Origin of the sequence: Enterococcus sp. NBRC 3427, assembly GCF_007996925.1 — a bacterium.
Classification (GTDB): Bacteria; Bacillota; Bacilli; order Lactobacillales; family Enterococcaceae; genus Enterococcus_B; species Enterococcus_B lactis.
This window is the reverse complement of record NZ_BJLL01000019.1, coordinates 1-42385: the sequence shown is the minus strand read 5'-3', so window position 1 is coordinate 42385 and position 42385 is coordinate 1. Positions and strand designations below refer to the sequence as shown.

Here is a 42385-nt window from a genome sequence, read left to right as displayed (position 1 = left end):
CCCACGCTCTTTTGGCTATGCTACCTGAAATTGACTATTATAAAGGCTAGCATAAAGCGTTGGTGCTTGGAGTAATTCAGAATGCGTTCCTTTTTCGACGATATCGCCGTTTTTCATTACAAGGATCATATCTGCATTTTCAATCGTTGACAAACGGTGGGCAATGACAAAACTTGTCCTGTCTTTTGTCACAGCCTCCATTGCTTGTTGGATCAATGCTTCTGTTCGTGTATCTACACTAGAAGTTGCTTCATCTAAAATAACGACAGGGGGATTTGCCAGAATGACCCGTGCAATTGTTAATAATTGTTGCTGTCCTTGAGATAACGTACCATTTTCGCTAGAGATGATTGTATCATATCCCTCTGGCAGTGTTCGAATAAAGTGATCACATTGCGCGATTTCAGCCGCTTCGATAATTTGTTCTCTCGTGGCATCCATTTTCCCATAGGCAATATTATCGGCCACTGTTCCTTCAAACAGCCAGGTATTTTGTAAGACCATCCCAAAAGAACGGCGTAGTTCTCCACGCGAAAGCTTAGTAATATCGCGGCCGTCAAATTCGATCTTTCCTTTATTCAGTTCATAAAAACGCATCAGCAGATTAACTAAAGTCGTTTTTCCTGCACCAGTTGGTCCAACGATCGCCACAGTTTGTTTTGGTTTTACTGAAAAATCAACTTGATTCATCAATATTTTATCCGATGTGTAACCAAATTGTACATTTTTGAAAGCTATTTTTCCTTTCGGTTCTTCCAAAAGTTTTGCTTCTGGTAAGTCCGGAATTTCATCTGTTTCATCTAATATCTCAAAGATCCTTTCGATTGCAGCCATTGCGGATTGGATCGAGTTGATCACATAAGAAGCAGTGGAAATTGGTTCAGAGATCTGATTGATGTACTGAAGGTAAGCTTGTAAGAAGCCAATCGTCACACCGCCAGAAAGAACGAGTATAGCACCGAATACCGCACTTATGATGAAGGCGAGTTGATTGATGAAACGGATTGCCGGATAGATGGCAAAGTTCATAAATTGAGCACGTTTAAAAGCATTGTATTGTTTTTTGTTTACTTCATGTATGGAAGCTTCTGCATGAGCTTGCTGATTGAATGTTTTGACCACTAGATTACCAGCTAAGATTTCTTCCATCCGATTATTCAAGACACCTAGTTCATATTGGTTTTGTTCAGAAATCTGTTTGTTTTTATTCGCAATTTTAGTTGTAACAATTGAACTTCCAACGATCAGCAATAAGACGAGCAAAGTGAGCTTGCTTTCGATATAAAACAGCATTAGACCAGCAGCAGCTATTGTTACGACAGAAGTGAAAAATTGATTGATACCTGTCAATAACACTTGAGAAAGCTGATTGAGTCCGGTAGTCGTCCGACTGATGATGTCGCCGACTTGATGATTATCAAAAAACGACATCGGTAACGTTTTGAATTTTTTTGTGATTTCTTTTCGCACCCTCAATGTGATCTTTTCGCTTAATGCTGCCATTGTACGTTCTTGGATAAATGAAGCAACACTGCTTAGGACTGAACAGCCGATCAGCAATAAGACAGGGAACAACAATGCTTGTTTGATATCACTGAAAGAAAGCTGTCCAATACCTGTTTTTCTTATTTGCGACAATAAATCATCAATCCCAATTCCCATGATCAAGGGCATGGCTACAACTAATAGGTTGCCCAATAAACTGCATAGAAACAATCCGTAAAAATATTTATGTTCAGGTTTGATCATTTTCCAAAAACGTATCAAAGCGCCTGTGTTTAACGTTTTTTTCTTTTCCATCGAATCCCTTCTTTCTATATTCCTTGTGATTTGGCAAATTCCTGATATGTTTGACAATTAGACAATAGTTCTTCATGAGTACCTTGTCCTACGATTTTTCCTTCATCTAAAACAATGATGTTATCTGCTTGTTGGATCGTACTGAGCCGTTGAGCAACAATCACGAGAGTTTTCTCCGACATGTGTTTATGGAGTGCTGCCCTTAATGCTGCGTCTGTTTTATAGTCTAAAGCGGAAAAACTATCATCGAATACATAGATTTCTGCTGGTTTGATCAATGCTCGAGCAATGCATATCCGCTGTTTCTGTCCGCCAGAATAATTAGAACCACCTTGAGCAACAAAGCTATCTAATCCATCAGGAAGAGTGTCCACTAGTTCTTCTAATTGGGCGATCTTGATCGCTTTAGCCAATTCTTCTGGTAAGGCATGTTCATTTCCCATCTGCAAGTTGCTTAAGATCGTACCGCTGAATAAGAAGGCTTTTTGAGGGACATAACTGATGTGTGAGCGGATCTGTTCCTGCGTCATTTGAGTAAGAGGAATACCACCAAGGGTCACTTTTCCTACCGTAGGATCACTTAGTCTCAAGAGAAGTTTTGCTAAACTGCTTTTTCCAGATCCGGTCCCGCCAACGATCGCCGTTGTTTTTCCTTTAGGTATTGTAAAATCAATATCTTCTAGAACTGGATCAGAAGTTTCAGTATATTTGAATGTGACATGTTCAAAAGCAGCTGCATTTGTCTGATCAAAGGATGGTTTAGCAGCTGTTTGGATCGTCTCTTCTTTAATTTCGATCTCTGCTTCGAGTATTTCTTCTATCCGTCGTAAAGAGGCGAATGATTTAGGGATAATGACCAGTACCATGGCTGCAATCATCAAATAAGCAAGTGTCAGCATAGAGTATTCCACTACCGCGGTCACGACGCCGATCTGTAACGTCCCGTCTGCCACAAGATTTCCGCCAAACCACAAAATAGAAGCATAAACGATTCCCATGAGTAAAAAAGCAATTGGAGTGACCCAAGCAAAGATTCGGTTCACTTTGATCATTTGACTAGCATAATCTGCAAAGGTCTGATTCGTTCGCTTTTCTTCATATGACTGATTATCAAAGGCACGGATCATATTGATTCCCGTAAAGAATTCTCTCAATGTGATGGTGATCCGATCCATTTTTGGTTGGATACTCAAAGATAAAGGCGTTCCTCGTTTCATCAGTCGGTAAACGATCCATACGTAAAAAACAACAGAGAGTAATGTAACCCATGTAAGCAATAGAGAATAACGAAACATCATGAGGATGGTGAAAAAGCAAATAACTGGTGCTGGTAAAATCATTTGGCAAAATAAAACAATCATTTGCTGGACATTATCAACATCATTCGTCATTCTTGTCAAAAGAGATCCAGAACTGAAACGGCTGATATCCTTCATTGACAGTTGTTGGAATTTACGGAAATATTTCTCCCGTGTCTGGAATCCAAACCGAGCGGATGCCAATGCTGAAAAGTAACTAGAGGCAACTGCAGCGATCGTTCCTAGAAATGCTACAAGTAGCATTTCAACGCCGATTTTCTTGATAACAGAGGCTTCGCCACTTGCTATACCTGTGTCGATCAGTTTGGCTACTAATTTTGGTACACCTAATGTACCGGCGATTTGTAAACAGATCATCACAAAGGTAAGGAAAGCGAGTCCTTTGTTTTGCTGTAAGAATTTTTTTAAGATAGTCATATTATTCCTCCTTTTTCCTGATACTTTTCGATTCTATACCTTCAAGTAGCTTGAAGGTCAATAGAAAAAAGAATAAACTGGAAAAGAGGTGAGAAAAAATGAAAAAAATGTACACGATCGGCCAAGTATCGGAACTGTTCGATTTGCCAAAATCAACGATTCGCTATTGGGATGAACAGGGTCTGATTCGGTCAAGCAGACAGAAAGAGAATGATTACCGCTTGTTTGATATCGATGATATTTTTATGCTTTATGATATCGTTTTTTATAGAAAATTAGATATACCGATCAAGCAGATGAAGAATTTATATGGTAAAACATTGACGGAGTTATATGAGACACTTGATGAAACAGAAAAAAGAATCCATAAAGAGCTATTGATAATGAAACAAAAACAGAAAGAGATAAGGGCGCGGAAAAAACAGTTGAAATTGATGATCGATACAAACGAGGAAGAATTTCCTATAGAAGAGATCCCTTTTGACTGTATGATCTCAACGGAATTTGAGGATATTGTGGAAATAAAACAATTTCTACCGAACTATTCGAGTTTTGGAATGATGAGTATGCCAGCTTCCAGTTCGCAAACGATGTACGGCTTTTTTATCGATCCCAGTGAGATACATTTATTTTCCCAAGATGTGATTTGGAAGAAAAAAGATACGACTACTTATCGCCGGTTTTTGTTGAAATCTGAGATGAACCATGCGGAACGTAATAATATCTTAGAAGTCAGAGAAACAATGCATGAAAAAGGGTGGAAAACAGGAGAAGTGATCGGACAATATCTATTGACGAATACGGACGAAAACAATATCAGAATTGAATATTATCATGCATGGATGGAAATGAAAAAATAGGAAAGAAGTGTTTAGGATAAGTGTGATTGAATGGATGGAAATGAAATAAGAGAGAGAAACTGCTCGATTTTTTATTAAAAAAAGATTGACAAAATGAAACGAAAGTGGGATATTAATTAGCAAATAATGAAGCGTTGAAGAGAAGAGTAGCTGATAGGAAATAAGTACAGAGACCTTGGTAGGTGAGAGCAAGGATTGTTTGGTCAGTGAAGATGAGCTCTGAGTTTTTTTGATTGTTCACGCAATCTAAACGGTAAAGCGACCGATAACTCGCCGGGTATACAATCTGTACCGATGAGGCATTATTTGTGAGAATAATGCAAATAAGGGTGGTAACACGAAGTATTCGTCCCTTTTGTCGTTCAACGGCAAAAGAGGCGGGTACTTTTTTCTTTTTTCGAAAAGCTTCTTACGCTTTGTTAAAACATGATTATTGGAGGAGATTTTTTATGACAATTCGAACAACATCACCATTTCGCTATGACATCGTCGGGAGCTTTTTACGTCCTGAAAAGCTGAAAGAGGCAAGGACTCGTTTTACTGATGGGGAAATCACACAAGAAGAACTTCGAAAAGTTGAAGATGAAACGATCATCGAATTGATAAAAAAACAAGAAGGAGCTGGTTTGAAAGCTGTTACTGATGGAGAGTTCCGTCGCAGCTGGTGGCACTTGGACTTCTTTTATGGGTTGAATGGCGTGGAATTTTATGTGCCTGAACATGGTTATTTCTTTCATGGAGAAGAGACACGTCCTGGTACAGTGATTGTGACGGGGAAAATTTCTGGTACGAACCATCCTTTCGTCGAACATTTTAAATTCACTCAGGCTCATACAAGTCAAGGCATCGAAGTGAAACAGACAATTCCTGCTCCAGCTCAAATTTTAGTGGAACTACTTCGTCCGGATATATTACCCCATGTTCGAAAAGTCTATGAAGACAATCAAACATTAATTAAAGATATCATTGCAGCTTATCGTCAAGTGATCGACGACTTATATGAAGCAGGTGCGCGGACGATCCAGCTAGATGATTGTACATGGGGAGTATTAGTTGCACCACTTCCTAAAGGGTTTGCGGTGGATGAGGGAGAAGATGAAAAAGAAGTTCGTCGGGAGCTAGCAAATCTTTATTTAACGATCAATAATGCAGTCTTAGCTGACCAGCCAGATGATTTAATGCTCAATACACATGTCTGTCGCGGGAATTATCATTCTACTTGGGCAGCATCGGGGGGCTATGACGACGTAGCAGATCCATTATTTAGTCAAGAGAATGTCCGTGCCTATTATTTAGAATACGATAGTGAACGTGCTGGGAGTTTTGCACCTTTAGCGAAAGTTTCCGAAGATAAATTAGTTGTATTAGGCTTGATCACAACGAAAAGTGGTGAACTGGAAGAGCGCCAGCAAGTGATTGACCGGATCTACGAAGCGACACGATATCTGCCTTTGGATCGTTTGTGCTTAAGTCCTCAATGCGGATTTGCTTCAACAGAAGAAGGAAATATTTTGTCTGAAGAAGAACAATGGGAAAAGATTGCTTTTGTCAAAAGCATTGCAGAAGAAGTTTGGGGGAACAATTAAATCATGCAGGAGAGCTTGCTAGGAAAGAACACTATGGTATAATCAGAATGCTTAATATTAATTACTGAGGGAGACTTATGAAAAAGAAAATTCTTAAATTTATCGGATGGTTCTTCGGGATCATTCTCGGGATCGTGTTTGCAATCTTTCTTGCCTTCCAGCTTTCCCCCAGACCTGGAGCATTCTTGATCAACCATATGTTTTCAAATACTGTTCAAATCACCGATCAGAAAACGTTCAATCAAGCAGAAAAAAACGTGGCGAAAAAAACAGATTTGACGTATGAGTCCAACTATAAAGAGAATACGTATGATATCTACTATCCAAAAAACAGCAAGGGACCTGTGCCTGTTCTGTTTTGGGTACATGGTGGAGGGTTCGTCGGCGGAGATAAATCAGGTGTCAAGGAATTTGCGACAAAATTAGTATCAGACGCCAACATCGCAGTGGTTGCGATGAATTATGAATTAGCGCCTGATTCAGAATACCCTAATCAAGTTCTTCAAGTGAATGAGCTGGTCAAAGATTTATTAGCTGAAGAAAAAGACGACAAACTGCTAGACATGGAACAACTATTTTTTGGCGGAGATAGTGCAGGTGCACAAATCGCTTTGCAATATGCAGCTCTACAAACAAACGAAGCATATGCCAAACAAATGAAAATCAAACAGGTACTTCCAAAAGATAGTTTGAAAGGAACCATTTCTTATTGCGGACCCGTTGATTTGAAGCTAACAGCACAGCAACATTCGGATGATCGATTTATGAAGTTCTTCGTCAAAACTGTTGCATGGTCGTTGATTGGAACAAAAGATTGGAAAACGAGCGAGCAACTGAAAGAAGCTAGTGTGGCTGACCATGTTTCTAAGGAATTTCCGCCAACGTATATAACTGACGGAAATGCATACTCATTCCAGGAGCAAGGTCAAGCATTAGAAAATCGGTTGACAGAATTAAAGGTACCCGTGCAATCCTTGTTTTATACAGATACAAAAAAAGAGATTACCCATGAATACCAATTTGATTACACGCTAAAAGAATCGCAAAATTGTTACCAGCAGACATTGGATTTTGTGAATAAGTATAAGTAAGAGGTTGTGAAAAAGCCGTTTAGTTTTGAGTATGAAGAAACGAAGCGGCTTTTCACAACCTCTCTTTCAATACCTTTTTGTTCTTGGGATAAAACTTTCCCGAACAATCAATCGCGCAGGATAAGTCAAAATGATTGGTTCGTCCCGTATACCGTCAATTCGCTCTAATGCCATTCGAACAGCTGCTTGCCCAATTGATTTCGCATTGATTTGAACACTGGTCAAGCCAGGGGAGAGGTTTGCGATTGTCTCGATATTATCAAAGCTTGCTACAACAATCTCTTCTCCAATTTGGATATTTTTTTGTTTCAATGCCCGATAGACACCGATTGCCATTGGATCGCTCCCGACAAGAATGGCAGTAGGAAGAGGGGATTCATTTTCTAATAGATCAGTCGCAAGTACCTCACCTTGTTTTTCAGTCCAGCCACCTAGACGATAAGACATATATTTTTCTAAGTGATGATCGATCATAAAATGCTGATAGGCACGCATCCTCTTTTCGTTTATAGAAATCTGCTTCCCACCGAATTCATCCATATCGACTTTATATCCCCCGATATAGGCTATTCTTCTATGGCCATTTTCTAAGAACAATTCCAGTACGGTTTTAGTCATCCGTTCAAGATCTGCATACACCATATCGACCTCTTGCTGGATGTCAGGGTTATCCACGACGACTATTTGCATGTTTTGTTTTAACAAGGCGGTAATCGATTCTTTCGTAACAGTCCCAACAACGATCACCGCACCTAACTGATCTAGATCTTCCCATTGTTTAGGATTATCAGATAGATTATAGATTCGATTCATCCCTAAATGCAGACGTCGAGCCTCTTCTTCCATCCCTACTCGCAAATGTTTGTAATAGATATCCTGTTCTTCGCTAGCTTTGCCGATCGTAGAGATCACACCAATCGAAGGCATTCTCTTTTTGATATATTTACGAGTACTGATATCATAATCCAACGCAGCAGCTGCCTCTATTATCCGTTGCCGAGTAGCCTGAGCCACATGGATCGTCTGATCGTTATTCAACACGCGGGAAACTGTAGCAGGGGAGACATTTGCCTTTCGTGCGACATCTCTAATTCCAACCATTTTTACACACTCCTCAAAAAAATAAAAAATTTCTATTGACAAAATTGTTTAGTAAACAGTATACAGGAATTATAAAAAAAGTAAACGGTTTCCGTTTTGATGGGAGTGAAATGATGGATATTACGCATAGAAAAACAGAAAAAAATTTCATCTTATTTGATGAAAAGAGCCGAGTCTTCCATTTACGAAATACATTTCTTTCTTATCTGATAAAGATAGAAGAGAGCAATGTATTGGCGCATATTTATTTTGGCAAACCAGTCAAGCAGTACAAAGACAATAAAAATTATCCCCGAAGAGATCGTGGATTTTCAGGAAATGTTCCCTTAAATCCTGACCGGTCTCTGTCGAAAGATACACTACCGCAAGAATACTCTTCTCATGGCAGCATGGACTTTCGAACGCCCGCATCGATCATTCAGCGCAAGAATGGGTCAGACTTACTGGATCTGAGATATGACAGCCATTATATTACAGATGGGAAGCCAGACATCGAAGGCTTGCCTCAAACTTATGTGCTAGACAAGTCAGAGGCACAAACGTTGGTGATTTCACTCAAGGATAGAGAAACAGCGATTTATTTCGATTTGTTCTATACCATATTTAGTGATAGAGCAGTGATCACACGATCTGTAAAGATAAGAAATGAAACCGGAGAAACAATCAAACTAGAAAAAGCAGCTAGTTTCCAGCTAGACTTTGCCCATACTAGGCGATTTGATGAAGTCATTGCTTTGCCAGGAGCACATGTCAATGAAAGACAGATCTCACGGCAATCTCTTTTATCTGGAACAAAAGTATTTGAAAGCCGTCGAGGAACGAGCAGTCACCATATGAATAACTTTATTGCTTTAGTTCATCATCATACGACAGAAAACACTGGAGAAGCGATCGGACTTCAATTTGTTTATTCCGGCAACCATTCTTTCGAACTTGAAAAAGATCAGATCAATCAATTGAGAGTCGTCGGTGGGATCAACAGCCATCGTTTTTCGTGGGAATTGAATGCAAATCAGTCTTTTCAAACACCTGAAATGATCCTTTCTTACTCAAGTCAGGGATTGAACAAAATGAGTCAGATCCACCATGAGTTGCTACGTGAAAGAATCGCAAGAGGTCGTCATCAATTTGCTGAACGGCCGATTCTTGTCAATAACTGGGAAGCCACTTACTTTGACTTCAATAGTGAAAAAATCAAGGCGATCATTGATGAAGCAAAGGAGCTAGGCATCGAAATGTTCGTATTAGATGATGGCTGGTTTGGAAAAAGAGATGCGGACAATTCTTCATTAGGAGACTGGTTCGAGTATGAAGGCAAGTTGACAAATGGATTACGTGAAATAGCAGATTATGCTCATAGCAAAGGATTGAAATTTGGTTTATGGTTTGAACCAGAAATGATCTCCATTGATTCTGAACTGTATCGAACACATCCTGATTTTCTTATGCAGGAGCCAGGTAGAATGCCTTCTGCTTCCAGATCACAACATGTACTGGATTTTACAAGGTTAGATGTTCGGCAGACGGTTGAGAAACAAATGAGAAAGATTTTAGACACGATTCCTCTTGACTACATCAAATGGGATATGAACCGTTCGCTTTCAGATGTCTATTCGATTACCCTTGACCCACAGAGACAAGGAGAAGTAGCGCATCGTTATATGCTCGGGCTTTATGAACTACTCGAACATTTGACAGCTGATTATCCGGAAATCTTATGGGAAGGCTGTTCTGGTGGAGGTGGGCGGTTTGATGCTGGTTTTATTTATTATATGCCGCAGTCATGGACAAGTGATAACACGGATGCAGTGGAGCGTATGAAAATCCAATATGGAACAAGTCTTGCTTATCCGATTTCGTCCATCACGGCTCATGTATCAGCTGTACCAAATCATCAGACTGGCAGATCTACTTCGTTGAAAACAAGAGGAGAAACAGCTATGAGCGCTGTTTTTGGTTATGAACTGGATTTGACAAAGCTGTCTCCTAAAGAAAAAAAGCAAGTCAAAGACCAAATTATATCCTATCAAACGATTCGTCCGGTGATTCAGTACGGCCATTATTATCGTTTGGCGAGTCCTTTTGAAGAAAATATTGCCGCATGGATGTTTGTGTCTCCTAAACAAGATGAAGCTATTGTGTTTTTAGGGAGGATACTAGCTTCAGCGCAACCAGTGTTCCATGAAGTATATCTGATGGGGTTAGATGATGAGGCACTTTATCAGGAACAGACCTCGAAGCGGATATTTTCGGGGGCCGAATTGATGACAGTCGGACTGTACTTCCCTGATTTTCAAGGTGATTTCCAAACAGAGTTGCTTCATTTCAAAAAGTTATGAGAGAGAAGGAAAAAAGTATGAAAGCAAATATAAAATGGTTAGATGATCCACAAGTTTTTAGAGTGAACCAATCAAATGCACATAGCGATCATGTTTGCTATGCAACAAGGGAAGAAGTAGAAACCACATCCTCCCTTAAACAGTCTTTAAATGGAACATGGCGTTTTTATTATTCGCCAAATCCTTCGGTACGTCCAAAAACATTTTATAAAAAAGATTTTGATGCCTGTTCTTTTGATGAAATCACTGTTCCTAGTCATATTGAATTAGCAAATTATGACAAGATCCATTACATCAATACGATGTATCCGTGGGAGGGACATGTATTTCGCCGTCCCCCTTTCACGACAAGCCCTGAGAAAGAGGCGGAAGGGATATTTTCAACTGCTAAAGACAATCCAGTGGGTTCGTATTTGACGACTTTTCGATTAGAAGAAGGTCTAAAGGGAAAACAAATCTCGATTCATTTTGCTGGTGTAGAACAAGCAATGTTCCTTTGGTTGAATGGTCATTTTATCGGGTATGCCGAAGATTCGTTCACTCCGTCTGAATTTGATTTAACACCTTATTTGGAAGAAGAAAATATTCTAGCTGTGGAGGTTTACAAAAGAAGTACAGCTGCATTCTTGGAAGATCAGGACTTTTTCCGATTTTTTGGGATCTTTAGAGATGTCTTCTTAGTTGCTCGAGGACAAAACCATTTAGAAGATCTTTGGATCAAATCTCGCTTAGATGACAAATGTCAAAATGGAAAACTTGAAGTAGATTTGTCTTTTGAGCAAGTAGCCCAAAACAGTCAGCTGAATGTAGCGATACTAGATCCTGAGGGGAAGGAAATCTATCAACAGCAATATCCGTTAAAAGAGCAAATGACGATTCGGATAGATGGATTTGAAAACGTGGCACTGTGGGGGCATTTTCAGCCCAATTTATATAAGCTTGAATTGGAGACGATAGACGAAGAAAAAAGAGTAACAGAATATATTGACTATTCCTTCGGTTTTCGTAAAATCGAAATCAAAGATAAAATCATCTACTTCAATGGAAAACGGATGATCATCAACGGGGTAAATCGACATGAGTGGCATCCAAAAAAAGGACGCGCCATCACTATAGAAGATATGGAAAAAGATTTGGCTATCATAAAAAATGCAAAGATCAACGGCGTACGGACATCTCATTACCCCAACCAGATCACTTGGTATTATTTATGCGACCAAGCAGGCATCCATGTGATGGCGGAAACGAACCTCGAATCCCACGGCTCATGGCAAAAAATGGGTGCATTTGAGCCTTCTTACAACGTGCCAGGTGCAGTACCTCAGTGGCAAGCCGCTGTTCTTGATCGGGCAAAAACGAATTTCGAAACATTAAAAAACCATCCAAGCATTCTTTTTTGGTCTCTTGGAAATGAATCCTATGCGGAAGAAAACATTCGACAAATGAACGATTACTTCAAAAAAGTAGACCCGGATCGACTCGTCCATTATGAAGGGAATTTTCCAAATCCAGCATTCGAAGATTCGATTTCAGATGTAAAAAGCTGCATGTATGCGCCACCAGAAGAGATCGTTGACTACCTTGAAAATAAAGCGGAAAAACCGTTCATCTTATGTGAATACATGCATGACATGGGGAATTCGTTAGGTGGAATGGATTCTTACATGACGTTGCTTGATCGTTATGAAATGTACCAAGGGGGCTATATATGGGATTTTAAAGATCAGGCGATCCAAGTGACTGATCCAATCACTGGTCGAGAAGTGATGCGCTATGGCGGTGACTTTGACGATAAACCAAGTGACTATGAATTCTCAGGGAATGGAATCGTTTTTGCAGATGGACAAGAAAAACCCGCCATGCAGGAGGTAAGATATTATTATGAAAAATACAGTAAATAAAAGTCATATGGAGACGGAAAAAGTTGCAATCGTCTTCGGCGACTGTACATTAGGTGTCAAATCGGGAAATACGCATTATATTTTTTCTTATACAAGAGGCGGACTGGAATCACTCAATAAAAACGGAAAAGAATGGCTATACCGGGAAACACTTCCAGTTTTTTGGCGGGCAACGACCGATAATGACAGAGGTAGCGGATTTGGATTTAAATCTGGTATGTGGTTAGGAGCCGGATTGTATCCAAAAGTCAAAGAAATAGAAGTACTGGTGGACAATAAAAAGATCGATTTGCCGATTGCTCCAGTAAATAATCAATATTCAAGTAATGAATACGCTGGAACGGTTGAAATCATTTTTACACTGGAAATCAACACAGTACCAAAAACACAAGTGACAATTTCCTACCAAATCGCTGGAGAGGGTAAAATGCTTGTTAAGATGCATTATGATGGACAAAAAGGGTTGCCGGAATTACCAGCATTGGGTATAAGGTTCATTATGCCAACAAAAGCAAAATTCTTTGAGTATGAAGGTTTATCAGGGGAAACATATCCGGATCGGCTGGCTGGTGGTATCGAAGGTATTTATAAAGTGGAAGGACTCCCTATCCCTCCATACCTTGTTCCCCAAGAATGCGGTATGCATATGGAAACGAAATGGGTAGAACTAACAAGAAATCAAACATTGGATAATACGGACAACGATCAAGAAGACTTTTCGTTGCGATTTGAACAGCAGGATACGCCATTTGCTTTTTCCGCTTTACCATTCAAAGCAGAAGAACTGGAACAGGCGACACATATAGAAGAACTACCGCCAGAAAGACGAACGGTTCTTACGATTTTTGCAAAAGTAAGAGGAGTCGGGGGTATCAATAGCTGGGGAGCGGATGTTGAGTCACCTTACCGCATCAGCGGCGAAGAGGACCATGAAATCAGTTTTATTATCCAGTAGCGATCTTTAGATTATTATTTGAAAAACGGAGTGTACAAGACAAAGCTGCTTTATTCTATATGTCATGAACAAGGGAGTAAAAGAGTCTCAGAGTCTTTTGTTCATGACTGTTTTCTTCAATAAAACCAATTGTTATTTTTCTGAAAAACAAAGTTAACTATCAGAAAATTAAAAAAAGTTTCACAAAAATGATTGACAGTCGATTTTTTTATGTCTATACTAGGTACAATTCTTACATCAGTTTGGAGCGATTTTTTATGAAATCTAGAAAACTTACAAAACTGAATACGTATTACTTTAGCTATTTTAGATAGGTTTGTATTCATGACTTCGTGGGTACAAACAAACCAAGTTTGTATCTATGATGGCTAAAGATTTTTAAACACGACTTACAGCCACGTAGAGAAATTCATCTATAGTGGCTATTTTATATTTTTGCAGCGCTTTTTAAGGCTCGTTGAAGATGTTCACTGTAGAGGCAATTTCCTACAGGGACATCTTTTTTTGTTGATTATCCGAGTCATAAGTAGGAAAGAAGGAGCGAAAATGAGAACAACAGGACACGGTCGTTTAGTAGGGATTTATGTAAAACCACCTTGAAAAAGTAAAGAAAATCAGCCAAGATAGATAAGTAAACAAAAGAAAGCGGGAAAAACAATGATAGTAATTATGAAAAAAGAAGCAACGGAAGAACAAGTAAAAAAAGTCGTCGATCATATCGAAAAAGAAGGATTCAAAGTCTCAATCGATCAAGGAACAGAACGAGTAGTGATTGGACTAAAAGGTGATACGCGAAGTTTACAAGAAGGAGCATTTACACGCTACGAAGGAGTAGAAAATGCTGTGCGTATTTTAAACACATACAAATTGACTTCTCGAGAATTCCATCCTGGCAATACAGTCGTGGATGTAGACGGAGTAAAAATTGGTGACGGTAGTTTCGTGACGATGGCTGGTCCTTGTTCTATCGAAGGATTAGACCAAATCAGAGAATGTGCGCGAATGGCCAAAGCCGGGGGTGCAAAAATTCTGCGAGGTGGTGCCTTCAAACCACGTACTTCTCCATATGCTTTCCAAGGCTTAGAAGAAGAAGGATTGAAATACATCCGTCAAGCGGCTGATGAATTTGGAATGAAAGTGATTACTGAAGTGATGGATGAAGGGCATATCGACATGGTGGCTGAGTACAGCGATATCCTACAGATTGGCGCACGTAATATGCAAAATTTCAAACTGCTATCTGCTGTCGGTAAAACAGGTAAACCTGTTGGATTGAAACGTGGGATTTCTGGTACGATCAATGAATGGCTTAATGCTGCAGAATACATTGCAGTCGAAGACAAATCTCCTGTCATTTTTATCGAACGTGGGATTCGGACTTACGAGACAGCTACACGTAATACGTTTGATTTAAGTGCTGTCCCATTGATGAAAAAATTAACTCATTTCCCTGTGATCGTTGATCCAAGTCATGGTACAGGTATTTGGGATCTTGTACCACCAATGGCCCGTGCGGGTGTGGCAAGCGGAGCAGATGGCATGATCGTAGAGATCCATCCTGATCCTGCAAATGCTTGGTCAGACGGTCCCCAATCGTTGAATGAAAAGACATACTCACGCATGATGAAAGAAGTGACGATCATGAAAGAAGCAATGGAAAAGATTCAAACACTCGATTAATGCCAGCTTTTTAAAAGAAAGAAGTGAAACGAATGCTTACTGTACATGTTGATAACCAGAAATACGATATTCATATTGAAGAAGGTGCACTAGAACAGGCTGGATCATGGCTTCAAACGATTTGGAAGCCTCAAAAAGTAGCTGTGATCACTGATACCAACGTTGCTCCACTGTATGCGGAAAAAATCATGTTCCAATTGAGACAAGCTGATTTTGAACCAGTCCTTTCAATCGTACCGGCGGGTGAGACCAGTAAATCTTTGGAACAAGCAGCTGAGTTATACGATTTTTTGGCAGATAATGATTTTACCCGTAGCGATGGAATACTTGCACTTGGTGGAGGAATGGTGGGTGATCTAGCCGCATTCGTGGCCTCGACGTTCATGCGTGGGATCCATTTCGTTCAACTTCCGACTACGCTACTTGCACAAGTAGATTCTAGTATCGGCGGGAAGACAGCAGTCAATACAAACAAAGCGAAGAACCTTGTCGGAACATTTAGCCAGCCAGATGGCGTATTGATTGATCCTGAGGTTCTAAAGACTTTGCCGGTACGTCGTTTACGAGAAGGGATCGCTGAAATCATCAAATCAGCAGCTATAGCAGATGCAATGCTTTGGCAACAGCTGAATGAGCTGAAAGACGAAAAAAATCTTTTGGAACATGCTGTTCCAATCATCACTGCTACGTTGAAAATCAAGCGAAAAGTAGTGGAAGAAGATGTCTTTGACCAAGGAAATCGACTTATTTTAAATTTTGGTCATACAATTGGCCATGCAATTGAAAATACAGCAGGATATGGGGTAGTCAGTCATGGAGAAGGAGTAGCTATTGGAATGGTAGCCATCACTTCTCATGCAGAAAAAATCGGCTTGTCTCCAACTGGATCGACAGCTGCATTAGAAAGGATACTCCAAAAATTCCACCTGCCGATTACTTACGATCTAAGTCATTCAGAGGGATTATTCCACGCGATAACCCATGATAAGAAAGCAAGAGGAAGCCAATTGAATATCATCTTACTAGAAAAGATTGGGCAAGCAAAAATCGTACCTGTTCCCACAGAGACATTCAAAGATTACTTAGGAGGACTGTAAGATGCGTTATATGACTGCGGGAGAATCCCATGGACCAGAATTAACAGCGATTATTGAAGGACTACCAGCAGGGTTACCTCTATCAGAAGAAGAAATCAATCACGAACTCGCTCGCAGACAAGCTGGTTACGGCAGAGGAGGAAGGATGAAGATCGAAAAAGACCGTGTTCGTATCACGTCTGGCATCCGTCACGGCAAAACAATTGGTTCACCTGTCACTTTAGTGGTAGAAAATAAAGATTGGAAAAATTGGACAACTGTCATGTCTGTAGCAGAAGTACCTGAAAAAGACCAATCACTGCGGCGAGTTGCACGTCCGCGTCCAGGACACGCGGATTTGGTAGGCGGTATGAAATACCATCATCGAGATCTTCGGAATGTGCTTGAACGGTCCTCTGCAAGAGAGACGACCATGCGTGTAGCAATCGGCGCAATTGCCAGGAAAATTCTGGAAGAACTTGACATCATCGTAGCCGGACACGTGATTTGTCTTGGTGGAATCCAAGCAGAAATACCTGAAAATATCTCCATTCAAGAAATCAAAGAAATTTCTGAAGCATCAGAAGTACGGGTTGTTGATTCAGCAGTCGAGCAAAGAATAAAAGAACTGATCGATCAGACAAAGAAAAATGGAGACACGATCGGAGGAATTGTAGAAGTGCTCGTTGGAGGCGTTCCAGCTGGATTAGGAAGCTATGTACAATGGGACACGAAGCTAGATGCCAAAATCGCGCAAGCTGTGGTTAGTATCAATGCCTTTAAAGGAGTAGAATTTGGGGTCGGATTCACTGCTGGATCATTACCAGGATCAGAAGTGATGGATGAGATCTTATGGGAAGAAGAACGAGGCTACTTCCGACGTAGCAATAATCTAGGCGGCTTCGAAGGCGGGATGACCAATGGCGAACCACTTATTATCCGCGGGGTCATGAAACCCATCCCTACATTGTACAAGCCACTTCAAAGTGTTGATATCGATACAAAAGCACCTTACAAAGCAAGTGTAGAACGTTCGGATAGTACAGCAGTTCCTGCAGCTAGCGTCGTTGCGGAAAATGTTGTAGCCACTGTAGTAGCGACAGAGCTATTGTCAAAATTCCCAAGTGATTCGCTTGTTGAGTTGAAAGCTGCAGTGAAGGAGTACCGTGACTACTTGAAACATTATTAAAGAGGGGGCAAATAAGATGGCACAACATGTTTTTATCGTGGGGCTTGGACTGATTGGTGCTTCTATGGCACTTTGTATTCGTCAGACCAATCCAGAACTGATAGTAGTTGGTTGGGATAGTCAGTCAAAAACCCGTGAGCAAGCAGTAGAACAGCAGATCGTTGATTACGTTGCAAATGATTTTGAAACAGGTGCAGAACAAGCAGACGTTATCTTATTAGCCGTTCCCGTCCGTACAACCTTAGCTTATCTTGATGTCCTTGAAAGAATCAACTTGTCTGATCACGTCATCATTACGGATGTCAGCAGTACGAAGCAGCAAGTCGTGACATCCGCTGAGCAGAAAAATCTTCGGTTTGTCGGTGGCCATCCAATGGCTGGTTCTCATAAATCAGGTATACAGGCAGCAGATGCTAAACTATTTGAAAATGCCTATTACATCTTTACACCTTTGGAAAAGACGAAAAAAGATGTTGAAAAACTGCAAGAACTATTTTGCGGAACCAAAGCAAAATATGTGACTCTTACAGCAGGAGAACATGACCGTATAACAGGAATGCTAAGTCATTTTCCACATATTCTGGCAGCTGGTTTAGTTAATCAGGCAGAACAATTCAATCAAGAATATCCGCGAGCCAAACAACTGGCAGCAGGAGGCTTTCGAGATATCACTAGGATTGCTTCCTCGGATCCTGTCATGTGGACAGATATTTTGTTGAGCAATAAGCAGATATTATTGGAACGATTGGCAGATTGGCAACAAGAAATGACACAAATAGCAGAATGGATTATGACTGAGAACCAATCGGAAATCTTTTCTTTTTTCAATCGGGCAAAAGAAAGTCGAGACCAGTTGCCTATCCATAAGCAAGGCGCGATTCCTGCCTTTTTTGATTTATTTATCGATGTGCCAGATGAGCCTGGCGTGATTGCAGAAGTAACTGGACTGATTGGAAAAGCGGGAGTTTCTTTGATTAATTTGAAGATCCAAGAGACGCGAGAAGATATTTTAGGGATACTACAAATCAGTTTCAAAAATCAACAGGATTTGTTACAAGCAAAAAGAACCATTATATCTAATACCAGTTATCATTGCTGGATCAAATAGGAGGTTGGATAAATGCGATTATTACAACAAATACATGGTTTAAGAGGGACTGTTAGGATACCAGCAGATAAATCGATTTCTCATCGCAGCATCATGTTTGGAGCAATTGCTGAGGGAACGACGACTATACAAAATTTTTTGCGCGCAGAAGATTGTCTGAGTACTTTACATGCCTTCCAACAATTAGGTGTCGAAATCGAAGAAGAGGAAGAGGTGATCAAGATTCATGGTCGCGGTAGCCACTCCTTTGTCCCACCAACTGAACCCATCGACATGGGAAACTCCGGTACGACGAGTCGTTTATTGATGGGTATTTTGGCTGGACAGCCTTTTGCAACGACTCTGTTCGGTGATGCTTCGTTGTCTAAACGTCCAATGGGGCGAGTGATGGAGCCTTTACGCGAGATGGGTGCTGACTTGCAAGGAAAAGAAAATGATCAGTATCTACCAATCACTGTGACAGGAACCCGCTCTTTATCACCTATCCGATACAATATGCCTGTAGCTAGTGCACAGGTCAAATCAGCTTTGCTGTTTGCGGCACTACAAGCAGAAGGTACATCCGTAATCGTTGAGAAAGAACGTTCCCGTAACCATACGGAAGAAATGATTCGTCAATTTGGTGGAAGGATCACAGTGGAAGATAAAACAATCATGGTGACAGGACCGCAAAAATTAACCGGTCAGCAGATAACTGTTCCAGGTGATATTTCATCAGCTGCTTTCTTTCTAGCAGCAGGGCTTCTTGTTCCGGAAAGCCAACTGTTGTTAAAAAATGTCGGGGTCAATCCAACAAGAACCGGTATCTTAGATGTACTGGAGGAGATGGGCGCAGCGATTACCCAGACGAATCACAATGAACAGAACCAATCGGCTGATTTAAGTGTCAAGACGAGTCGTTTGAAGAAAGCAACGATTGGTGGAGAAATCATTCCGCGTCTGATTGATGAACTGCCCATTCTAGCTTTAGTGGCTACTCAAGCAGAAGGAATCACGATCATTAAAGACGCAGAAGAATTAAAAGTAAAAGAAACCAACAGAATTGATGCGGTGGCAGAAGAATTGCAAAAAATGGGGGCAAAGATAAAAGCAACAGCAGACGGTTTGATCATCCATGGACCAACACCTCTGCATGGTGCAAAAGTTTCCAGCAGAGGCGATCATCGAATCGGTATGATGCTGCAAGTAGCTGCTTTGATAGCTGATGGACCTTGCGAACTAGAAGGAGCCGAAGCCGTTTCAATCTCTTATCCGGCATTTTTCGACGATTTAGCAGAACTTGTGTCAGGAGGAGAAGCTCATGGCTAGCATTTTGCTGATTGGTTTCATGGGCGCTGGAAAAACAACGATCGGTAAAGGGTTAGCTCAACGTTTACAAAAAGAGTATGTAGATTTAGATACAAAGATTGAGGAACATATCCAATTGTCGATTGCCGAATATTTTCACTATTACGGTGAAAACAGCTTTCGAAAAGTGGAGTCAAAGGTTTTAAGAAAGCTGTCAAATGAAGATAAAATTATCGCGACTGGTGGAGGAATCGTCCAATGTGCTGCCAATCGGCAATTTTTACAAACGCAGCCTATTGTTCTTTACTTAGAGGCAGAAGCAGATTGTCTAATCGATCGTATCCAACAAGATAAAACGTCTATTCGACCGTTAGCTATTGGAAAAACAAGAGAAGAAATAAAAGCCTTATTGGCACAACGACTTTCCTGGTATGAAGAGAGCGCGACACATCGAATCAACACGACCAATGAAACACCAGAAAAGATCATCGATACCATTATAGAAAGGATCAAAAGCATATGAATGTCAGCTATCTAGGGCCAGAAAGTTCGTTCACTTATCAGGCGGCTTGCCAGCTATTTCCTACAGAACAATTGACTGCGTATGCTTCGATCCCTGCTTGTTTGCGCGCGTTGTTTCGCAAACAGGTCGATCTGGCTGTCGTTCCTGTAGAGAATTCATTGGAAGGATCTGTTCATCACACAATCGATCTTCTCTCCAAACATCCAGAAGTCGAAGTTAAAAGTGAAATCGTTCTTCCTATCAAGCAGCAGCTTTTAGGCAATGCAGCAACAAAGATTACAAAAATCCTTTCTCATCCCCAAGCACTAGCACAATCACAACAGTTTTTAGAAACGTATTATCCTAATGTTCCTTTAGTAGCAACAGAATCAACAACTGCTGCAGCAATGTATGTAGCAGAACATCCGAAAGAAGACGCAGCAGCGATTGCTTCATTAGAAACAGCACAGCATGTTGGATTAGAGATCTTAGCTGAGAATATCCAAGATAATGAGTTGAACCAGACACGTTTTTGGATCGTCGGTGACCGAAAGATGACTAGCCAGCAGTCAGCTCCAGTAAAAATGAGTGTCATCTTGACACTACCTGCTAATCGGCCAGGGATGCTTCATAAAATGCTGGCAGCTTTTGGCTGGCGGGAGATCAACTTAAGTAAGATTGAATCCCGACCATTGAAAACTAGCTTGGGAGAATATTTTTTCGTGATCGATTTGTTGTTGGACCGCCCAATGGCATTAGTAGAGAATGCGCTCCAAGAAATCAAGATGCTCGGAGGAAAAAGTCAAATATTGGGCTGTTATCCAGTATTGACAGTAGAATAGACGCGTAGATGAAATTCAAGAATACTGATTGATTTATTTAACTTAAAATAAAAAAATCAGCGCTTGGCTATTCTTTATTTTTGATATTCTGATTGGTTTTTAGGAAGAAGCGGGAGACAAATCGTTACAGTCGTTCCTGTCCCAATCACTGATTGGATCGTTAAGCCATATGCATCTCCATACATTAGGCGTATCCGCTCATCTACATGGCTGATGCCGATTCCTGAGAAATGATCATTTTTTTGTTTGGTATTTTCAGTATCGAAGCCATCGCCGTTATCAATCACTTCGAATAAAAGAAGCTGATTTTTTGTTTTGCCGTACACCGTGATGAATCCTTGCGTTTTATTGTGAAAAGCATGAAGATAGGCGTTTTCGATAATTGGTTGAAGAATCATATTCGGCATAGATAATGTCTGCAGTTCATCAGGAATCATTATTTTAGCCGAGATTCTTTCGCCATATCGCATACTCAAAAGATCGATGTAACTTTGTACGCTTTTGATTTCTTCCTTGACTGGAATCACTTCTTCTTTTTTTCCAATCGTACTTCTTAGTAAAGTAATGAAACTGTCGATTCCTTGAACTGCTTCATCTGTTTTTTGCTGCCAAATCAAAAATTTCAAGCTAGTCAGCGTATTATAAATGAAATGGGGTTGTATCTGAGCTTGCATAGTCTGGATTTCAAGCGAACGTTTCTTCTTTTCGTCTTGGATCGTCTGTTCATAATGATGCTGCGCGCTGCTTAGCAATTGATTGATCGTATTCCCTAGCAATTGGACTTCATGGCTTCCTTGTACAGGAACAGTAGCTTTCAAGCCATCTACCTCTAGCCATTTTAGCGAATCAATCAAGCGGTAGATCGATTTTGTGTGTCGATCCAAATACATAAATACCAATGAGCCAGCAAAAACAAGTGTCACGATATTATACAAAATAATGGGGAAAATCACGCCCATTTGGTTAGACAAAGAATGAAGATCGACTTGGCTGAGTAATGTACAATGCTGGCGGTACAGAGGAAGACGGGTCAACTGCTGTCCATTTGAAATGACTGTTTCACCTACTATCAGTTTTTTGAAAATCATTGATCGGCTCCCAATTGTATTTTCTTCATTTGATGCGATGACCGTCTGTTCTTCGTTCATGAAGGAGATCTTCGATATCTCGGGATTTACCACAGATTGAAAAAGATTCGCTAGTTGCTGGGATGAGATCGATAAAACAGCATATCCGTAAATATGATTCAATGTGTTTTTCAGTTTTTTGACAAAAAAGACGCTGGGTGCTTTCTTATCGCGAAGAGTCAATCCGTATTGTGCAAAAAGCATTTGCGTATCAGCAGCGCGTTCATTCACTCTCTGGGCAATCGCAGATTGAAAAAAAGAATCGGCAGATACGGCAGTGAGCATGTCATTTCCGACAAAAGTTCTTCCATTTTCTCCAAAGATCAATACATCGTAATCGATCATTGGATGGATTTTTGAAAGAGAGTCATTCATTTTTTGGATTGTTCTTAGTTGCTGAAGCTGTTCCATATGTTGGGCTGGATCATTGGAAAAATAGTTTTCGACAGCTGGGTTGGAATCAAAAGCGGCTAATGTATTCTCGATTGCATCATTCAAGCTTTCAAATTAAGATTGGATCTTTTTTAGTACCACATCATTCGATTGATTGAACAGCTGGATATAGGCATCCCTTGATCGATGATAAATAAACAAAGAGATGACGATGGCTTGCAGAAAAAGACCGATGAACAAAATGAACAGAAGTTTGGTAAAGAGTTCATGCTCTTTGATTTTTTTTCTCATTTTACAAAAGTTCCTTTACGGTATTGAGAAGGTGTCATTCCTGTCTCTTCTTTAAAAACTCTGGAGAAATAACCCAGTTCGGTATAGCCGACTTTCTCACAGATTTCCGTCAAAGTAAGCCGTGTTTCCGTTAAAAAGAGCTTGGCTTTACTGATACGGACTTTTTTTAGATATTTTGAAAAGTTGATGCCAAATTTTTCAGTAAAGATGGCTGAGAGATAGCTATATGAAAAATGATATTTTTCGGATAGAAGTTGTAAATTGATTTCTTTCTCATAATTTTCCTGAACGAACTCGTAGATCAAAGTCAAGATATCGAAATTGTCTTTTTTTGCATTTGCAGAAAAGTGGGTGAGTTTCTCAAGTGTTTCTTTGACAAGAATAGAAAAATCTTCGAAGTACTCAGCATCGGCTAATAAAGAAGGAAGGGCGATCTTGAGCAAAGAAAGTTCTTCATTCCCAACATGCTCGTCAGCCAAAGCGTTGAGTAATGCATAGAAACGATTGATTGCTTCATGTTTCAAATAAGCTGGATCAATAGGCTGTTCCAATATTGTCGTAAAGAAATCCTCAAGTTCTTTGACAGCTAAAGCGTAGTCTTTATGAACGATTTTTGTTAAATAGCTACTTGCTTGCTGCTCGTGGTTGGTTAATAACGGAAGAAGTTCATGCTGATAAGCAAGGTTCTTTCCCTTATGATAGAAGCGTTGTCCTTTGGTGCAATTTCTGATTTCTTGGAATATTTTATTGATATCTTGAATTGAAAAAGAGTCAGAAACAACAAAAAAATCATCTGGAAAAATTTCTTGACGAAACTTTTGAACAAACTTCCTAAGCGTATCTTTGGAATCAGTATTGATCACATAGCCGGATTCTTCTGAAAAGGTAGAAAAGGGATAAATAGTAAACGAATCGTCGCTATCCATCAACGAATGGATGATCAACTGTTTTTGTTTAGAGCCTTGTTTTGAACTGAATGGCCGTTTTTCGGTATATAACAGAAAAAACAAGGTGTGTTCAAAAAGAAGAGGGTCAAGCAATGGACGAGTTTGTCCAGCAATCTGCTGTGAAAGATTCTCGCAGATCTGCTCATAACGATCGGTGATTGGGCTTTTTTTGATTTTTTGTGAAACGGCAGTTAAGGAATTTAGAAAAAAATCAGGACTCAATCGAGGCTTTAAAAGATAATCAGCGACGCCTTCTTTAAAAGAATCTTTAACCATATCAAATTCATCATAGCTAGAGAGGATAAGGATCTGTGTTTCAGGTTGTTGCTGTTTTAATAGCCGGGATAATTCGATCCCATTTAATTCAGGCATCATTACATCTGTGACCACGATATCGATTGCATGTACTAAAGAAAAATCAAGCGCTTTCACCGGGCTGGAAAAAGTCCCTATTAATTGAAACCCGTGCTCAGACCAATTGATCAACTGTTTCATTCCGTCTAAAATCGTCTGTTCATCATCGATAAGAATTACGCGTATTGGCATTTTTTTACCCGCCTTAAGAATAGTCTTGTAATTTAAAAATACTTATTTCTAGGAGAAAATGCAAGGATATTTTTATTTTAAAGAAACCTTCACCCTTTCGATCTTTGGTCTAGATACTAAGATTATTCCTTTTGTCATAGTTGATTTGTATTTTTTTATTATTTTAGGAGAAATTTTTGAAGTATCTGAATAATAAAGAAACCGTTTTCAAATTTTGATATGATGAATGTAGCAAACGTAAACAACTATTGGATAGAAAAGGAGCGGATAAAAAATGAACATCAGAAAGTTAATTGCTGGAGTTGTTTGTTTAGCGGTAGCATCAGGTTTCTTAACAGGATGCGGAAGTGCTAGTAGCACAGCAGACAACGAAGAAAAAGTCACTGTCTGGGCGTGGGATGAGACATTCAATATCAAAGCAGTGAATGAAGCAAAAAAAGTTTATGAGAACGAAGAAACAGAGATAGAAGTTGTTACGATGTCTCAGGATGATATCGTTCAGAAACTGAACACCGCTTTAGCAAGCGGGAATACAGAAGGATTGCCCAATATCGTCTTGATTGAAGATTATAGGATACAAGGCTATTTGACTTCTTATCCAGATGCATTCGCTGACTTGACTGCTATTGTAAAGGAAGATCATTTTGCACCATATAAATTTGCAGTAAACAAAGTAGGAGAAAAAATATACGGTGTTCCTTTCGATTCGGGCGTAACAGCAAACTTCTATCGTACGGATCTGATGACTGAAGCAGGATATACAGAAGAGGATATGGAGAATCTGAAGTGGGACGAGTACATTCAAGTAGCGCGAGATGTCAAAGAAAAGACGGGAAAGAAAATCGCTGAAGTCAATCCTTCTGATCTTGGCCGAGTAAGAATGATGATGCAACAGGCGGGAGAATGGTATACGTCCAAAGATGGGGAGACGGTCACAATCCAAGACAATGCATCTTTAAAGTATGGTCTTGAATTATTTGCCACTCTTTTGAAAGAAGACCTAGTCGAACAAACCTCTGACTGGAATGCTGGAGTAACTGCGATACAATCAGGAGCAGTAGCTTCTAGCCCAACTGGCGCCTGGTATTCTTCAACGATCCAAGGAGCAGAAGACCAATCTGGAAAATGGAAGATTGCGCCAATACCTGCACTTCCAGAAAATTTACAAAAAGCGCAAGCTTCTAACCTTGGCGGTGCTGGCTGGTATGTGCTCAAAGGAGTAGCTGGAGAAGAATCAGCGAAAGATTTCCTCGAAGCAACGTTTGCATCGAATGAAGAACTGATGGGCACTCTTGCGAAAGAAATCGGACTGGTGTCTGCGATGCTTAGTGCAAATGAACAAGAAGCTTATCAAGAAGCTTCAGAATTTTACAGTGGTCAAAAGGTCTTTGATAATTTTTCCAAATGGACATCAGAAATTCCAGAAGTGAATTACGGACATGAGACCTATGCAATTGAAGCAGTCGTAGCCGAAGCTCTTCATCGAATCATCAATGGAGAAGAGACAGACAAGGTACTAGCAGATACACAAAAACAAGTAGAAGCACAGTTGGCTAATTGATTGGTGATAAAAAAGTGAATTTCTTCGCTTTTTCATCAAACAACAGAAAAGACAAAAAAGATGGCGGCTGCCTTACAGACGTTGTCTTTCTTGTCTTTTCAATTAAATAATCAATGATAGAAATTGGAGGGAAAAGAATGAAGCAGAAAGATTTATTCAAAAACGGGCATGCTTTTTTAATCTTGCCAGTCATTTTGATATCGATCATGGTTTTTATTCCGATGGTTTTGGCTTTGATCACGTCTTTTCAAAGTGGTCCCCCTGTCAATATGACATTTAACGGATTAGGTAATTATCAACGGATGCTGACAGACGCAACTTTTAAAAAAGCTTTTTTCAATACGTTCCTGTATTTACTAGTTCAAGTACCAATCATGCTGTTTCTAGCACTTTTTATTTCCAACCTTTTAAATGATAAAAAGCTGAAATATAAAGGGTTGTTTCGAACAGCTATTTTTCTTCCGTGTATCACTTCGATGGTCAGTTATTCTCTGATCATGAAAAGTCTATTTTCTCAATCTGACCTTGTAAACAACTTGTTGTTGGGCATTGGTATGATTGACACTCCGATTGGCTGGCTGACTCATTCAATTTGGGCGAAAGTTTTGATCATTCTTTCGATCACTTGGCGTTGGACTGGATACAATATGATTTTTTTCCTTTCAGGCATGCAAAATATTGATTCGGAGATTTATGAAGCAGCATCTATTGACGGTGCTTCTAAATGGCAGCAGTTTATCAAAGTGACGATCCCGAATTTAAAACCGATCATTTTGTTTACTTCCATTACTTCAACGATCGGGACATTGCAGCTTTTTGATGAAGTACAAAATATTACTGGCGGGGGACCAGCAAATGCAACGACCACGCTGTCTCAATACATCTATAATTTGAGTTATAAATTCACGCCTAATTTTGGATATGCGGCAGCAGTTTCCTTTGTTATTGTTGCCTTTATTGTGATATTGTCGATAATCCAAACGAAAGTAGGAGGAGAGAGTCGATGAAAAGCATAGTAGAAAAAGAAACGATCGCACACCCCAACGTCAAAAAACAAGCCTTAGGACTTCGTTCGGCAATTGGGTCAGCATTAAAGTATACAGCATTAAGCATCCTATCATTTATTTCCATTTTCCCTTTTGTCTGGATGATTCTGGGAATGACGAATACACCCGTGGATATCACATCGGGAAAAATAAAGATTGGCAGTAACTTGATCATCAATTTTCAAAATTTGTTTTCCAATGAACTGAATTTTACTCGTTCCCTTTGGAATTCAGCAATGATCGCTCTAGTGACCACTGTGTTTGCATTGCTGATTTCGTCAATGGCAGGATATGGATTTGAGATTTATCAAAGCAAGCGAAAAGATTTGATTTTCAGTATTCTACTGCTATCGATGATGGTTCCTTTTGCGGCATTGATGATTCCTTTGTATCGAATGTTTTCACAATTGAACGGAACGATTTTGGGAATCAATAGTTTCTTAGTTGTCATCTTACCATCTGTCAGCACTGCTTTTTTGATCTTCTTCTTCCGGCAAAATGTTAAATCCTTTCCAAAAGATCTAGTAGAAGCCGCTCGATTAGACGGTCTAAAAGAACTAAGTATTTTTTTTAGAGTATATATGCCGACGGCTAAAAATACCTATGCAGCGGCAGCAATCATCACATTCATGAGCAGCTGGAACAATTATTTATGGCCCTTAGTGGCTTTGCAGTCACCTGATAAACGGACGGTTCCGCTTGTTTTATCTGCTATGGGTGCTTCCTATACGCCAGATTATGGAATGATCATGGCTGGATTAGTCATCGCTACTTTACCAACTGCCATCGTATTTTTTGTTTTGCAAAAACAATTCGTTCAAGGAATGATCGGCTCTGTAAAATAAAAAACAACAATAAGTACGTCCCTACAAAGTCATCTTTTCCAAGTAAAAAGACACTTTTGGGACGTGTGTTATTTTATGTTGAGAAAAATTAAATGATAACGTTTTAAGTTTATGCTCGAAAACTCTTTCATTTTAAGGTAAACTTAAAGAGTAAAGGAGGAGGATACATGCTAAAAAATTTTAAAGAAGTGATTGCTGCCATATTGCCGATGACCGTCCTGATTGTCATTTTAACGTTTGTTTTTGCGCCGTTAGAAGGAGAAGACCTCGCTTCATTCTTGGTAGGTGCGGCTATCATGATGATCGGAATGACGCTCTTTTTGTTTGGGGCAGACTATTCCATGATGGAAGTCGGAGATCTAGTAGGGAAATATATGATCAAAAAGAAAAGTTTGGCTGTTTTGGTCAGTTTGGGGTTTGCTATCGGGATCGTGATCACGATTGCTGAACCTTCCGTGCAAGTTTTGGGACAACAAGTATATGATATATCTGACGGAGAGATTGGCAGAGTGTTGCTGATTGGAATCGTCAGCGTCGGCACTGGAGTATTTCTAGCCTTTGCGCTGCTTCGGGTCGTATTCAAGCTATCCTATTATCAATTGATGGCTATAGGCTACATAGGCGTTTTGATCGCCTCGTTTTTCACCAGTTCCGAATTCATGCCGATTGCTTTTGATTCGGGGGGAGTAACTACTGGTCCAGTAACTGTTCCATTTATCTTGGCCCTTGCCGGCGGGATGACTAGTATGATCAAACAAAAGAAAAATGAAAATGACAGCTTTGGAATGGTTGGTATTGCTTCATTAGGGCCAATTCTTGCCGTAATGATTTTGGGGGTGATCTTCCAATGAGTTTCTGGCAGCAAGTGATAGATGGTATCGAGATCGTTACTATGGAAGTTATTTTAGCAGTGGCACCTATCGTGATTCTATTTGTTTTGATGAATATCATTAGTTTTCGTATGCGCAAGAAGCGTTTCTTTGACATTATGAAAGGCTTCTTGATAACGACTATTGGGTTGATCCTTTTCCTGCACGGAGTCAATATGGCTTACGTTCCGGTAGGACAGCATTTAGGTAGTACGATCGCTGGATTGCCCTATAATTATATATTGGTTCCCCTTGGCTTTTTGATGGGGTTCCTAGTAGGGTTTGCTGAGCCGGCGATTCATGTAATGGTCAAACAGGTTGAAGAATTGAGTGAAGGAAGGATCCGGTCGAAAATCATGCTGATGGTGATTTCGATTGGGATTGGCGCAGCAGTAGGGTTGTCTATGTGGCGTTTGCTCGTCGGATTCTCTCTTTATTATTTCTTGATCCCAGGATATGGGCTAGCATTTATTTTAGGACGAAAAGTGGACAAGATCTTTTTAGCAATGGCTTTTGACAACGGTGGAGTAGCAACGGGTCCGATGTGTTCGACATTTATTTTATCAATGAGCGTGGCGATCGCTGCACAAATTGAGGGAAGAGATCCGATCATTGATGGGTTTGGTGTGGTTGCAATGATTGCATTGACACCAATATTATCCACTTTAGTACTAGGATATATTTATAAACGAAAAGATGAAAAAGACAGAATCGAAAAAGAAAGATTGCAAAAATTGGGGGAAAGCAAATGAAAGATCTTGTAGCATTGAATCTTCACATGATTGTGACAATCGTGGACGGAGGAACAGGTGAAGATGTCATCGACTTTTCAAAAGAAGCAGGTGCAGCAGGCGGAACAATCTTGCATGGTCGTGGTTCTGGTGTACATGATTCAGGGAAATTTTTAGGTTTGGACATCTCGCCAGAAAAAGATGTTGTTTTGACATTAGTACCAGATAGTTTGACGAATCAAGTGATGGATGCGATTGGTCAAGGCATCAACATCGATGTTCCAGGTAACGGGATTTGTTTTAGTATTGATGTAGATAAAGTAATTGGTATCACTAAGATTCATCAGTATCGGGAAATTATCGGGATGCAGGAACTTTTGGATGAAACTAACGATAGAGAAAATCCTGAATCATAGACAAGCATTTGAAGAAGAAATAAACCTAAACAAGAAGGCGGATGAGCATTATTTCCGCTTTTTTGTTTAGGTTTTTTTCGTGAATACTTATGAAATAGTAAATTTTTATGAAATTCTTCTCTAAGCATCAGACTTTCTTTTCAAAATATGCTATTTTAAAAATGATGAAAAAAGGGGGAGAAAAATGAATTTTTTAGTTGTTTTAAAAGATACTCTGATTGAGCGGTCTACATTTCTATATGTTCAATTGCAGGAAAATAAAACATTGCTGCATTTTTCACCAGAGTTCCATCTAGAGGGACTAACATTAGGAGAAATTTATCAAGCAGAAGGGCTATCGGCTGTTTTGCACTTTTTTGAGGCAGAATTGGAATTACCGGTAAAAGATTATATCGAGCTTTCTCTTGAATCTTGGGATCGAGCAGTCGTTGAGCTATTCCCAGAAGGTTTGATGATCGATACGAATGATGGGAAGATTCATTTGACTGCAGCAGAACTACAGAAACAAATGCGTTATCAAATAGATGATGAAAATTCTTTTTCTATTTTTAGACGTCAGCAAAAGATTCTAAAAAGCTTTTTAAAAGTAATCAGTAAAAAAAGGAATTTGCTTAAAACGACTCAACTGTTGAAAAAATATCCAAATCTGCTTCATACGTCCATTCAATTCCCTCAATTAATTACGATGATCCATCGTTTTATACGTATGCAACAGCTACCATCTAAGAAGCTGTTTTTGCCATTGACGGACACATTCCGTGTAGTCAACAGAGAAGATAAAAAGAAAGTGATTGTGATCGACTTTACCAGAAATCGGAATGTCCTTCATCAAGTCGCAATGGAAAAGGCCAATTAAGGCTTTTTCTTTTTTGATTTTTTTGTCATAATGAATGATAGATGATGGAGGAGATAACAGGATGCAAACATGGTTAGAAAGACTGATACGGTTTCAGCAGAACTATCAAAAACTTATGCAGGGAAGATATGCAAAATTTGATCAATTGAATCGTGTTTTATTGATTATCGCACTTTTTTTTAGTTTACTAAGTCGGTGGTTGCCATTTAGGATCGGGCAATTGTTGTTCATCGTTTTTTTCGGATGGATGCTATTTCGTTTTCTATCAAAAAAAATCTATCCTAGACTAAATGAAAATCAACGTTATTTGGAATATTTTGATAAAGGCAAAGAAAAATATCATCAGATGAGAAACAAAAAGCAAGCTAAAACGGAACGAAAAAGCTATACTTTTTTTGAGTGCCCGAATTGTCATCAAAAGCAGCGTGCGCCTAGAGGAAAAGGACGAATACGCGTGACATGCAAAACATGTGGCATAAAATTCGAAACGAATGTTTAAGGGAGAAAAAAATGAAATTAGTATTATTGCGTCATGGCGAAAGCGAAGCAAATTTTGAAAATTACTGGACAGGGTGGCTAGATGTCGCCTTAACAGAAAAAGGAAAAGAACAAGCAGCAGTAGCCGGTCAAAAAATGTATGAAGCCGGTCTTCAATTCGATGCGGTTTACACCTCTGTTTTAAAACGCGCGATTCTTACCGGTCAAGTCGCACTAGAAGAAATGGGGCAGTTGTGGCTTCCCATAGTAAAAACATGGCGTCTGAATGAACGGCACTATGGGGATCTTGTTGGTAAAAACAAGGATCAGATGAAAGAAATATACGGAAAAGATCAAGTAAAGAAATGGCGCAGAGGATATACAGAAGTTCCGCCGTTAACCGCAGAAAACCGATTTGACCGCAGATATGATCATTTGGATCCACATTTGATTCCGTACGGAGAAAGTCTAGAAATGACAGTGAATCGGATCATTCCTTTGTGGCAAGATCAACTAGCACCAAAACTAAAAGATCGGAAAGATTTACTAGTTGTGGGTCATGGGAATAGCATCCGAGCACTGACAAAATATTTAGAAAATGTTCCTGAGGATCAAATGGATACAATTGATATCCCGAATGCACAACCAATCCAATATACATTAGCAGACGATTTGACGATTCTAGAGAAAACAATACTTTAATCAACGTATTTATCTATAATGAAAGATAGAAAAAAGTAGCAAAGGAATGGAACAAAAAGAACATGAGAAATTATATATGGGACTTTGATGGTACATTGTTTGATACGTATCCCGCAATGGTAGATGGTGCTCAGCAAGCTCTAAAATATTTTGGTATCAATATGGACAAAAAAGAGATCTACTTCAAAATGAAAAAATATTCCACCAGTTATTTGATCAATGAATCAAATTTGGACGCCAATGAGTTTAATGAATTGTTTCATCGGTATGAGAAAAAAAGCAAGGAAGCTTCCCGTCCATTTCCAGAAACGAAACAAGTACTTGAAAGGCTAAAAACCAATGGAGGACGTCACTTCATCTTGACCCACCGTTTGACAGAATCGACATGGGAACTGCTGAAAGAGTATCAATTAGCCCATCTGATTGAGGAAGTAGTAGGGATTGATCAGGATTTTCCTCGTAAACCAGATCCAGCATCTTTAAAGTATTTGATTGATACTTTTCATTTAGAAAGAACAGACACGATGATGATCGGCGATCGCCGTTTAGATATCGAAGCAGGGAAAAACGCAGGAGTCGTTACTTGTCTTTACGATATCGATCATTTTCTGGGGGAGATTCTTGCAGATCATGTTGTAGGAAATTTAAATGAAATTCTATCCTTGCGGAGTAACGTAAAAAAATAGTATCCCCTTACAAAGGAGATATGTTATAATTTTTATAAAGGAGTGATAAAATTATATGGAAATCAGAAGACAAAAAGAAGTAGTAGAAGCATTTCATTATGATATGAGATTACCGAACCAAGAAGTAGAAACAGATTTGAAAGTGGGCTTCTCGCCTTTGAAAGAAACGATCGAAAACTATCCGAAAGAACATAGCATCGTAGGAGCACGCTTAGAGTTCCGTTTAGTGTTTGATACATATGTTTTATCTGGAAGTGTGAGTCAGATCAATCATATCCTCAATCGGAAAATTGAAGGTCAAAATGATGTCACACAAGAAGAAGTGGACGAGCTAGTAGCACCGTTATTCGATATCGTACGCCGGATGTCTTATGAGGTGACAGAGATCGCCTTGGATCAGCCTGGGGTAAAATTGAATTTTCAATCAGAAAAACAAGAATAGACAGTAAAAACATTCCTGTGATAGTTTTAATCTATCACAGGAATGTTTTTTTATTACTAATTGTAAGCAAAAAGAATGTCATTTCGATAAAAATCGTCTAAAATGTAAAAGTCACTGAAAAAAATTTTTCAGGAGGATGGTTGAAGAATCATTCTCGGGAACCTTTACTTCCTTCGATGGACTTGTCATTAATAAAAGAGGAGGAGAAAAATGACAACACTCATCACAGTTTTAGTGGTTCTAGTTTTTGCGGCATTATTATATGTGTTCTATCGTATGCAAAAGCGCCATACAAAATTTTCAACACGCGTCTTTACAGCATTAGGAGTTGGTATCGTCTTTGGCGGTCTGCTTCAATTGATCTTTGGTGTAGAAGACAAAGTCGTTACTCAATCAATGGAATGGATCGGGATCGTAGGACAAGGGTATGTATCATTCTTGCAAATGCTAGTTATGCCTCTAGTGTTCATTTCGATCATTGGTGCATTCACAAAAATGAAAGTTTCTGAAAAGCTGGGGAAAATCAGTGCAACTGTACTGACTTCTTTACTTGGTACAACAGCTATTGCAGCATTGATCGGAATCGGTTCAACGATGCTGTTCGGTCTTCAAGGAGCTAAATTCACACAAGGAGCAGCAGAAACAGCACGAATCTCTGAATTGGCGACACGTCAGGAAACGGTTGAAAACTTATCGATTCCGCAGCAGATTTTATCCTTTATCCCTAAAAACGTATTTGCTGATTTAGCAGGTAGCCGTGCAACTAGTACGATTGGAGTCGTTATTTTTGCAGCCTTTGTCGGTATCGCTTATCTAGGTGTGAAAAGAAAAGCGCCAAAAGAAGCAGCATTCTTTTCAGATTTAGTCGACAGTCTGTATAAAATCATTATGCGAATCGTGACGCTTGTTCTGCGTTTGACACCATATGGGGTATTTGCTTTGATGACAAACGTTTTGGCAACAAGTGATTTTGCAGCTATCGTCAATTTAGGTAAATTTGTCGTTGCATCTTACGTAGCATTGCTTGCTGTTTTGATTGTCCACTCACTGATTTTGATTGGTGCCAAAGTCAATCCAATCAACTATTTCAAAAAAGCTTTTCCAGTATTGAGCTTTGCGTTTACTTCACGTTCAAGTGCCGGAGCCTTGCCATTGAACATCGAGACTCAGACAAAAGCTTTAGGAGTAGACGATGCGACAGCTAACTTCTCAGCAAGTTTTGGTTTGTCTATTGGACAAAACGGCTGTGCTGGCGTTTATCCAGCTATGTTGGCAACGATCGTGGCACCAGCGGCTGGAGTGAATGTCTTTAGTCTGGAATTTATTTTGATGCTTGTGGCGATTGTAACAATCAGTTCTTTTGGTGTAGCCGGAGTCGGCGGTGGTGCAACATTTGCTTCACTGATCGTTTTAGGGGCAATGAACTTGCCAGTAGCAATCGTTGGGTTAGTTATCTCTGTCGAACCATTGATTGATATGGCACGTACAGCAGTAAACGTCAGCGGTAGCATGGTAGCTGGTATCGTGACAAGTGCACGCATCAAAGATTTAGATCGCGATGTCATCAATGATGATTCAAAAGTGATCGATGTGAATGCATAGCTAAAAAGAGGTTGTGATAGAAGTGGTCAGCTTTAAGAAATAAGCCGAAGTTTCCCAAAAATAGCTTCTCAAATTTTTGTGGAATTTCGGCTTATTTCCGAGAAGCTACTTCTGGAACACCGTTTACCAGAGGTTGTGACTTGATTTTTGTCACAACCTCTTTTTTTATATATTCCATATAAATACATATTATTTATTCCGAAAAGTGAAAGCGTGAATAATAAAAACAACCAACTTATTTATTATTAAAGAAAAGCGTATTTAAGTAGGACGATTCTGTTGAGAGCTTTCGTAGATTTTCCCATTTTCCTATGGTAAACTGACAAAGTTGGGAATGTTAGAACAGATCGTTTAGGAGGAAACAGATGTTTACGAATGAAATAAAAATCATGCTTTATGTGGATGATGTAGAGAAAAATGCAGCGTTTTGGAGAGCAATTGGCTTTGCGGAAAAAGATCGTCAAGAAATGGATGGGACGCTTGTAATTGAAGTAGGAGTTGAGGACAGTCAAACCTCATTCGTGTTATATGATCGAGCGTTTGTTGAGTCCCATTCACCTGGCACAGCTACTAGTGCCCCATCTTTGATGTTTTACAGCAAAGATATCTTTGGACTATATAAAAAAATGCAGACGCAATCAGTCACATTAGGTGATATGGTACAGCTTGGAGAAGAATATGTCTTCAACTTTGCTGATCCCGATGGCAATTACTTTGCGGTTACAGGTAAATAATAGAAATAAAGACTTTGTTTTTCTGTGCGAAACAGGAAAGCAAAGTCTTTTTAATTTAAATAATAATATTATGTAAACAAAAATCACATGCGTAATTATACACAAGCAAATAAATCGTCAAATGCGAACGCCTTCTTTATACTGTTTAGGAACGAAAAGAAGGAAGGAAGAAATACATGGATTATCAAGTACTGCTTTATTACAATTATACAAAAATAGAAGAACCAGAGGAATTTGCCAAAAATCATTTAGCCTTTTGCAAATCTTTGGATCTTAAAGGTCGTATTCTAGTAGCTGAAGAAGGAATAAATGGTACTGTGTCTGGAACCGTTGAAAACACGACTGCCTATATGGAAGCAATGAAAGCTGATCCTCGATTTGCTGATACGATGTTTAAGATCGATCCAAGCGAAGGACATGCCTTTAAGAAGATGTTTGTAAGATACCGTCCAGAGCTTGTAAGTTTAAAACTAGAAGAGGACATTGATCCAAACCAAGTGACAGGTGCTTATCTTTCACCGCAAGAATTTAAAGAAGCTATTTTAGACGAACAGACAGTGGTGATTGATGCACGGAATGATTATGAATATGACTTGGGGCATTTTCGAGGGGCTGTACGCCCAGATATACGCAGTTTTCGAGAGCTTCCAGACTGGATCCGCGAGCACAAAGAAGAATTTATGGAAAAACGGGTAGTGACCTACTGTACTGGCGGCATTCGTTGCGAGAAGTTTTCTGGTTGGCTTGTCCGTGAAGGATTCAAAGATGTCGGACAGCTACATGGCGGTATTGCTACTTATGGAAAGGATCCTGAAGTCCAAGGAGAATTATGGGATGGCAAGATGTATGTGTTTGATGAACGGATCGCTGTCGATATCAACCAAGTAGATAAACAAATCGTCGGTCGCGACTGGTTTGACGGAACACCATGTGAACGATATATCAATTGTAGCAATCCTGAGTGCAATCGTCAGATTCTTGCTTCCGTTGAAAATGAAGAAAAACATTTAGGAGCATGTAGCGTAGAGTGTGCGAAACATCCACGCAACCGCTATGTTCAAGACCATGGAATCTCTCCAGAAGAAGCAGAACTGCGGTTTGCAGCTTTAAGTAAATAGAAAACAATAGTTTTGATTGTCGACCATTTCCAATATGCGCTATACTATCGTTGAGGATGGTGATCCACATGAAATCATTGATTTATGCTATTGGCGATGTCCACGGTAAATATGATCTTTTTGAAAAACTTATTCACTATTATGATCCGACGATCCATCAGCTTGTTTTATTAGGAGATCTCAATGATCGAGGGCCTCGTACAAAGGAATGTTTTCTATTAGGAAAGCAATTAGTCGAAGAAACAGGTGCCATTTATCTCCGGGGAAACCATGAAGAATATTTTTTGCAATTTCTGCAAGCACCGGAGGACTGGTATGCGCCTTATATCAGAAATGGTGGAAAAGAAACATTTGAAAGCCTACTTCACCCAGGTGCATCGGAGGAATACTCCCCGACTGAAATCTCAATGATGATCCGATCAAGATACCCAGAACTGATTGAATTTTTAGTCCAGCGCCCCTTGTATTATGAATGGGAAAATTATCTGTTTGTCCATGCTGGAGTGGATTTGACAAAGAAAGACTGGCGTAAGACAAGTCCAAGAGACTTTATTTGGATACGGGAACCATTTCATGAAGGGAAAAACAACACAGGTAAGACAATTGTATTTGGACATACGATTACACCAATGCTCCATGGAGATATGCAGACAACAGACCTCTGGATTCAGGATCATAAAATCGGAATGGACGGTGGGGCTGTATTCGGAGGGTCATTGCATGGGGTTGTTTTTGACAAGGAAGGTATCCTTCAAGACATTGAATATCAGAACAACAAAGGATCTTGGCAAGGAATCTGACGAATGGAAAGAATGAAGGAGCTGCGACTTTGTTGCGGCTCTTTTTATTTGTATAGAGAATATTGTTTCTTTCAGCAGTTTAACCCATGATAAAAAGTATGATAGAATAAAGAAGCAATTTTTAGCAGAAAAGAGGCATTTTAATGACGGAAAATTTGAACCAGACAATCATTCAGCTTGTACAAAAAGAGCTTTCAGACTATCGTCCCAAGCAGTTGACGACTGTACTTAATTTGTTAAATGAAGGAAACACCGTTCCTTTTATCGCGCGTTATCGAAAAGAAATGACTGGAAGTCTTGATGAAGTCCAGATTCGTGAAATCGAAGAGCGGTATGCATATCTTGAAAACTTAGAAAAACGAAAAAACGAAGTGATTCGGCTGATCGATGAACAAGGGAAACTGACCCCTGAGTTAGAAACAGAAATCACGCAATCCGTAAAAATGCAACAAGTGGAAGATTTATATCGTCCATACAAACAGAAACGACGGACAAAAGCAACGATTGCTAAAGAAAAAGGACTTGAACCACTCGCGCTGTGGCTGATGCAGCTTACAGATGGAGAGGTGCAGTCGGAAGCAGAAAAATATATCGATAAAGAAAAAGAAGTCTCTTCTGCTGAAGAAGCGTTGCAAGGTGCGCATGAGATCATTGCTGAACAAGTCAGCGATAATGCAAAATTTCGGACTTGGATTCGGTCTTATACGTATAACAAAGGCATGTATGTCAGCCAAGTCAAGGATGAGCAAGCAGATGAAAAAGGCGTATACGAAATGTATTATGACTTTGCAGAACCTGTCCATAAAATGGTTTCTCATCGGATATTGGCCACTAATCGAGGAGAAAAAGAAGAGGTTCTCAAAGTGTTCCTTCAAGTAGACGAAGCAGCAGTTTTAGCTTACTTGGATCGCCAATTAGTGAAAAATCCTGCCTCTCCTTCTTCTTCCTTTGTAAGAGAAGCCTATCAAGATAGTTATAAACGCTTTATACAGCCGGCAATCGAGCGAGAACTGCGTAATGAATTGACTGAAAAAGCGGATGAGCAAGCCATCGCTATTTTTGGAGAAAATCTTCGCAATCTTTTGTTGCAACCGCCGCTAAAAGGTAAAGTCGTACTGGGATTTGATCCGGCCTATCGTACTGGATGTAAACTAGCAGTCGTAGATGCGACAGGAAAAGTTTTGGCAATCGAAGTCATTTATCCGCATAAACCTGCAGCACAAGCGAAAAGGGAAGCTGCTGGTCCAGCTTTTATCCAATTGATCAATAAATATCAAGTAGATATGGTAGCTATCGGGAATGGAACAGCCAGTCGGGAATCAGAACTTTTTGTGGCTGAGCAATTGAAATCAGCCGACCATAAAGCCTATTACGCCATTGTCAATGAAGCTGGCGCTTCTGTTTACTCCGCTAGCGAAATTGCACGAAAAGAATTCCCGCATCTACAAGTAGAAGAAAGAAGTGCAGTTTCTATTGCCCGTCGTCTGCAAGATCCTTTAGCTGAATTAGTCAAGATCGATCCTAAAGCTGTCGGTGTAGGACAGTACCAACATGATGTTTCTCAAAAACGTTTGGCTGAACAATTGGATTTTGTCGTGGAAACAGCGGTCAACCAAGTAGGCGTGGATGTGAACACGGCTAGTCCACAGCTCTTGCAGCACATATCAGGATTGAATAAAACGACTGCCCAAAACATTGTCAGTTATCGTGAAGAAAATGGAGAATTTACTGCACGAACTCAGCTGAAAAAAGTGCCACGTTTAGGGCCAAAAGCATATGAACAAGCAATCGGCTTCTTGCGAGTTCCTGGCGGGAAAAACATTTTGGACAACACCGGTATCCATCCCGAAAGTTATTCTATTGCGAAAGACATATTAATGACAGTCCATCTTTCAGAAAAAGAGCTTGGGACAGAAGAAGCAGTAGAAAAATTGACACGGTTATCCGCGGAGAAACTGGCTGAAAGCTTATCAGTCGGAGAAGAAACGTTAGCCGATATTTTAGCTGGGCTGACACAACCTGGACGAGATATGCGTGATGAGATGCCAGCGCCCCTATTGCGTACAGATGTGTTGAGTATGGAAGATTTGAAACCAGGGATGGAATTGACTGGAACGGTCCGTAACGTCATCGACTTCGGCGCATTTGTCGATATCGGTGTGAAACAAGACGGACTTGTCCATATCTCAAAACTTAGCAAAAAATTTGTCAAGCATCCAACAGACGTCGTGTCAGTCGGAGATATCGTGACGGTTTGGATAGAACAAGTTGATACGAAAAAAGGCAGAATCAGTTTGACGATGCTTTCCCCTTATGAAGAGTAACAATGAGGAGTAACAAAAATTGACACAAGAAGAACTGCAGCAGTTAGTAGAAGAGATATCATTAAAAAGCTTCCAGCGTCCTTTCAAGCACCAAGCAATGTTCAATCCACGCTTGCGTACAACTGGCGGGCGCTATCATTTAAACGATCATCATTTAGATTTTAATGCAAAGCTGTTTGAAGAGTCAGACAAAGAGACGATTGCAGGAATCATCAAACATGAACTTTGCCATTATCATCTTCATCTAACTGGAAGAGGGTATCGTCATAAAGATATGGATTTCAAGTATCTTTTGAAAAAAACAGGAGGATTGCGCTATGCGCCAGCCTTGACGAAGAAACAGATAAAGATCGAATATTATCAATGCCAAGATTGTTCTGCCACAATCTGCCGCAAAAGAAGAATCGATGTACACAAATATCGTTGTGGAAGATGTCATGGGGAAATCAAATGGATTGAGACAAAGAGAGAAAGCCTCAATGAAGTATAAAAAATCAGATGAAAGGATGAAGAGTTTTTGGAAAAAAACGAGCAGAGAAATCTAAAAGACTGGAATCAGTTATTAGCCTTTTTAGCCGCACCTGATGAGAAAGATTTTGAGAAATTGTCGGCACCTACACTTATTTTAGCTGGAAACGGTCTTCCTATCTTAGCTGATAAAGCAGCACAAATGTATGTAAATGGTCAAGTAGAACGTTTGTTTTTGGTCGGCGGGGTGGGTCATGCGACTAGGATCCTTTATGAGAATTTTGAAAAGCAAGGATTTCATTTTGAAGAAGGCATGAGTGAAAGTGAAATCTGTCGTCAGTATCTAAAAGAAGTCTATGATTTGCCCGATAAGGCTTTCCTGATAGAATCGAAGTCTACAAATTCTGGAGAGAACGCCACTTTTTCACTGGAGATTCTTCATTCCTTAGATGCTGTACCAGAAAAAGTCCTATTGATGAATGATCCGACACTGCAACGCAGGACTCGAGCAACTTTTGAGAAAGTATGGCAAAATGAACAAACTGTTTTCGCAAATGCTGTGCCATTTGTGCCGGAAATCCTTCACTTTTCTGAGGAGATCATCTTTACAGCAAAAGAACTGAACCATCAATGGCCGAAGGAATATTTCTATGCACTGGTGTTAGGAGAAATGGAGCGACTCCACGACGATGAGAATGGCTATGGTCCGAAAGGAAAAGATTTTATTCCTCATATTGATATATCAGAAGAAGTTTGGTCTTCTTATACAAGAATCAAACAGTCAATAAAAACAGATTTTTCCCGTACATGACCTTTTTAGCAGGCGAATCCTCCTTTCTAAATAAATTTGGTTGAAATTTTCAATCGTTTATAAGATAATGAGGAGCGTGTTGAATGTAATAGCTAAAAGAATGGACGCTAGATAAGAGAAGAGGATTCAAATGGAAAATCAAAATAAATTGTATCATTTCGTTGGTATCAAAGGTTCAGGAATGAGCTCCTTGGCTCTTGTTTTACATGAACAAGGTTTAAATGTCCAAGGATCAGACATTGAAAAATATTTCTTTACACAAAGAGATTTAGAAAAAGCAAATATCACGATTCTGCCATTTAACGCAGAGAATGTAAAACCAGGTATGACGATTATTGCAGGAAATGCATTTCCTGATTCACATGAAGAAATCCAGCGAGCAAAAGAATTAGGTTTGGAAGTGATTCGCTATCACGACTTTATTGGTCATTTTATCCAAAACTATACGAGTATCGCTGTAACAGGTTCTCACGGAAAAACAAGTACGACTGGTCTGCTCTCTCATGTATTGAGTGGTGTCCGTCCAACAAGTTATCTAATTGGAGACGGAACAGGCCATGGTGATCCGCAAGCGGAATTCTTTTCATTTGAAGCCTGTGAATATCGCCGTCATTTCCTTGCCTATTCACCAGACTATGCGATCATGACAAACATCGATTTTGATCATCCGGATTATTATACAAGTATCGACGATGTATTTACAGCTTTCCAAACAATGGCTGGACAAGTGAAAAAAGCTATTTTTGCGTACGGTGATGACGCTTATTTACGCAAATTAGAAGCAGATGTGCCGATTTATTATTATGGTGTCACAGAAAATGATGATATCCAAGCACGAAACATCGAACGTACAACATCCGGTTCTGCTTTTGATGTCTATCATGGGGATGAATTTGTTGGACATTTCACTGTACCAGCATTCGGCAAACACAATATTTTAAATGCTTTAGGTGTTATTGCAGTCGCATATTTTGAAAAACTGGATCTGAAAGAAGTTGCGGAAGAAATGCTGACTTTCCCAGGAGTAAAACGTCGATTCAGTGAAAAAATCGTAGCAGACATGACCGTAGTCGATGATTATGCGCATCACCCTGCAGAAATCAAAGCAACGATCGATGGCGCACGCCAAAAATATCCAGATAAAGAAATAATTGCAGTTTTCCAACCCCATACGTTTACGCGTACGATTGCATTGATGGATGAATTTGCAGAAGCACTTGATTTAGCTGATAAAGTTTACTTATGCGATATTTTTGGTTCGGCTCGGGAAGAACAAGGAAACGTTAAGATTGAAGACCTTGGAGCGAAAATCAAAAAAGGTGGAGAAGTCATCAAAGAAAATAATGTATCTCCATTATTAGATTATCATGATGCAGTAGTAATCTTCATGGGTGCTGGAGATGTTCAAAAATTTGAACAAGCGTATGAAAAACTTTTAAGCAGCACGACGAAAAATGTACTGTAATACAATTACTGCAGTGTCCTTATAAAAATAGAAAGAGGGAGAGTGGCAAAATTCTTGTCATGCTCCCTTTTTTAC

Annotated in this window: 36 protein-coding genes, 1 pseudogene and 1 other annotated feature; of the genes and pseudogenes, 32 read left to right on the top strand and 5 right to left on the bottom strand. The window is 39.7% G+C overall.

Features of this window, described 5'->3' with window-relative positions; all coding sequences use genetic code 11:
- Window positions 1-15: 15 nt before the first annotated feature.
- A complete protein-coding gene (locus tag ESP02_RS06305; RefSeq protein ID WP_002400264.1) occupies window positions 16-1800 on the bottom strand; it encodes an ABC transporter ATP-binding protein in 1785 nt (594 codons plus the stop codon).
- A gap of 14 nt (window positions 1801-1814) precedes the next feature.
- Complete coding sequence (locus ESP02_RS06300) at window positions 1815-3536, bottom strand: ABC transporter ATP-binding protein (RefSeq protein WP_002400263.1); 1722 nt, start codon at window positions 3534-3536, stop codon at window positions 1815-1817.
- A gap of 98 nt (window positions 3537-3634) precedes the next feature.
- Between ESP02_RS06300 and ESP02_RS06295 the strand changes: the two genes are divergently transcribed.
- The 3 genes from ESP02_RS06295 (at window position 3635) to ESP02_RS06285 (ending at window position 7073) form a co-directional block, all read left to right on the top strand.
- Window positions 3635-4396 carry a MerR family transcriptional regulator gene (locus ESP02_RS06295; protein WP_002400262.1) on the top strand — a complete coding sequence of 254 codons (762 nt, stop codon included), beginning with the start codon at window positions 3635-3637 and terminating at the stop codon, window positions 4394-4396.
- 125 nt (window positions 4397-4521) lie between these two features.
- Window positions 4522-4753 (top strand) — a binding site (T-box leader).
- A 92-nt stretch (window positions 4754-4845) separates the two neighbouring features.
- Window positions 4846-5982: a 5-methyltetrahydropteroyltriglutamate--homocysteine S-methyltransferase gene (locus ESP02_RS06290; protein ID WP_025478316.1), complete on the top strand. Its 1137-nt coding sequence runs from the start codon at window positions 4846-4848 to the stop codon at window positions 5980-5982.
- Between the two features lie 77 nt (window positions 5983-6059).
- A complete protein-coding gene (locus ESP02_RS06285) occupies window positions 6060-7073 on the top strand; it encodes an alpha/beta hydrolase (protein ID WP_010732464.1) in 1014 nt (337 codons plus the stop codon).
- Window positions 7074-7139: 66 nt separating this feature from the next.
- Here the strand turns inward: ESP02_RS06285 and ESP02_RS06280 are convergent, their stop codons facing one another.
- Entirely contained in the window at window positions 7140-8174 is a 1035-nt protein-coding gene (locus ESP02_RS06280) for a LacI family DNA-binding transcriptional regulator (protein WP_002400258.1), read from the bottom strand.
- Window positions 8175-8287: 113 nt separating this feature from the next.
- Between ESP02_RS06280 and ESP02_RS06275 the strand changes: the two genes are divergently transcribed.
- The 10 genes from ESP02_RS06275 to pheA all read left to right on the top strand — a co-directional run bounded on the left by ESP02_RS06275 (window position 8288) and on the right by pheA (window position 21053).
- A complete protein-coding gene (locus ESP02_RS06275; protein WP_025478315.1) occupies window positions 8288-10513 on the top strand; it encodes an alpha-galactosidase in 2226 nt (741 codons plus the stop codon).
- A gap of 17 nt (window positions 10514-10530) precedes the next feature.
- Window positions 10531-12414: a glycoside hydrolase family 2 TIM barrel-domain containing protein gene (locus tag ESP02_RS06270; RefSeq protein ID WP_038398754.1), complete on the top strand. Its 1884-nt coding sequence runs from the start codon at window positions 10531-10533 to the stop codon at window positions 12412-12414.
- Window positions 12395-13369 (top strand): beta-galactosidase small subunit, encoded by a 975-nt coding sequence (locus ESP02_RS06265; protein WP_002372879.1) that lies wholly within the window; start codon window positions 12395-12397, stop codon window positions 13367-13369. Before ESP02_RS06270 ends, ESP02_RS06265 begins: the two co-directional genes overlap by 20 nt.
- Before the next feature lie 657 nt (window positions 13370-14026).
- The gene (gene aroF, locus ESP02_RS06260; protein ID WP_002313693.1) at window positions 14027-15049 is read left to right on the top strand and encodes a 3-deoxy-7-phosphoheptulonate synthase; all 1023 of its coding nucleotides are present in this window, start codon (window positions 14027-14029) and stop codon (window positions 15047-15049) included.
- Window positions 15050-15081: 32 nt separating this feature from the next.
- A complete protein-coding gene (gene aroB, locus ESP02_RS06255; protein WP_002372877.1) occupies window positions 15082-16146 on the top strand; it encodes a 3-dehydroquinate synthase in 1065 nt (354 codons plus the stop codon).
- Window position 16147: 1 nt separating this feature from the next.
- Window positions 16148-17314 carry a chorismate synthase gene (gene aroC, locus ESP02_RS06250; protein ID WP_038398757.1) on the top strand — a complete coding sequence of 389 codons (1167 nt, stop codon included), beginning with the start codon at window positions 16148-16150 and terminating at the stop codon, window positions 17312-17314.
- A 16-nt stretch (window positions 17315-17330) separates the two neighbouring features.
- Window positions 17331-18422, top strand: coding sequence for a prephenate dehydrogenase (locus ESP02_RS06245; RefSeq protein WP_002372873.1), 1092 nt, complete (start codon window positions 17331-17333; stop codon window positions 18420-18422).
- Between the two features lie 12 nt (window positions 18423-18434).
- Window positions 18435-19730: a 3-phosphoshikimate 1-carboxyvinyltransferase gene (gene aroA / locus ESP02_RS06240; RefSeq protein WP_038398759.1), complete on the top strand. Its 1296-nt coding sequence runs from the start codon at window positions 18435-18437 to the stop codon at window positions 19728-19730.
- Window positions 19723-20232, top strand: coding sequence for a shikimate kinase (locus ESP02_RS06235; RefSeq protein ID WP_002372870.1), 510 nt, complete (start codon window positions 19723-19725; stop codon window positions 20230-20232). Before aroA ends, ESP02_RS06235 begins: the two co-directional genes overlap by 8 nt.
- A complete protein-coding gene (pheA, locus tag ESP02_RS06230; RefSeq protein WP_002372868.1) occupies window positions 20229-21053 on the top strand; it encodes a prephenate dehydratase in 825 nt (274 codons plus the stop codon). The genes ESP02_RS06235 and pheA overlap by 4 nt, the downstream gene beginning before the upstream one ends.
- Before the next feature lie 74 nt (window positions 21054-21127).
- Here pheA and ESP02_RS06225 read toward each other — a convergent pair.
- A pseudogene (locus tag ESP02_RS06225) lies at window positions 21128-22864 on the bottom strand (sensor histidine kinase).
- Window positions 22861-24357, bottom strand: a complete 1497-nt coding sequence (locus ESP02_RS13605) for a helix-turn-helix domain-containing protein (RefSeq protein WP_002372861.1) — start codon at window positions 24355-24357, stop codon at window positions 22861-22863. The pseudogene ESP02_RS06225 and the gene ESP02_RS13605 overlap by 4 nt, the downstream one beginning before the upstream one ends.
- A gap of 274 nt (window positions 24358-24631) precedes the next feature.
- Between ESP02_RS13605 and ESP02_RS06215 the strand changes: the two genes are divergently transcribed.
- From ESP02_RS06215 to murC, 19 genes are all read left to right on the top strand, one after another.
- Entirely contained in the window at window positions 24632-25918 is a 1287-nt protein-coding gene (locus tag ESP02_RS06215) for an ABC transporter substrate-binding protein (RefSeq protein WP_038398761.1), read from the top strand.
- 137 nt (window positions 25919-26055) lie between these two features.
- Window positions 26056-26925 (top strand): carbohydrate ABC transporter permease, encoded by an 870-nt coding sequence (locus ESP02_RS06210; RefSeq protein ID WP_025478497.1) that lies wholly within the window; start codon window positions 26056-26058, stop codon window positions 26923-26925.
- Window positions 26922-27809, top strand: a complete 888-nt coding sequence (locus tag ESP02_RS06205; protein ID WP_002374524.1) for a carbohydrate ABC transporter permease — start codon at window positions 26922-26924, stop codon at window positions 27807-27809. The genes ESP02_RS06210 and ESP02_RS06205 overlap by 4 nt, the downstream gene beginning before the upstream one ends.
- Window positions 27810-27976: 167 nt before the next feature.
- Window positions 27977-28660, top strand: a complete 684-nt coding sequence (locus tag ESP02_RS06200) for a DUF1538 domain-containing protein (protein WP_002292009.1) — start codon at window positions 27977-27979, stop codon at window positions 28658-28660.
- Window positions 28657-29430, top strand: a complete 774-nt coding sequence (locus tag ESP02_RS06195) for a DUF1538 domain-containing protein (protein ID WP_002329273.1) — start codon at window positions 28657-28659, stop codon at window positions 29428-29430. Before ESP02_RS06200 ends, ESP02_RS06195 begins: the two co-directional genes overlap by 4 nt.
- A complete protein-coding gene (locus ESP02_RS06190; protein ID WP_002292005.1) occupies window positions 29427-29825 on the top strand; it encodes a P-II family nitrogen regulator in 399 nt (132 codons plus the stop codon). Before ESP02_RS06195 ends, ESP02_RS06190 begins: the two co-directional genes overlap by 4 nt.
- Before the next feature lie 184 nt (window positions 29826-30009).
- On the top strand, window positions 30010-30681 hold the full coding sequence (locus ESP02_RS06185; RefSeq protein WP_010732477.1) for a hypothetical protein: 672 nt from the start codon (window positions 30010-30012) through the stop codon (window positions 30679-30681).
- Between the two features lie 61 nt (window positions 30682-30742).
- The gene (locus ESP02_RS06180; protein ID WP_025478498.1) at window positions 30743-31180 is read left to right on the top strand and encodes a hypothetical protein; all 438 of its coding nucleotides are present in this window, start codon (window positions 30743-30745) and stop codon (window positions 31178-31180) included.
- An 11-nt stretch (window positions 31181-31191) separates the two neighbouring features.
- A complete protein-coding gene (locus ESP02_RS06175; protein ID WP_025478499.1) occupies window positions 31192-31860 on the top strand; it encodes a 2,3-diphosphoglycerate-dependent phosphoglycerate mutase in 669 nt (222 codons plus the stop codon).
- A gap of 62 nt (window positions 31861-31922) precedes the next feature.
- Window positions 31923-32546: an HAD-IA family hydrolase gene (locus tag ESP02_RS06170; protein ID WP_002374528.1), complete on the top strand. Its 624-nt coding sequence runs from the start codon at window positions 31923-31925 to the stop codon at window positions 32544-32546.
- A gap of 55 nt (window positions 32547-32601) precedes the next feature.
- Window positions 32602-32988 (top strand): DUF1149 family protein, encoded by a 387-nt coding sequence (locus ESP02_RS06165; RefSeq protein WP_002291995.1) that lies wholly within the window; start codon window positions 32602-32604, stop codon window positions 32986-32988.
- A 210-nt stretch (window positions 32989-33198) separates the two neighbouring features.
- A complete protein-coding gene (locus ESP02_RS06160) occupies window positions 33199-34590 on the top strand; it encodes an L-cystine transporter (RefSeq protein WP_002306552.1) in 1392 nt (463 codons plus the stop codon).
- A 365-nt stretch (window positions 34591-34955) separates the two neighbouring features.
- Window positions 34956-35324: a VOC family protein gene (locus tag ESP02_RS06155; RefSeq protein ID WP_002374534.1), complete on the top strand. Its 369-nt coding sequence runs from the start codon at window positions 34956-34958 to the stop codon at window positions 35322-35324.
- A 176-nt stretch (window positions 35325-35500) separates the two neighbouring features.
- Window positions 35501-36442: a rhodanese-related sulfurtransferase gene (locus ESP02_RS06150; protein ID WP_002374538.1), complete on the top strand. Its 942-nt coding sequence runs from the start codon at window positions 35501-35503 to the stop codon at window positions 36440-36442.
- Window positions 36443-36510: 68 nt separating this feature from the next.
- Window positions 36511-37242: a metallophosphoesterase gene (locus tag ESP02_RS06145; protein ID WP_010732482.1), complete on the top strand. Its 732-nt coding sequence runs from the start codon at window positions 36511-36513 to the stop codon at window positions 37240-37242.
- A 143-nt stretch (window positions 37243-37385) separates the two neighbouring features.
- Window positions 37386-39566: a Tex family protein gene (locus ESP02_RS06140; protein WP_002374540.1), complete on the top strand. Its 2181-nt coding sequence runs from the start codon at window positions 37386-37388 to the stop codon at window positions 39564-39566.
- Window positions 39567-39585: 19 nt separating this feature from the next.
- Entirely contained in the window at window positions 39586-40056 is a 471-nt protein-coding gene (locus tag ESP02_RS06135; protein WP_002374542.1) for a SprT family protein, read from the top strand.
- 27 nt (window positions 40057-40083) lie between these two features.
- Entirely contained in the window at window positions 40084-40845 is a 762-nt protein-coding gene (locus ESP02_RS06130) for a YdcF family protein (RefSeq protein ID WP_002374544.1), read from the top strand.
- Between the two features lie 130 nt (window positions 40846-40975).
- Window positions 40976-42310: a UDP-N-acetylmuramate--L-alanine ligase gene (gene murC / locus ESP02_RS06125; protein ID WP_002319131.1), complete on the top strand. Its 1335-nt coding sequence runs from the start codon at window positions 40976-40978 to the stop codon at window positions 42308-42310.
- Window positions 42311-42385: the final 75 nt, after the last annotated feature.

Coding starts and splice junctions, on each gene's coding strand:
- ESP02_RS06305 (WP_002400264.1), bottom strand. CDS start 1,800: ATGGAAAAGAAAAAAACGTTAAACACAGGCGCTTTGATACGTTTTTGG.
- ESP02_RS06300 (WP_002400263.1), bottom strand. CDS start 3,536: ATGACTATCTTAAAAAAATTCTTACAGCAAAACAAAGGACTCGCTTTC.
- ESP02_RS06295 (WP_002400262.1), top strand. CDS start 3,635: ATGAAAAAAATGTACACGATCGGCCAAGTATCGGAACTGTTCGATTTG.
- ESP02_RS06290 (WP_025478316.1), top strand. CDS start 4,846: ATGACAATTCGAACAACATCACCATTTCGCTATGACATCGTCGGGAGC.
- ESP02_RS06285 (WP_010732464.1), top strand. CDS start 6,060: ATGAAAAAGAAAATTCTTAAATTTATCGGATGGTTCTTCGGGATCATT.
- ESP02_RS06280 (WP_002400258.1), bottom strand. CDS start 8,174: ATGGTTGGAATTAGAGATGTCGCACGAAAGGCAAATGTCTCCCCTGCT.
- ESP02_RS06275 (WP_025478315.1), top strand. CDS start 8,288: ATGGATATTACGCATAGAAAAACAGAAAAAAATTTCATCTTATTTGAT.
- ESP02_RS06270 (WP_038398754.1), top strand. CDS start 10,531: ATGAAAGCAAATATAAAATGGTTAGATGATCCACAAGTTTTTAGAGTG.
- ESP02_RS06265 (WP_002372879.1), top strand. CDS start 12,395: ATGAAAAATACAGTAAATAAAAGTCATATGGAGACGGAAAAAGTTGCA.
- aroF (WP_002313693.1), top strand. CDS start 14,027: ATGATAGTAATTATGAAAAAAGAAGCAACGGAAGAACAAGTAAAAAAA.
- aroB (WP_002372877.1), top strand. CDS start 15,082: ATGCTTACTGTACATGTTGATAACCAGAAATACGATATTCATATTGAA.
- aroC (WP_038398757.1), top strand. CDS start 16,148: ATGCGTTATATGACTGCGGGAGAATCCCATGGACCAGAATTAACAGCG.
- ESP02_RS06245 (WP_002372873.1), top strand. CDS start 17,331: ATGGCACAACATGTTTTTATCGTGGGGCTTGGACTGATTGGTGCTTCT.
- aroA (WP_038398759.1), top strand. CDS start 18,435: ATGCGATTATTACAACAAATACATGGTTTAAGAGGGACTGTTAGGATA.
- ESP02_RS06235 (WP_002372870.1), top strand. CDS start 19,723: ATGGCTAGCATTTTGCTGATTGGTTTCATGGGCGCTGGAAAAACAACG.
- pheA (WP_002372868.1), top strand. CDS start 20,229: ATGAATGTCAGCTATCTAGGGCCAGAAAGTTCGTTCACTTATCAGGCG.
- ESP02_RS13605 (WP_002372861.1), bottom strand. CDS start 24,357: ATGCCAATACGCGTAATTCTTATCGATGATGAACAGACGATTTTAGAC.
- ESP02_RS06215 (WP_038398761.1), top strand. CDS start 24,632: ATGAACATCAGAAAGTTAATTGCTGGAGTTGTTTGTTTAGCGGTAGCA.
- ESP02_RS06210 (WP_025478497.1), top strand. CDS start 26,056: ATGAAGCAGAAAGATTTATTCAAAAACGGGCATGCTTTTTTAATCTTG.
- ESP02_RS06205 (WP_002374524.1), top strand. CDS start 26,922: ATGAAAAGCATAGTAGAAAAAGAAACGATCGCACACCCCAACGTCAAA.
- ESP02_RS06200 (WP_002292009.1), top strand. CDS start 27,977: ATGCTAAAAAATTTTAAAGAAGTGATTGCTGCCATATTGCCGATGACC.
- ESP02_RS06195 (WP_002329273.1), top strand. CDS start 28,657: ATGAGTTTCTGGCAGCAAGTGATAGATGGTATCGAGATCGTTACTATG.
- ESP02_RS06190 (WP_002292005.1), top strand. CDS start 29,427: ATGAAAGATCTTGTAGCATTGAATCTTCACATGATTGTGACAATCGTG.
- ESP02_RS06185 (WP_010732477.1), top strand. CDS start 30,010: ATGAATTTTTTAGTTGTTTTAAAAGATACTCTGATTGAGCGGTCTACA.
- ESP02_RS06180 (WP_025478498.1), top strand. CDS start 30,743: ATGCAAACATGGTTAGAAAGACTGATACGGTTTCAGCAGAACTATCAA.
- ESP02_RS06175 (WP_025478499.1), top strand. CDS start 31,192: ATGAAATTAGTATTATTGCGTCATGGCGAAAGCGAAGCAAATTTTGAA.
- ESP02_RS06170 (WP_002374528.1), top strand. CDS start 31,923: ATGAGAAATTATATATGGGACTTTGATGGTACATTGTTTGATACGTAT.
- ESP02_RS06165 (WP_002291995.1), top strand. CDS start 32,602: ATGGAAATCAGAAGACAAAAAGAAGTAGTAGAAGCATTTCATTATGAT.
- ESP02_RS06160 (WP_002306552.1), top strand. CDS start 33,199: ATGACAACACTCATCACAGTTTTAGTGGTTCTAGTTTTTGCGGCATTA.
- ESP02_RS06155 (WP_002374534.1), top strand. CDS start 34,956: ATGTTTACGAATGAAATAAAAATCATGCTTTATGTGGATGATGTAGAG.
- ESP02_RS06150 (WP_002374538.1), top strand. CDS start 35,501: ATGGATTATCAAGTACTGCTTTATTACAATTATACAAAAATAGAAGAA.
- ESP02_RS06145 (WP_010732482.1), top strand. CDS start 36,511: ATGAAATCATTGATTTATGCTATTGGCGATGTCCACGGTAAATATGAT.
- ESP02_RS06140 (WP_002374540.1), top strand. CDS start 37,386: ATGACGGAAAATTTGAACCAGACAATCATTCAGCTTGTACAAAAAGAG.
- murC (WP_002319131.1), top strand. CDS start 40,976: ATGGAAAATCAAAATAAATTGTATCATTTCGTTGGTATCAAAGGTTCA.